The sequence below is a fragment of the Cellulosimicrobium sp. BMG9.22 genome, from assembly GCF_059159975.1.
The window spans coordinates 1-57,341 of sequence record NZ_JBZGBY010000009.1; the positions used below are offsets into that span (position 1 = coordinate 1).

Here is a 57,341-nt window from a genome sequence, read left to right on the forward strand (position 1 = left end):
GCGCCTCCTCGCGCTCCAGCTCGACGAGCTCATCGGCGGCATCGGCTCCGACCGGGAGTTCGTCATCCGCGACTACGTCGACCTCGCCCGCAAGGACCGCTCGCTGGCCGACGTGCAGAAGTCGCTCGGCGGCCTCGACTCGACGCAGCTCCTCGACCTCGGTCAGATCGGTCGCGTGCTCGACCTGCCGGGCGGCGGCGACGCGCTCGACGCCGCGGTCGCCCCGCACGGCTACCGCCTGCTCTCGAAGGTCCCGCGCCTGCCCGCGACGATCATCGACCGGCTCGTCGCGCACTTCGGCGGGCTGCAGAAGCTCCTCGCCGCGAGCATCGACGACCTCATGACCGTCGACGGCGTCGGCGAGCAGCGGGCCCGCGCCGTGCGCGAGGGGCTCTCCCGGCTTGCCGAGTCCAGCATCCTCGAACGCTACGTCTGACCGACCGACCGCCGAACCGCACGGAGGGGTGCCCGTGGACCACGTCGACGAGTGGTCGGCGCTGGCCGACGCCTGGTCGCGGTACTGGGCGCCCGCCGCCGCACCGACGCAGCACGCGATCCTCGACGCGGCCGGCATCGGCCCGGCGTCGCGCGTGCTCGACGTCGGGTGCGGCACGGGCGAGCTCGTCGCGGCCGCCGTGGCCCGGGGCGCGGACGCCGCCGGGTGCGACGCCGCCGTCGGGATGATCGACGCCGCACGCGAGCGCAGCCCCGAGGCTGACCTGCGCGTCGCCCAGGCCGAACGCCTCCCGTGGCCCGACGACGCGTTCGACCTCGTGACGCTCGTCAACGCCCTCACGTTCACCGACGCCGCGAAGACCCTCAGCGAGTGCCGTCGCGTCGGTCGTCTGGTCGCCGTCGCGAACTGGGCCGAGGACGACGTCAACGACGTCACGCTCCTCGAGCGCGCCGTCGCGGGCGAGGACTACGAGCCGAGCGGGCCCAGCCGCGAGGAGGGCCACCTGAGCGAGCTCCTCGCCGAGCACGGCTTCACCGTGGTGACCGAGCAGCTCGCCGACGCGCCCATGGTGCTCGAGGACGCCGACGCCGTCGTCGCCGCGCTCATGTTCGGTGAGACACCCGAGCTCCAGGCCGAGCTCCGACCCGACGTCCTCGCCGCGGCGCGCCCCTTCCGCCGGACCGACGGCAGCTACCTGCTGCGCAACGCCTTCCGCTGGGCGCTCGCGACCCGTTGACCCACCGCGTCGCCCTCCGCGACCGTCTTCAGCCTCGTCTCGTCGTCGCTGCCCGGGACCGCGGTGTACGCCACGACCTTGAGGTCCGTGTCCCCGTCCGCGAGGACGTCGCAGTCGACCGCGATGTCACCGGCACGGGGGTGACGGATCAGCTTCCGGGCCTCGGCGTGCCGCCCCACGGCTCCCTCCGCCCAGAAGGCGGCGAACCGGGCGTTGCCCGCGAGCGTGCGTATCACCAGCGCGGCCAGTCGCGGGTCGTCGGGGTAGCGGGCGGAGGCCCGGCGCAGGTCGGCGACCAGGGCCCGGTCGGCGGCCTCGGCGTCCGCCGGGATCACGGGCCAGCTCGTCAGCCGCCCGCGGTCCTCGGCCACCGGGAAGCGCAGCCGGACGAGGTTCCGGGCGTCGGGGTCGATGGCGGTCGGGTCGCCGAACAGGCCCACCCAGTGCGGATTCCACCACACCAGCGTCCAGTCCGCGGCGAACACCGCCACCGGCACGTCGGTCATCCGGGCAAGGAGTCGTGCCATCCCGGGCGGCAGGCGGTCGACCATCCGGCCCGCGGACGGCGGGTGCAGCCCGGCGAGCCGGTACAGATGGCCCCGCTCGTCGGGGTCGAGCTGCAACGCGCGGGCCAGCGCGGCGACGACCTGGTCCGACGGCGCGCTCGCGCGACCCTGCTCCAGTCGCACCACGTAGTCGACCGAGATCCCGGCGAGCTCGGCGAGCTCCTCTCGCCGGAGCCCCGGCGATCGGCGGACCGCACGCCGGGGAAGCCCGGCGGCCTCCGGAGAGCACCGGTCGCGCCATGCGCGAAGCGTGGTCCCGAGTCGATTCTCTGCGTCGCGCACCCGCCCATTCTCTCCTCCCCCGTGGCAGGACCGTGGCGGCACGGTGGTACTGGCGTTCCCAGGGAACCAGGATCCCTGGCCGGTCCGTCGCCACCGGACCACGCTAGGAGGCATGTCCAGAACCACCTTCATCACCGGAGCCAACAAGGGCCTCGGGTTCGAGACCGCCCGCCGGCTCTCCGCCCTCGGTCACACCGTCCTGATCGGCGCCCGCGATCCCGAGCGCGGCCAGAGGGCGGCCGCCGAGCTCGGGGCCCGTTTCGTGCAGATCGACGTCACCGACGACGCGTCGGTCGCCGCCGCCGCGGCCGACGTCGCGTCGCACGAGGGTCGCCTCGACCTGCTGATCAACAACGCCGGCACCGCGGGCGACCCGGTGCCTGCCGACCTGCTGGACGGCGAGCACGCCACGTCGGTCTTCGGCACCAACGTCATCGGGGTCGTCCGGGTCACCAGCGCCTTCCTGCCGTTGCTGCGTGCCGGCGACGCGCCGGCGGTCGTCAACGTCACCAGCGGTCTGGGGTCGGTCGCGCTCACCCTCGACCCGGACCGCGTCGAGTCGCAGGTGCTCGCTCCGCTCTACACGGCCTCCAAGGCGGCGCTCACGATGCTGACGACCCAGTACGCCAAGGCCGTCCCCGACGTGCGGTTCAACGGCGCCGACCCCGGCTACACCGCGACCGACCTGAACGGCCACCAGGGTCACCAGACGGTGACGGAGGGCACCGACGCCATCGTCACCCTGGCCACCGAGGGCGCCTCTGCCGGGACGGGCCGGGTCATCGACCGGTACGGCCCGCTGGCCTGGTGACCATGACCACCGTCGGCATCATCGGCGCGGGCGAGGTGGGTAGCCAGCTCGCCCGCGCGGTGATCGCTCACGGCTACCAGGTCGTGATCGCCAACTCACGCGGGCCGGAGACGTTGACCGACCTGGTCGGCGAGCTCGGCGCGTCGGCGCGCGCCGGGACCGCGGCGGAGGCCGCCGAGGCCGGCGACTTCGTCATCGTCGCCGCACCGCTCAAGCCCGTGAACACCCTCCCCGTCGACCAGCTCGCCGGGAAGATCGTGCTCGACACGAACAACTACATGCCGTGGCGCGACGGTCGCTACCCGGCCGTCGACTCGGGCGAGAAGACGGTGCACGAGCTGCGCCAGGAACAGCTGCCGACCTCCCGGGTGGCCAAGGCATTCAGCCACATCCAGGCCCCACGCCTCTTCCTGTCCGCCCGCCCGGCCGGAGCCCCGGGCCGCCACGCGCTGTCGGTCTCCAGCGACCACCCCGACGCGGTCGCGCTCGTCACACGGCTCTACGACGAGCTCGGCTTCGACACCGTCGACAACAGCCCGCTGCGCGAGTCCTGGCGCACGGGACCGGGCCAACCCGCCTGGGCCGCGCACGCGCACCAGACCCGCGAGCAGCTGCGAGCCAACCTCGTCAGGGCACGGCGCATCCCCTACCCGTTCAGCGGCTGACGGGTGGCGTGCGAGCGGCCCGACCGTCGAGGACGTCAGCCGCCCGGCGCGGTCTCGGCGGGCTGGGCCGTCGGCTCGGCGGGCGGGGGTGTCTGCTCTGCGGGCGGCGCCGACTCCCCCGGCGTGGGGGATGGTGGCGGCGGCTCGAGGAGCGTGAACGTGGCCGGTGCGCTCGTCGCGCCCTCGACCCCGGCGATGCTCAGCACGACGGTGTACGTGCCCGGGCCCACCTCCGGCTGGTCGGGCGCGCAGCCCTCGACCGACCGGTGCCGGTCCCACCGCACGAGCGACAGCGGGTCTTCGTCGCCCTTGCTCATGAGCAGCAGGCGGTCGGTCGACCCGCAGTGCGCGGACGACCACACGAGCTCGCCCCCGGAGTACACGAGGACCTGCCGCCCGGCGTCGGACCCGTCCACGAGGCACGGCCTGGCGCCGACGTGACGCACCGACACCGAGAGCTGGACCACCCGCCCGGGCTCGTACTCCGTCGCGCTGGGCGTCACGCCGAGCTCGAGCGCGTCCGCCCCGCAGTCCTGCGGCGGCCCCGCCTCCTCGGGGGTCGGCGGCGCCGACTTCCCCTCCTGGGGGGTGTCCTCGCCGGCCAGCAGGGGCTGGACGGCACGGACGACGACCTGCCCGAGCAGCACGAGGCCGACGACGAGCCCGGCGAGCAGCGCGAGCGCGACGAGGCGGCGACGAAGCAGGGCCCCGCGCGTGGGCCGCGTCGTGCTCGGCCTGGCAGCGCGCTCGGTCCGCGGCGTGCTCACGGTTCCTCCGACGTGCAGGTGGATGGTCGCCACCACGTTAACCGGACGGGCGCGCAGCCCTGTCGAGCCGCGCCGACGACGCCGCAGGTCGGGGACAATGTTCGTGCTGCCCCACCGACGCGCCCTGCCGATGCTCCCCGAGGAGGAGGACCTCTACCCGATGACCACCCCGACGACCGGCGCCCCGTTCGCCGCCCTGCGCGACGCCGTCGGGCGGTGGTTCGGCCAGACCGCGCGCGACCTCCCGTGGCGCGCGGCCGACCGGACGGCGTGGGGCGTGCTCGTCAGCGAGGTCATGCTCCAGCAGACGCCGGTCGTGCGTGTCGAGCCGGCGTGGCGCGAGTGGATGGCGCGCTGGCCGACACCCGCGGACCTTGCGGCGGCCCCGACGGCCGACGTGCTGCGCGCGTGGGGACGACTCGGGTACCCGCGGCGGGCGCTGCGGCTGCAGGACTGCGCACGCGTGATCGTCGAGCGCCACGACGGCGAGGTGCCGCACGGCGAGGAAGCCCTGCGCGCCCTGCCCGGGGTCGGGGAGTACACCGCCGCGGCGGTGACGGCGTTCGCCCACGGGCGCCGCGCCGTCGTCGTCGACACGAACGTGCGCCGGGTCATCGCCCGGGCTGTGGCCGGGACGGCGCTGCCCGCGCCGTCGTACACGGCCGCCGAGCGTGCGCTCGCGGGCGCCGTCGCCCCCGCGGACGACGACGGCGCGGTCCTGTGGGCCGCGGCCTCGATGGAGCTCGGCGCGCTCGTGTGCACGGCCCGGGCGCCACGCTGCGACGCGTGCCCGGTGCGCCGGGCGTGCGCGTGGCGCCTCGCCGGGCGTCCGGCGGACGAGCACGCGGGTCGACGGCGCACGCAGGCCTGGGCGGGCACCGACCGCCAGGTCCGTGGCCGGGTCATGGCCGCGCTGCGCGGCGCGCCCGGACCCGTGCCGCGCGCCGTCGTGAGCGAGCTGTGGCACGACGCCGCCCAGCTCGACCGGTGCGTCGGGAGCCTCGTCGAGGACGGTCTGGTCGAGCAGGACGGAGAGATGTACCGCCTGCCCGGCTGAGCCCGACGCGCGGGTGGGCTCTCAGGCCAGGTCGAGGAGCATGCGGGTGTTGCCGAGGGTGTTCGGCTTCACGCGCGCGAGGTCGAGGAACTCGGCGACGCCGTCGTCGTGCGAGCGGAGCAGCTCGGCGTAGACCTCGTGCGACACGGGGGTGCCCTCGATCGCACGGAACCCGTGGCGCGTGAAGAAGTCGACCTCGAACGTCAGGCAGAACACGCGCCGCAGGCCGAGCGCACGTGCCCTGTCGACGAGCTCGGCGACGAGCGCGTGCCCGACGCGGTGCCCGCGCCACGCCGGGTCGACGGCGAGCGTGCGGATCTCGGCCAGGTCGTCCCACATGACGTGCAGCGCGCCGCAGCCGACGACGCGCGCGTCCGGGGCGCCGTCGTCCACCTGGGCCGGCACCGCCTCGGCGACCGCGAACTCCTGGACGGCCTCGTAGTAGCCCACCATCTCCTTGGCGAGGAGGATGCGCGCCTCCGCGTACGGCTGGACGAGCCCGCGGATCGCGCGGACGTCGGCGGGCAGCGCCGGGCGGACCCGGACCTCGGGGCTCGTGCCGGGCCGGCTCTGCGTCGGCCCCTCGGGGGCGCTGGCGATCACTGCGCCACTGTATGTCGGAAACGGATCGATGCATACTCATGCGCTCAGTGACATAGATTCGCGCGACGGGCCAAGCGCCGGCCGTCCGCGTCAGGCACCCGCCGCGAGCCGGGCCGCCGTGATCTCGTCGACCACGAGGTCCGTGACGACGCCGGCGCGCAGCGCGGCCCGCAGGGGCGCGACCTTGTTGTCGCCCGCGACGGCGCACACGCGCCGCGGCACGCGGCGCAGCTCCTCGGGCGCCGGCCCGGTCGCCCGCTCGTTGAGCGCGATGTCGCGGTAGGTGCCGTCGGCACGCAGGAACACCGTGCACACGTCGCCCACGACACCCTCTGCGTCGAGCACCGCGATGTCGTCCGCCTCCAGGTAGCCCGCCGAGTACACGTGCGACGGCACGCCGCCCGCGACCGCGCCCACGGAGAACAGCGCGATGTCCGCGCGGTGCTGGACGTCCAGCACACGCTGCACCGACCGTTCACGCCACATCGCGCGCTTGGTCTCCGCGTAGTCGAAGAAGGCCGGGACCGGGAAATGGTGCACGTGCGCGTCGAACGCGGTGCCGAAACCCGCGATGAGGTCGCCCGCGTAGTGCACGCCCGACGTCCGCGTGTTCGCCGCGCCGTTGAGCTGCACGACGGCGCTGCCCCGCGTGGGCCGCCGCGGCAGGTGACGGGAGATCGCCGAGAGCGTCGTCCCCCACGCGATGCCGAGGATCATGTCGGAGTCGAACCAGGTCGACACGAGCCGCGCCGTCGTCAGCGCGACCTGCTCGAGCCGCTCCACCTGCGGGGCCTGGTCCGGCACCGGCACGACGTAGGCGTCGATGCCCCAGGTCGTGGACAGGTGCTGCCCCAGCCCGGGGGCGCGGCTCTGCGTCGGGCGCAGCGAGATCTCCACCAACCCTGTCTCGCGAGCCCGCTTGACGAGGCGCGACACAGTCGACCGCGACGTGTGCAGGTGCTTGGCGATCGCCTCCATCTTCATGTCCTGCAGGTAGTACATCGACGCTGCACGCAGCACGTCCTGCTCGCGGTCGGCCATGGCCGGCTCCTCTCGTCCGACCTCCATTCTGCACGTTCGTGCACTGCGCTTGCGCGCCCGTTCGTGCCGTGGTGGTGTGGGAGCCGTGCCACCGCGCCGGAACCCCGGTGCGAGCACGGCGGTTCCGGCTCGCGCGACCTGGGCGTGCGTGGGACCGTCGCTGTGAGCGCACCGTGGGCGCGACCGTCCTGCGGAGCACCGCAGCACCGAGGGCGAGAGAGGGAGACGGATGGCATCCACGAGACTCACGGCCGAGTCGCGACGACAGGCGCTGGCCGCGCTCGAGGCGTCCACGAGCGCCGACGCGGAGCTCGACGTCCTCGTCATCGGCGGCGGGGTGACGGGCGCTGGCATCGCGCTCGACGCCGTGACACGAGGCCTCTCCACCGCGATCGTCGAGGCGCAGGACTGGGCGGCCGGCACGTCGAGCCGCTCGAGCAAGCTCGTCCACGGCGGCCTGCGCTACCTGCAGATGCTCGACTTCCACCTCGTCAAGGAGGCGCTCACCGAGCGCGACCTCCTGCTCAAGGACATCGCGCCGCACCTCGTGCGCCCGGTCCCGTTCCTCTACCCCCTCGAGCACCGTGTCTGGGAGCGTGCCTACGTCGGCGCCGGCATCGCGCTGTACGACACGCTCGCGGGCCTCGCGCCCGGCAAGCGCGCGATGCCGATCCACCGGCACCTGTCACGCAGCCGGATGGAGAAGAAGTTCCCCGACCTGGCGCACGACGCCGCTGTCGGTGCGGTCCAGTACTGGGACGCGTCCGTCGACGACGCGCGGCTCGTGTCCACGCTCGTGCGGACCGCGGCGTCCTACGGCGCGCACGCGGCGTCGCGCACGCAGGTCGTGTCCCTCACCAAGGGGTCGACCGGCGCAGTGAACGGCGCGGTGCTCATGGACCTGGAGACCGGCCGGGAGATCACCGTGCGAGCCCGCGCCGTCATCAACGCGACGGGGGTGTGGACCGAGGAGACGGAGGCGCTCGCGGGCTCTGAGGGCGGCCTGCGCGTCCTCGCGTCCAAGGGCGTGCACATCGTCGTCCCGCGCGAGCGCATCAAGGGCAAGGTCGGGCTGATCCTGCAGACCGAGAAGTCCGTGCTCTTCGTGATCCCGTGGTCCCGCTACTGGGTGATCGGCACCACCGACACCCCGTGGGAGCAGGACCTCCAGCACCCCGTCGCGACCGCTGCCGACATCGACTACGTGCTCGACCACGCGAACGCCGTCCTCGCGCACCCGCTCACGCGCGACGACATCATCGGCACCTGGGCCGGCCTGCGACCGCTCCTGCAGCCGGGGACCAAGGAGGGCACGAGCTCGGCGAAGGTCTCGCGCGAGCACACCGTGGCATCGCCCACCCCGGGCCTCACGGTCATCGCCGGCGGGAAGCTGACGACGTACCGCGTCATGGCGAAGGACGCGGTCGACTTCGCGATCGGCCAGCGCGCGAGCGCGCTGCCCTCCATCACGGAGAAGATCCCGCTCCTCGGCGCGGTCGGCCTCGACGCCGTGCGCCGCCAGGCCCGCCCGTGGGCGTCGCGCTACCGGTGGACCCCCGCGCTCGTCGACCACCTGCTGCACCGGTACGGGTCGAACCTGCGCGAGGTCGTCGAGCTGTGCGAGACGCAGCCCGACCTCGCGAAGCCGCTCGAGCACGCGCCCGCGTACCTGCGTGCCGAGATCGCCTACGGCGTCTCGCACGAGGGCGCGCTCCACCTCGAGGACCTGCTCCTGCACCGCACGCGCCTCAACTACGAGGTCGCCGACCGCGGCCTCGCTGCCCTGCCCGAGATCGCCGGGATCGCCGGCGAGCTGCTCGGGTGGGACGACGCGACGCGCGACGCGGAGATCGCGAGCTACACCGACCGCGCGAACGCGGAGGCCGCCGCCGAGCAGCAGCCCGACGACGCCACCGCCGAACGCACCCGGCTGGAGGTCGACGACGTGTCGCCGCTCCAGCCCCTGCGCACGACCTGACAGCAGCACACCGATCTCGCGGGCGCACGCCGACGGCGGACCGACCCGAGGACCCGGCGCTACGGTGCGCCGGGCCGGTTGAGACAGAGAAGTCCACCACGAAAGAGAGAGCACGATGGATCAACTCCTGATGAACGCCTTCTGGTCCGAGGTCCTCGGCACGGCGACCCTGATCCTGCTCGGCGCGGGCGTCGTCGCGAACGTCGTCCTCCCGAGGACCAAGGGCTTCAACGGCGGCTGGCTCCTCATCAACTTCGGCTGGGGCCTCGCCGTCTTCGCGGGCGTGTTCGTCGCCTTCAAGTCGGGGGCGCACCTGAACCCGGCCGTGACGATCGGCCTCTTCGCGGCCGACCAGCCGTTCGCGACCCTCACCGGGCCCGAGGGAGCCGTCACCGCGACGATCGAGCCGACCGTCAGCAACATGTTCATCTACTTCGGCGCGGAGCTGCTGGGCGCCATCATCGGTGCCGTCCTCGCGTTCCTCGCCTACAAGAAGCACTTCGACGAGGACGCCCCGGCCGCGACGAAGCTCGCCGTGTTCTCCACCGGCCCGGAGATCCGTTCGTACTGGTGGAACTTCGTCACGGAGGTCCTCGCGACGTTCGTGCTCGTGTTCTTCGTCGTCGTCTCGGGGCGGACGCCGTCCGGCCTCGGGCCGCTCGCCGTCGCGCTCATCGTCGTCGGCATCGGCGCGAGCCTCGGTGGACCGACCGGGTACGCCATCAACCCGGCGCGCGACCTCGGCCCGCGCATCGCCCACGCGCTGCTGCCGATCAGGGGCAAGGGGTCGAGCGACTGGGCCTACTCGTGGGTCCCCGTCGCCGGACCGCTCGTCGGCGGCGTGCTCGCCGGTCTGCTCGGCGCGACGTACGCCTGACCGCACCGCCAGACCCGCCGCGTGACCGGGGTTCGCCCCGGTCACGCGGCCCACGCGCCGTCGTCCACCCGCTGCTCACCACGCACCACCGCACACCCACACCGACGTGAAGGACTGAACGCACCATGGCCGACTACGTTCTCGCCATCGACCAGGGAACCACCAGCTCCCGGGCCATCGTCTTCAACCACTCCGGGGAGATCGTCTCCACCGGGCAGCTCGAGCACGACCAGATCTTCCCGCGCGCCGGGTGGGTCGAGCACAACCCCGAGCAGATCTGGAACAACGTGCGCGAGGCCGTGGGCCTCGCGCTCACGCGGGCCAACGTGACCCACAACGACATCGCGGCCGTCGGCATCACCAACCAGCGCGAGACCGCGGTCGTGTGGGACAGGACCACGGGCAAGCCGGTGTACAACGCGATCGTCTGGCAGGACACGCGCACGCAGAAGATCGTCGACGAGCTCGGCGGGTCGGACGGTCCCGACAAGTACAAGTCGGTCGTCGGCCTGCCGCTCGCGACCTACTTCTCCGGCCCGAAGGTGAAGTGGATCCTCGACAACGTCGAGGGCGCGCGCGAGAAGGCCGAGGCGGGCGACCTCGTCTTCGGCAACACCGACACCTGGACGCTGTGGAACCTCACGGGCGGCGTCGACGGCGGCGTGCACGTCACCGACGTGACCAACGCGTCGCGCACGATGCTCATGGACCTCGACACCCTGTCGTGGCGCGAGGACATCGCCGCCGACATGGGCATCCCGATGTCGATGCTGCCCGAGATCAGGTCGTCCTCCGAGGTGTACGGCAAGGGTCGTCAGCAGGGTCTCCTGCCCGGCGTGGCGATCGCCGGCATCCTCGGCGACCAGCAGGCCGCGACGTTCGGGCAGGCGTGCTTCGAGGTCGGGCAGGCCAAGAACACGTACGGCACCGGCAACTTCATGCTGCTCAACACGGGTACCGAGAAGGTCATGAGCACCAACGGCCTGCTCACCACGGTCTGCTACAAGATCGGCGACCAGCCCGTCCGCTACGCGCTCGAGGGGTCGATCGCGGTCACCGGGTCGCTCATCCAGTGGCTGCGCGACAACCTCGGCATGTTCGAGGACTCGCCCGACGTCGAGTGGCTCGCCGGCAAGGTCGAGGACAACGGCGGCGCGTACTTCGTGCCCGCGTTCTCCGGCCTCTTCGCCCCGTACTGGCGCTCCGACGCCCGCGGCGCGCTCGTCGGACTCACCCGGTACGTCAACCGCAACCACATCGCACGCGCCGCGCTCGAGGCGACCGCCTACCAGACGCGCGAGGTCCTCGACGCGATGAACGCCGACTCCGGCGTCGACCTCACCGAGCTGCGCGTCGACGGCGGCATGGTCGCCAACGAGCTGCTCATGCAGTTCCAGGCCGACCAGCTCGGCGTCGACGTCGTGCGGCCGAAGGTCGCGGAGACGACCGCGCTCGGCGCGGCGTACGCCGCCGGCATCGCTGTCGGGTTCTGGCAGGGCGAGCAGGACGTCATCGACAACTGGGCCGAGGACAAGCGCTGGTCGCCCGCCGTCGAGGAGGACGAGCGCGAGCGCCTGTACCGCAACTGGAAGAAGGCCGTGACGAAGACGTTCGAGTGGGTGGACGAGGACGTGGAGCAGTAGTCCCGCTCGTCTGACCCGAGCCTCACCTTCTCGTCCGGAGGGGGTGGGGTGGTGCCGCCGGTCTACCATCCGCGCGCTCGTTCCTCGCGCGCTCCCGCCAGACCCACCACGACCGGCGGCACCACCCCACCCCCTCCTTTCGTGTCACCTCGTGCGTCGTCGCCGCACTACATCCCCTGCCGATCGCGACCGTCGCGCATGCGCGGCAGGGCGGGCGCGAATCTACGACTCCATCACCGCGAACCTACGACGAGTGTGGCGCGAAACTACGAGGCACCGTCGCTGCCTGCTAGTTTGTCGGTATGGACGGGTTGATCGGTCGTCACGCACTCGGCCCTGCTCTCGAGGCGCTGGAGTCCTTTCCCGCGCTGGTCGTCGAGGGTGCACGGCAGGTCGGGAAGAGCACGTTCGCGCGCTTGCTGGTCGAGGGGCGCGAGGCGCGGCACTTCACCCTGGACGACGAGCCCACGCGTCGTGCGGTCGCTGCCGACCCGCAGGCGTTCGTCGACCAAGCAGGGGACGGCACGCTCGTCATCGATGAGATCCAGCGCGCGCCCGAACTCGTTCTCCCCATCAAGGCGTCGATCGACCGGAATCGCCGACCCGGACGCTTCGTGCTCACGGGCTCTACCGACCTGCTCCGGCTGGAGCGCACACCGGACAGCCTGGCCGGTCGCGCCGTGACCATCCCGCTGCGCGGGCTGAGCAAGGGTGAGCTGGCCGGACGCACCGACGCGTTCGTGAGCAGACTGATCGAGGATCCTCCTGACCCGTCGCGCTTCTCGACGAGGTGGCAGCGGGCCGACTACGCCCGGGCACTGGCCGCCGGCGGCTACCCCGAGGTCGTCACGCTCGGTGAGCGACCTCGTCGCACGTGGCTCGACAGCTACCTGCAGCGGATCGTCCAGCGCGACGCCCGGGACGTCCTGCGGGTGGTCGACAGCAGACGGCTGGAGTCCGTGCTCCGCCTGTTGGCGGCGAACCAGGCCGGAGAGCTTGTCAAGGCGCGGATCGCTCGCGACGCCGGTATCCCACCCACGAGCATCACGGCCTACCTCGATCTGCTCGAGGTGCTCTTCCTGACCGAGTCGCTGCCGCCGTGGACTCCGAACCTCACGAGCCGGGAGGTCGGACGACCCAAGGCCATCGTGTCGGACTCCGCGCTCGCCCTTCGCCTGGGCAGGATCACCGAGGCACAGCTCGTCCCCGTCGTCGGTGGTGACCTTCTCGGGCCGATGCTCGAGGGACTCGTCGTGGCCGAGCTCCGCAAGCAGGCGGCGTGGGCGACCGTCGAGCACGAGCTCTTCCACTTCCGTGACCGCGACGGCATGGAGGTCGACCTGATCGCCGAGCTCGGCGACGGCCGGATCGTCGCCATCGAGGTCAAGGCCTCCGGGACCTACAGGTCCGACCATTTCGCCGCGCTCGTGCGCCTCAAGGAGAAGCTCGGCGATCGCTTCGCGGTCGGTGTCGTCCTGGGAACCGCCGACGTCGGCTACCAGTACGCACGGGGCCTCTGGGGCCTCCCCGTCTCGGCACTCTGGGAGCTGTGAGCCGCGGACCCTCGGCGCCGCGCTCGCTCGGCCACGCGGAAGTAACTACGGTGGCCGGGTGCGCGCGTGGGTCTACGAGCGGTACGGCGGCGTCGACGAGCTGCGGCTCCGGGACGTGCCCACCCCTGCGCCGGCGAAGGGCGAGGTGCTCGTCGAGGTCGTCGCGACGTCGGTGAACCTGTCGGACTGGGAGGCGCTCCGGGGCAGCCCGGGCTACACGCGCCTCGACGGGCTCCGCGCCCCGCGCACCCACGTCCTGGGGTCGGACGTCGCGGGGCGGGTCGTCGCCGTCGGCGAGGAGGTCACGCGGTTCCTCGTGGGTGACGACGTCTACGGCGACAACCTGCCGCGTCGCGGCGGGTTCGCGGAGTACGTGGTGATGCCGGAGAAGGCGCTGGCCCACAAGCCGCAGGAGCTGACCTTCGCCCAGGCGTCCACCATCCCGCAGGCAGGCGGCATCGCCCTGCAAGCACTCACGTCGGCGGCGCCAGGGGATCGCGTGCTCGTCAACGGCGCGGGCGGAGGCTCCGGCAGCTTCATGGTCCAGCTCGCGGTCGCGCGAGGCATGCACGTCACGGCGGTGGACGACGCGGGCAAGCTCGACTTCCTCGAACGGCTGGGCGCACAGGCGGTGATCGACTACCGGCGCACCGACTTCACGCGGACCGGCCCCTACGACCACGTCGTCGACCTGGTCGCACAGCGGTCGGTGTTCGCCTACCGGCGCGCGCTCGCCCGCCGCGGTCGGTGCCTGATGGTGGGCGGCACGCTGCGGACGATGCTCCGCATGCTCACCGTCGGTCCCGTCGTGGGGGCACTGACCGGTGCCCGGCTCGGCGTCCTCTTCGTGCGGCAGGGTCCCCGCCACTTCGCGCCCCTCGCGGACCTTTGCGCGACCGGAGACGTCGAGATCCACGTGGACCGCACGTTCCCGTTCGCTGAGGTACCCGCGGCGCTCACGCTCCACGGTGAGGGACGGGCCCTCGGGAAGGTCGTCGTCGTGCGGGACGACCGACCGCTCAGGGCGGACCGCGAGGCTCGGCGAGCGAGCGGGACGAGGGATGCCTAGCGTCGGGGACGGGCCGCGACACGGCGGCCGTCACCGACGGGAGGCGCCATGACCGACACGCACCACGAGCTGCCGCACGCGGACTCCGACGAGGTCGCGAAGGTCCGCGAGCTCATCAAGGACGAGCAGATCGCCATGCTGACGACGGTCGCCGAGGACGGCAGCCTCGTGAGCCGGCCCATGGGCGTCCAGGCCGTCGACTTCGACGGCGACCTGTGGTTCTTCGCGGCCGAGGACTCGCACAAGGTGGCGGAGATCGTCCGCGACTCCGCGGCCAACGCCTCCTTCTCCGGGAAGAGCTCGTGGGTCTCGCTCTCGGGGCGGGCGACCCTCGTCCACGACCCGGACAAGATCCGCGAGCTGTGGAACGCCGTCGCCGACGCGTGGTTCCCCGACGGGCCGGACTCCCCGGGCGTCGTGCTCATCCGGCTGCACGCCGAGTCTGCCGAGTACTGGGACTCCCCCGGCGGTCGCGTCGCCACGCTCTTCCGCCTCGTGACGACGAAGGTCACCGGCAAGCCGTACGAAGGTGGCGAGAACGAGACCGTCCAGCTCTGAGGCGGCGACCACCCGCAGAAGGACCCTCGCTGGCTAGGGTGGCGGGCGTGAGCACCACGCGCGAGACCAGCTACACCGTGCCCGGGATGCACGTCACCGACCGCGAGGTCGAGGTGCCGCTCGACTGGTGGGACGACGGCGACCCGCGCCGGCTCACGCTGTTCGTGCGGGAGCTCGCGGACCCGGTCAGACGCCGCGACGACCTGCCGCTGCTCGTGTTCCTCCAGGGTGGGCCGGGCGGCAAGGGCCCGCGGCCGACCGGGCCCGACGGCTGGGTCGCCACGGCGCTCGAGACCCATCGCGTGGTCCTGCTCGACCAGCGCGGCACTGGGCGCTCGTCGGCCGTGCGCGGTGCGGCGCTCGCCGGGCGCGGCGACGGCCCCGCCCAGGCCGCCTACCTCGCGCACTTCCGCGCCGACGCGATCGTCGCCGACGCCGAGCGCGTGCGGCGCATCGTCTACGGTGGCCGACGCTGGACGTCGCTCGGCCAGTCCTACGGCGGCTTCCTCACGATGACCTACCTGTCGCAGGCGCCCGATGCGCTGGCCGCGTGCTACGTCACCGGCGGCCTGCCCGGGCTCACCGCCGATGCGCGCGAGGTCTACCGGCGCACCCAGCCGCGCGTCGTCGCCAAGAACGCGCGGTACCGCGAGCGCTACGCCGACGACGCGGAGCGGCTCGGGCGCATCGCGGACCGCCTCGCCGCGGGCGACGTCCGCCTGCCAGACGGCGACACCCTCACCGTGCGCCGGCTGCAGTCGCTCGGGATGGACCTCGGCATGAAGCCGGGCCCGGAGCGGATCCACTGGATCGTGGACGAGGCGTTCGACGCGGACGCGCCCGACGAGCTCACGGACACGTTCCTCGCGGACGTCGCCGCGGCCACGTCGTTCCGGACGAACCCGCTGTACGCCGTGCTTCACGAGTCGATCTATGCGCAGTCGGGCACGGGCCCGACGGCCTGGGCGGCCGAGTCGGTCCGCGCCGAGGAGCCGGCGTTCGACCCGGCCGCGCGACCGCTGCTGTTCACGGGCGAGATGATCTACCCCTGGATGTTCGACGACGTCGGCGCGCTACGGCCGTTCCGCGCTGCGGCCGAGGCGCTCGCCGAGTGGGACGACTGGCCCGACCTCTACGACCTCGACGTGCTCGCCCGCAACGAGGTCCCCGTCGAGGCAGCGGTGTACCACGACGACATGTTCGTCGACGCAGGGCTGTCGCTCGAGACGGCGGCGCTCGTCGGGAGCACCGACGTCTGGGTCACGAACGAGTTCGAGCACGACGGCCTGCGCACGGGCGACGTCCTCGCCCGGCTCACGGAGCGCCTCGCCGCCCGAGGCGGCCCCCTCCCCACGTGACCCCACCGCTGAGTGCATGAAATAGTCGCGATTTCCCGTCGGAATCGCGACTATTTCATGCACTCAGCGGGGGGCGGGCGGCGGGGCGTGCTTGGCGAGGAAGGCGTAGACCTCGGTCGCGTCGACGCCGGGGAACGCGCCGGTCGGGAGCGCGGAGAGCACGTGCTGGTGCATGCGCGCGCTGGGCCACGACGCGTCTCGCCAGCGTGCCGCGTCGTCCGCCGCGGGGCGGCGGCAGCACGACTCGTCCGGGCACGTCGACTGGCGTCGCACCGTCGTGTCCCGGCCCCGGAACCACTTGGCCGACGCGAACGGCACCCCGACGGCGATCGAGAACTGGCCGGTCGCCGTCGTGCCGGTCTGGGTCGAGCACCAGTACGTCCCCGCCGGGGTGTCGGTGTACTGATACGACTCCTGCGCGCGGTCACGGCGCGTGAACGCCTCCCGCGCCGCCCACTTCCGGCACACCATCTGGCCCTCGATCGCGCCGGTCACGTCGGCGGGCAGCGGCAGCCCGTCGTTCTCGTACCCGCGGAACAGCGCGCCGTCGTCCCCGACGCGCAGGAAGTGCAGCGGGATGCCGAGGTGCACGGTCGCGAGGTTGGTGAACCGCTGGGCCGCGGCCTCGTGCGTCACGCCGAACGCGTCGCGGAAGTCCTCGACCGCGAGGTCCTTCTCGCGCTTGCGCCGCTCGAGGAAGTCGACCGCGGCGCTCTGCGGGATGAGGCAGCACGCCGCGAAGTAGGTGATCTCGACGCGCTGCCTCAGGAACTCGGCGTACGAGCGCGGACGCTCGTGGCCGAGGACGCGGTGCGCGAGCGCCTGCAGCGCGAGCGAGCGCAGACCGTGGCCGCCGGGGATCGAGGCCGGCGGGAGGTAGATGCGCCCGTTCTCGAGGTCGGTGACGGTACGGGTCGAGTGCGGCAGGTCGTCGACGTGCCAGATCGTGAAGCCGAGCTGCTCCGCCATCCGCGCGACCGTGCGGTGCGTCAGCGCCCCGACGGTGTACCCGGCCTTGCGCGCCATCTCCTCCGCGAGCTCCTCGATCTCCGGGTAGTAGTTGTCGCGCCCCTGGCGTTCGAGGCGCAGCTCGGTGTTCGCGCGGCGGGCCTCCTCGGGCGTCGCGACGGCCTCCGTGGCCCGGCGCTGCAGCTCCGTGTGCAGCCCGACGAGGTTCTCCAGCACCGGCAGCGGGAGCTTCTGGCTCGCCTTCACGGAGGGCAGGCCGAGCGCCGCGAAGAGCGGTCCGCGCTGCGCCCGGTCCAGCGCGATCTCCAGGGCGGCCCGGCGCGACGGCGGCTCGTCCGTGAGCAGGTCGGTCAGCGGCACGTCGAGCGCCTGGGCGAGGTGCTGCAGCAGCGAGAGGCGCGGCTCACGGCGGCCGTTCTCGATCATCGACAGCAGGCTCGGGGCCGTGCCGACGGCCTCGCCGAGCGCGTCGAGCGTGAGACCTCGCGACGTCCGGAAGTGGCGGATGCGCCGGCCGAGCGTGATGAGGTCGCCGTGCGGTGCGGCGGCCTCCGGCTCGGGAGCGCCGCGGGCGGGACGGCCTCCGGGGCGGCCGGTCGACGACGTAGTGGCCATCCCTTGACGGTACGTCAAGATCCGCTGATCTTCACATGGTCCTGGCTGGAAAGTGGCGCCCGCTCGGGGCGAGGCTGGAGGCACGAGGATGCTCCGCCGTCGGCACCGACAGCCCGGCGCCGGACTCCTCGCACGGACCAAGACTCGCGACGCCAGCGCAGGGAGACCCCATGACCAGCAGCACCGCCAACCCCCGCCGTACGCGCCTCGCCGCGCTGCTCGACGACGTCGAGACCGAGCTCGCCGGCCTGTCCGTCCCGGGTTTCACGTCCGGGACCGACCCCCGACCGCGCGACGCCCGCGCCTGGGTCCGGGAGATCGCGAACCTCACCGAGCCCGACGCGATCGTCTGGTGCGACGGCTCCGCCGGGGAGAAGCAGCGGCTGATCGACCTGCTCGTCGACGCCGGCACCCTGCTCCCCCTCGACCCCGAGCTGCGGCCCGGTAGCTACCTCGCGCGGTCCGACCCGAGCGACGTCGCGCGCGTCGAGTCACGCACGTTCATCTGCTCGCGCGAGGAGGTCGACGCCGGTCCGACGAACAGCTGGCGCGAGCCCGAGGCGATGCGCGCCGAGCTGCGCGGGGTCTTCGAGGGCTCGATGCGCGGCCGGACCATGTACGTCGTGCCGTTCTCCATGGGGCCGGTGGGCGGGCCGATCTCCCAGGCCGGCATCCAGGTCACCGACTCGCCGTACGTCGTCGTGAGCATGGGGATCATGACGCGCGTCGGCCAGGAGGTCATGGACCTGATCGACGGCGGGGCGCCCTTCGTCCCGGCCGTGCACTCCGTGGGCGCGCCGCTCGTCGACGACACGGGGGCCGTCACGGAGGACGTGCCGTGGCCGTGCAGCGACACGAAGTACATCGCCCACTTCCCGGAGACGCGCGAGATCTGGTCGTACGGCTCGGGGTACGGCGGCAACGCGCTGCTGGGCAAGAAGTGCTTCGCGCTGCGCATCGCGTCGGCGATGGCGCGTGACGAGGGCTGGCTCGCCGAGCACATGCTGCTCATCCGCGCGACGTCGCCCGAGGGTCGCGCCTACCACCTCGCCGCGGCCTTCCCGTCGGCGTGCGGCAAGACGAACCTCGCGATGCTGCGCCCGACGATCCCGGGTTGGACGGTCGAGACGATCGGCGACGACATCGCGTGGCTGCGCCCCGGTCCCGACGGCCGCCTGCGCGCGATCAACCCCGAGGCCGGCTTCTTCGGCGTCGCACCTGGCACGGGCGTCGACACCAACCCGGCCGCCGTCGAGACGTTCGCGCGCGACACGATCTTCACCAACGTCGCGCTCACCGACGACGGCGACGTCTGGTGGGAGGGCCTGACGCCCGAGCCGCCCGCCCACCTCGTCGACTGGACCGGCCAGGACTGGACGCCCGACTCCGGTCGCCCCGCCGCGCACCCGAACTCGCGGTTCACAGTGGCCGCAGCGCAGTGCCCGACCATCGCCGACTCGTGGGAGGACCCCGAGGGCGTGCCGGTCGACGCGATCGTGTTCGGTGGCCGTCGTGCGACCAACGTGCCGCTCGTCGCGCAGGCGTACGGGTGGGAGCACGGCGTGTTCATGGGCGCGACCATCTCCTCGGAGCAGACCGCCGCAGCCGAGGGCACTGTCGGCGAGCTCCGCCGCGACCCCTTCGCGATGCTGCCCTTCTGCGGCTACAACATGGCCGACCACTGGGCGCACTGGCTGCGGGTGGGCGCCTCGCTCGACCCGGAGAAGCGGCCCAAGATCTTCCAGGTCAACTGGTTCCGCAAGGATGCCGAGGGCCGCTACCTGTGGCCCGGGTTCGGCGAGAACGCACGCGTCGTCGCGTGGATCGCGGCCCAGGTCGACCGCTCGCGCGGCGTGCGCACCGACTGCGGCGCCGTGAAGAGCCCCGTCGGGCTGCTGCCCGCGCCGGGCGCGCTCGAGCTCGGCGGGCTCCACCTGGACGACGGCGACCTCGAGGCCCTCTTCGAGGTCTCACCCGCGCAGTGGCTCGCCGAGGCGGAGCTGACCGCGGCGTTCTTCGACACGTTCGGCAACCGCGTCCCGGACGAGCTGTGGGCCCAGCTCGCGCGGCTCCGCGACCGGCTCGGCGCGTAGGGGGCGCCTCTCTCCGCACTACCGCCAGGTGCAGGTCAGTCGGCCGCGAGCTCATCCCCGCGGACGATCACCAGCTCGTTGCCCTCGGGGTCGGCGACCCGCCAGCGGTCCTGCGACGCGTCGAGGACCCGGCCACCGGCGGCGACGACCGTGTCCAGGCGCGTCCGGACGGCGTCCCCCGGAACGGCCAGCTCGACGTGGATCCGGTTGCGCTGCCGGCGACGCTCGGTCTCCGACAGGTCGATCTCCTGGAACACCAGGACCGGGTTCAGCCGCCGGGGGTCGAGGATGTCGGTGGTCCCGTCCCGTCGGTCGGGGACGTATCCGAGCGCGGAGAGCCAGAACGCGCGGACCGCGGCGACGTCGGCAGCGTCCAGGAAGAGCTGGACGAAGCGTGGCAGCTCCAGGTCCGCCACGGCTCCGACCTCGCGCGCGGCGGTCTGGAGGTTCTCGGCCAGCTCGGTGAAGTCGAGCGCGAGGCCGTGGGCGTCGCCCTCCCACTGGTCCTTGCCGCTGTCGAGGATCACGAGCCCGGGGCGCAGGTCGACCAGCAGCGGGAACCCCGCGTCCACGGCCAGTCGTGCAGCCGCGGCGGCCAGGTCGCGCTGCTGGGTCGGTGCGGTGGTGCGGTAGCACGCCATCGCGCTGAACACCGCCTGCCAGTCGGCGGTCCCGGCGCCCTCGCCGAGCGCTTCACCCGGCACCAGGTCGACCTCGTTGCCGTCGGAGTCGGTGTGGCAGACCCCGTACGGTCCCGTCGCCTCCCCCAGGCTCGCGTGTGCGACCGCCGCAGCCGGCCGTACCACGTCGAGGTGGATGCGGTTGCGCAAGGGCCGCGGCTCGGCCGACTGCCGGACGCGCAGCGCGGGATCACGCCGCAGCCGATCCACCAGACCGCCGTCGTGCCCTTCCCCGTAGTCGAGAGCGCGCTGCCAGAACGGCCTCACCACCGACGGGTCGCCGGCGTCGACCACGACGCTCAGCTGCTGCAGCACGTCCGGGTTCGCGGCAAGGCCCAGGTGCCGCGCCGCCGCCGACACCGCCTCGGCGAGCTCGGGGGTGTCGAGATGGACCCGGACGCCCGTGGCGCGCACGTCGACCGCGATCTCGGGGGACAGCTCCACGACGCGCCCGGCCAGCGCAGCTCCCTCGATCAGCGACGGCGCATCGAACCATGCCGTCGGCACGCCCGCGAGAACCCGCCAGTCCGTTCCGGTCTCTGCCATCCCTGCACTGTAGGGCCCACGACCTCGACGCGGTCGGGTGACCCTCCCACGATCGCAGCCGTCCGGGACGGGCGAGCCGGCGACGGCGTGTGGTCCTGCTGTCCGCGTGCGTGCGACCGTCCGTCCTCGCACGATGGAGACGTCGGCTCCAGCAGATGGGCCCTTGGCGCAGCACCGCCCGAAGGACCCACCATGATCAGCACGGACCAGATCGAACGGCTGCTCTCCGGCGGCACCGTCGTCTCCCCGGCCGGGGAGAAGATCGGGAAGGTCGGCCAGGTCTTCCTCGACGACCGCAGCGGCGAGCCGGAGTGGGTGACGGTCAAGACCGGCCTGTTCGGCACGGGCGAGTCCTTCGTCCCGCTCTCCGACGCCGACGTCCAGGGCGACGAGATCCGCGTCCCGTTCGACCAGGACACGGTCAAGGGCGCGCCGCGCGTGGACGACTCCGAGGGCCACCTCTCCCCGGAGGAGGAAGCAGAGCTCTACCGCTACTACGGGCGGGCGCAGGCCGGCGCCGGCGCCGGCGCCGGCGCCGACCGTTACGGAACCGGTGACCAGGACGACCGGCACGGCGAGAGCGACCCTGACCGGCACGACGAGCAGGACCGCCAGGGCGGCACTGGGGACGAGCGCACGGAAGATGCGGGCGTCGTCGGCAGGCACGCCGCCGGTCCAGCGACCGGCGACGCGTCGGCCCGGTCGGACGACGACACGGCGGGCCGGGTCCGGCTGCGCCGGTACGTCGTCACGGAGTACGAGACGCAGACCGTGCCGACCGAGCAGTCAGGTGACGAGGGCCAGGGGTTCGGCGAGGAGCGCAAGGTCTCGGAACGCGTCCGCGAAGAGATCGTCGAGACGACACGAGAGGACGACCGGCCATGAGCACGAGCTACGGGGCCACCCCGCCCGAGAACGACCCTGCTGCCCGCGACGCGGGCGACTCTCGCCGTGCGGAGGACTCCCGCCGTGCGGTCGAGCACGACGGCGATCCCCTCCCGCGCGACCGCGAGTCGGTCGTGGCGCGGGAGAAGGAGGAGTACGGCGGCATCAAGCTCGGCTCCGCCTTCTTCGGATGGCTCACGGCCACCGGGACGGCCGTGCTCCTCACCGCGCTGGCTGCCGCCGCGGGCGCGGCCTTCGGCCTCTCCGGCACGACCGACGCCCAGGACGCCGTCGACCAGGCGACCGAGAACGCCGAGACGATCGGCATCGTGGGCGGCATCGTCCTCGTGGTCGTCCTGTTCGTCGCCTACTACTGCGGCGGGTACGTCGCCGGCCGCATGGCGCGCTTCGACGGCGCCAAGCAGGGGCTCGCCGTGTGGCTCTGGGCCGTGGTCATCGCGATCGTCCTCGCCCTCGTGGGGCTCGTGGCTGGCAGCCAGTACAACGTGCTGTCGGAGCTCAACACGTTCCCCCAGATCCCGGTGAGCGCGAGCGACCTCACGACGGGAGGCGTCATCGCTCTCGTCGCGGCCGCCGTGATCAGCCTCGTCGGCGCCGTGCTCGGCGGGATCGCCGGCATGCGCTTCCATCGCAAGGTGGACCGGGCGGGTCTCGACGTCTGACGAGGGCTGACCACGGCGCCGATCAGTACGACATGCCCATGAGGTCGCGGACGTCCGCGAGGGTGCGGTCGGCGACCGCGTTCGCGCGGGCGTTGCCTTCGCGGAGCACATCGAGAGGGTCCGGGCCGTCGCCCGCGGCGAGCGCGCGGCGTCGGGCGCGCAGGGGGCGCAGGTGCTCGACGAGCGCCTCGGTCACCACGTGCTTGAGCCGGCCCGCCCCTGCCGCGCCGATCTCGTCCGCGAGCGCCCCCGGCGTCGTCCCCGCGGCGAACGCACCGAGCGTGAGGAGGTTCGCGACCTCCGGGCGGCGCTCGGGCTCGTACGTGACGTGCCGCTCGGAGTCGGTGCGGTGGCGGCGGACGAAGCGGGCCGTCGCGTCCTCGTCGTCGCGCAGCTCGAGCGCGTTGCCCGCGGACTTGCTCATCTTGCGCCCGTCCGTGCCGAGGACCGTCGGCGCGGGTGCGAGCAGCACGTCGGGCTCGGGGAAGTACGGGCGGGCTGGGCTGTAGCGCTGGTTGAACCGCCGCGCGATCGTCCGGGTGATCTCGACGTGCGGCAGCTGGTCCTGCCCGCCCGGCACGAGGTTGCCGTGGCAGAACAGGATGTCGGCCGCCTGGTGCACGGGGTAGGTGAACAGCAGGCCGCTCATGGGCCGACCCTGCCGGGCCGCCGCAGCGACCGCCTCGGCCTTGACGGTCGGGTTGCGCTCGATCTCGGCCGTCGTGACGAGGCTGAGGAACGGCAGCAGGAGCTGGTTGAGCGCAGGCACCGAGGAGTGCGTGAAGATCGTCGTGCGCGCGGGGTCGATGCCTGCGGCGAGGTAGTCGAGGACGACCTCGCGCACGGTCGCGCGCAGGTCCCCGGCGTCGTCGCGGTCGGTGATGACTTGGTAGTCGGCGACGACGAGCACGACCTCGACGCCGTCGTCCTGCAGCCGGACACGGTTGGCGACCGTGCTGAGGTAGTGGCCCAGGTGCAGCGCACCGGTCGGGCGGTCGCCGGTGAGGACGCGGAAGCCGGACGGGTCGTCCGCGAGACGCGCCTCGATCGCGGCGGAGCGCTCGTGCGCGGCGGCGACGGACGCGGTCGACGAGTGCGGTGCGGACGGCACCGGGCCGGACGGCGCAGCGGGGTCGACAGGTCGGGTCGCCTCCGCGGGGGCGAGGGTGGTGGTCATGCGGCTCTCCTTCGGTGGGAGCCGCGCGCCGCGTCCTTGTCAGGTTCCGGCCCGGACATGACGACGTCCCGGCTGCGGCGCGCAGCTCGGGACGTGGGCAGGACTGGTCACGGCTGCGGGGGCAGCCACCACCAGCTCTGCGTGATCATGCACCCACCCTACGCCCGACCGGCTGCGCGTCCTGCTCAGGTCAGGACGATCAGCGCCACGAAAGCAGCGAGCGCAGCCGCGACGGTGATCAGCAGGTAGGCGTTGCGACGTGCAGGCCGGGCGATCAGCAGCCCCAGGACCACGGGGACGGCAGGGATCGCGATGGCGGCACCGAACGCCTGCGCCGGTAGGTCGCACGGGTTGCCGATGCCGCTCTCGACGCACGGGACCGAAGCAGAGTCGAAGCCCACGAGGAGGGCGAGGAGCGCGGGGAGCAGCGCGAGCAGCAACCCGACACCGGCAACGGTCGACCCTGCTGCGGCCCTCCTCCAGCGCGCCTGGATCTCGTCCCTCGCGGGCACTCGCGAAACCGGACGGTTCTCCTCCACGCGCCGAGTGTGGCAGAGACCCGGCTCGGCGACCGGCTCTCCGTGGTGGCGGCCGGCGTCTGACGCCGGGGAGGCACGCAGACACCCGGCGCCCGGGTACCCGCGGGCGCGGCGGGGATCCCGGTCATCGCCGGGTACCACCCCTGTCGCCCACACTGCGACGGGGCGGTGCCGTCGCGAACGCGACGCCTGCGAGGCACAAGGCTCCGCCCGCCAGGGTCACGGGTGTGGGACCCTCGGCGAGCAGGAGCCACGACAGGAGCACGACGAGCGGCGGGACGAGATAGGTGGTCGCGGCCGTCCGGCCCGCGCTGAGGCGTGAGAGCGCGTAGCCCCAGGTCGTGAAGGCGACCGCCGTCGGGCCGAGGCCCAGGAGCACGACGGCCCAGGTCGACGAGGCGGGCGCGGACGTCGCCTCGGCAGCCAGCGTCGGCGCGAACGGCACGAGCGCCACGGTCCCGGCGAGGCAGCCGACCCACGTCATGGTCAGCGCGTCGACGCGCGCCAGCAGCCGCTTCTGCGACGTCGCGGCGCCCGCGTAGAGCACCGCGGCGGCGAGCCCGAGCGCGACGCCGAGCACGTCGCGCTCGCCCGACGACGTCGCCACCGCGATGACGGCCACCCCTGCGAAGGCCGCGGCCATGCCGACGAGCAGCCGTCGCGGGAAGCCCTCGCCGAGCAGGAGGCCGGCGAGCACCGCCACGAGGACGGGCGCGACGTTGACGAGGAGCGCCGTCGTCCCGGCGTCGAGGTGCTGCTCCGCGGCGTTGAGCGCGAGGTTGTAGAGGCTGAACCACCCCACGCCCCAGGCGAGGACCGCGGCGAGGACGCGGCCCCGCGGGAGGACCGGGCGCGCACCCCGGCGCACCCACCGGACCGCGACGAACACCGTGAGGCCCAGGCTGCCCGCGAGCTGGCGGCCGAGGGCGAGCGCACCCGGGGAGTAGTCGTGGCCCGCCGCCCGGACCCCGATGAACGCGGCTGCCCACAGGACCACCGTCACCGCGACCGCGGCGACGACCAGACCTCCCCCGCGGGGTCGGCGGTCGGGTGCCGACGGCGGGGTGGGAGCCGGTCGCAGGTCAGGGGCGGTCACGGGTTCGGACGGCGTCATGTCTCGATCGTCCTCGGCATGACTCTTCAGCACCAGCACGTTTTCCTTTCGCGCGATTCAGTTGCGCTGTACGGTCGAACCATGCTGGACGTCCACCGCCTGAGGATCTTCCGCTCCGTCGTCGCGAGCGGCTCCGTGCAGGCTGCCGCGGCCAACCTCGGCTACACGCCCTCGGCGGTGAGCCAGCACGTGACCGCACTCCAGCGCGAGACGGGACTCGCACTCCTCGAGCGAGCCGGCCGCGGCGTCCGGCCCACGGCGGCCGGTCTCGCGCTCGCCGCGCAGGCCGACGGCGTGCTGGCGCGGCTCGGCGAGGTGGAGGCGGTCGTCGCGGACCTGCGCGCCGGGCGGACCGGTTCGCTCTCGCTCGCGTACTTCGCGTCGGTCGGCGCGGCCTGGCTCCCTCAGGTCGTGCACCGGCTGACGACCGACTTCCCGGGCGTCCGGCACGACCTCGAGCTGCGCGAGACGATCCCGGACGACGCGGACGAGCGCGCGGACGTGCAGCTCGTCGTCGCGCCACGGCACTTCGAACCCGGCCCCGGGTTCCGGGCTCACCACCTGCTCGACGACCCGTACGTCGTCGTGCTGCCCACCGGTCACCACCTCGCCGACCGGGAGGAGGTCGAGCTCGCCGAGCTGGTCGACGAGCGCTGGGTCGACAACGACTTCGCGCGCGGCTGGTGCCGGCGCAACCTCGTCGAGGCGTGCACGGCCGCGGGCTTCAGCCCCCCGTTCCACGTCGAGGCGCACGACTACCCGACCGCGATCGCGTTCGTCGGCGCGGGCATCGGTGTGACGGTCCTGCCCGCGCTCGGTGCGGCGCACCTGCCACCGGGGCTCGTCGCGGTCCCCGTGGTGCGCCCGGCGCCCGTGCGCTCGATCCACGTCGTGCTGCGCGACGCCGTCGTGGGCACGCCGCCCGCGCGGACGGTCGTCGAGACGCTCCGCGACGTCGTCGGAGGTCGTGTCGATCTCGCCCTGTCCCGTTCGACCTGAGGATGAGAGGGTCGGAAGGACCGGCCCACCGACACCGGGAGCGAACGATGAAGTACATGCTCATCATGCGAGGCACCGACGAGAGCCAGGCCGCGTTCGAGAACGTCTCGTTCGACGAGATGCTCGAGACCATGGGCCGGTTCAACGACGAGCTCATCCGGGCGGGCGTCCTGCTCGCGGCGGAGGGCCTCGACGACGCGGCGGAGGGCGTGGTCGTCGACCTCTCGTCCGACGTCCCCGTCGTCACCGACGGACCGTACGGAGAGGCCAAGGAGCTGTTCGGCGGCTACTACGTGCTCGACGTCGCCTCGAAGGAGGAGGCCGTCGAGTGGGCCAAGCGGCTCCCGTACTCCGGGCCCGGGACGAAGGTCGAGATCCGCCGCGTCCCGACGATCGACGAGTTCCCGCAGGACAACGAGTGGATCCGCAAGGAGCGCGCGTGGCGCGAGGCGACCGGCCAGGTGTGAGCGGGACCGATACGCCCGCCGCCGGCCCGGGTCGGGCGACCGACCCGGGCCGACGCGCGGTGGAGGCCGTGTGGCGCATCGAGTCGGCGCGGATCGTCGGCGCGCTCGCGCGGTACACCGGCGACTTCGCGCTCGCCGAGGACCTCGCGCAGGAGTCGCTCGCCGAGGCGCTCGTCGCCTGGCCGCGCGACGGGGTTCCGCGAAACCCGTCGGGCTGGCTGCTCACGGTCGGCAGGCGGCGCGCGATCGACACGTTCCGACGGCGGTCCGCCCTCGACGAGCGGTACGCCGCCCTGGCGCACGGCCTGGGCGACGGCGCCGCCGTGACCGGTGGACCGCCGTCGGGCGCGCCGGCCGGGACGAACCCCGACCTGCTGTGGGACCCGGACCAGGTCGACGACGACGTGCTCGCCCTCATGTTCGTCGCGTGCCACCCGGTGCTCTCGCCCGAGGCACGAGTCGCGCTCACGCTGCGCGTGGTCGGCGGGCTGTCGAGCGACGAGATCGCCCGCGCGTTCCTCGTGCCCACGGCGACGGTCCAGGCCCGCATCACGCGCGCGAAGAAGACGCTCGCCGCGGCGGGCGTGCCGTTCACCGTCCCTTCGGCCGACGAGCGCCGCGAGCGCCTCGGTTCCGTCCTCGCCGTGCTCTACGTGATCTTCACCGAGGGTTCGGCGGCGACGTCCGGCGACGAGTGGCTGCGGCCCGACCTCGCCCACGAGGCGGTCCGGCTCGCGCGCGTCCTCGCCGGGCTCGTGCCCGACGAGCACGAGGCCCACGCGCTCGTCGCCCTCCTCGAGCTCTCGGCCGCGCGCTTTCCGGCGCGGACCACGCCTGACGGCGACCCCGTGCTCCTCGCCGACCAGGACCGACGGCGCTGGGACCGGTCCGCGGTCCGGCGGGGCCGGGCGGCGCTCGCGCACGCGGACGCGCTCGGCCGGGGGCGCGGGCCGTACGGGCTGCAGGCGGCGATCGCGGAGTGCCACGCCGTCGCGCCGTCGGTCGAGGAGACGGACTGGGACCGCGTCGTGCTCCTGTACGAGGCGCTGGGGCGGGTGGCGCCGTCGCCCGTGGTCGAGCTCAACCGGGCGGTGGCCGTCGCGATGGCGCACGGACCTTCAGCAGGACTGCGGATCGTCGACGAGCTCGTCGCGACCGACCGGCTGCCCGGGTTCCACCCGCTGCCGAGCGTGCGCGGCGAGCTCCTCGGGCGCCTGGGTCGCGTCGAGGAGGCGCGCGCCGAGTACGCGCTCGCCGTCCGGCTCTGCCCGAACCCGCGCGAGCAGGAGCTGCTGCGTCGCAAGGCAGCTGCGCTCGGACCGTGACGCACCTGGGATCGGCTACGACCCGGCGGGCGCGGACGCCGTGTACGACCGGCCGGGCCAGTACGCCCACTCCTCGAAGCGCTCGACCCGCCCGTCCGGCGCGAACCGCAGCACCCACAGGTCGCGGTACTCCCGGGGGTCGGGCTCGAGGTAGTGCACCTCGAGCCGCACGACGGCTGGGAGAATCGGTCGCGTGAGCGACTCCCCCGACACCGGGACCGACTGGCGACCGCACGTCGCGGACCCCGCCGACCGGCCGCCGTCGACCCTTCCCCACGTGGTGTTCTTCGAGCCCCGCATCCCCGGCAACACCGGGAACGCGATCCGGCTCGCCGCGGTCACGGGCGCACGCCTGCACCTCGTCGAGCCGCTCGGGTTCGACCTCGACGAGCCGAAGCTGCGCCGCGCGGGCCTCGACTACCACGACCTCGCGAGCGTCGAGGTGCACGCCGACCTGGACGCCGCCCTGGCGACCCTCCCGGGACGGGTCTTCGCGTTCACGACGCGCGCGACGACGTCGTACACCGACGTGGCCTACCGCCCCGACGACGTGCTGCTGTTCGGCCCGGAGCCCACGGGCCTGCCCGACGACGTGCTCGCGCACGCGCGGGTCACGGACCAGCTCAAGATCCCCATGCAACCGGGCCGCCGCTCGCTCAACCTCACCAATGCGGCGTCGATCGCGGTCTACGAGACGTGGCGCCAGACAGGCTTCGCCGGCGGCTCCTGACTACCCCGTCTCCCGCTGAGTGCATGAAATAGTCGCGCCCGACTGCCTCGGACGCGACTATTTCATGCACTCAGCGGGGGGGCGGGTCAGACGAGGTCGCGGACCGCCGCGTACTGCTCGCGGATCGCCGGGACCGGGTCGGCCTCGACCACCGTGGCCGACGACGCGGCCCAGGTGGGTGGGGCGACGTCGGCCAGGTCGGTACCCGCGGAGCGCGCCGCGTGGGCGGCGAGGACCCACGCGGCCTGGCGGGCCGCGCCGTCGGCCACGTACTCGCCCGGCTCGGGGACCGTGACCGGAAGACCGAGGACCTGCGGTGCGATGCGCCGCACGGCCTCCGACTGCGCGCCGCCGCCGATGAGCTGCACACGCTCGACCGTCACGCCCAGGGCGCGCAGGGCGTCGAGCCCGTCCGCGAGACCGCACAGCATGCCCTCGACGTACGCGCGCGCGAGGTGCTCCGGCGTGGAGGTGCCGAGGCGGATGCCGTGCAGCGTGCCCGAGGCGTCGGGACGGTTGGGCATGCGCTCGCCCTCCAGGTACGGCACGAGCACGAGCCCGTCCGCACCGGGGGGCGCCTCGAGCGCGAGCCGCGAGAGCCCTGCGTGGTCGACGCCGAGCACCGCGCGCGCCGCGTCGAGGACCCGGCTCGCGTTGAGCGTCACCGCGAGCAGGAGGTAGCGGCCCGTGGCGTCGGAGAACCCGTTGACCAGGCCGGACCCGTCGGCGGTGCGGTCGTCGGTCACGGCGGACACGACGCCCGACGTCCCGATCGACACCGCGACGTCGCCCGCGACCATGCCGAGGCCGAGCGCCGCGCCCGCGTTGTCGCCCGCCCCGGGGCCGAGGAGCGTCCCGCCCTCGACCTGCGCGCCCGCGACGGAAGCATGCGCGACGCCCGCGACCGACGACGGTGCGACGACGCGCGGCAGCACGACGTCGGTCCGCCCGAACGCGAGCTCGAGCAGGTCGAGGCGGTACGCGGCCCGGCCGTCGTCACCGTCGTCCAGGGTCGCGTCGTAGTAACCCGTGCCGGACGCGTCGGACGCGTCGGTGACGAGCGCGTCGAGGTCCGGGCCGAGCGGCGCCGACGGGTCGTCCGCCGGCCCGTAGCCCGCGATGCGCCACGTGAGCCAGTCGTGCGGCAGCGCGACGGCCGCGACGCGCGCCGCGTTCTCCGGCTCGGCGTCGCGCAGCCAGCGCAGCTTCGTCACGGTGAGCGAGGCGACCGGCACGGAGCCGATCGCGTCGGCCCACGCCTGCGCGCCGGCCTCGTCCGCGGACTCGACGCGGACGCGTGCGTCCGGGACACCCTCCGCGAGCCGGGACTCGCCGAGCTCGCGGATCAGGTCGCGTGCAGCGGGCGCTGAGCGCGTGTCGTTCCACAGGAGGGCGTCGCGCACGACGTTGCCCTCCGCGTCGAGCGCGACGAGCCCGTGCTGCTGACCGCCGACGGCGAGCGCGGCGACGTCGTCCAGCCCGCCTGCGGCGGCGGCCGCCTCGCGGAACGCCTGCCACCACGCGTCGGGGTGGACCTCGGTGCCGTCAGGATGCCTCGACGACCCGAAGCGCACGAGCGCACCGGTGGCGGCGTCGCGCACGACGACCTTGCAGGACTGCGTGGACGTGTCGACGCCGGCGACGAGCGTGCGCTCGCCGCCGGCGTCCGACGTCCGGGATCCGGTCGTCACCTCAGCCGATGAGGTGCTCGAGCGCGAGCTGGTTGAGGCGCACGAAGCCGTAGTCGCGGTTCGCCGCGGCGTCGACGTCGAACTCCTCGTACGCGCTGCGGTCCGCGAGCAGGTCGGCGACGGACTCGCCCGCGGCGAGCGTGGGCTGGCCGAGCTCGAAGACGCCCGAGTGCGCGAACGCCTCCTGGACGCGGCTGTCGGCGCGGTAGGCCGCGGCCTTGCGCGCGAGCAGGCGGTACGTGTCCATGTTGGCGCGCGCGGAGTCCCACACGCCGACCTCGTTCTCGGTGCGCGACGGCTTGTAGTCGAAGTGGCGCGGGCCGGTGTACGTGGGGCCGCCGTTCGGGAAGCCGTTCTCGAGCAGGTCGACCGTGAAGAACGCCGAGAGCACGTCGCCGTGGCCGAAGACGAGGTCCTGGTCGAACTTGATCGAGCGCTGGCCGTTGAGGTCGATGTGGAAGAGCTTGCCCGCCCACAGCGCCTGCGCGATGCCGTGCGTGTAGTTGAGGCCCGCCATCTGCTCGTGGCCGGTCTCGGGGTTGAGGCCGACGATGTCGCCGTTGTCGAGCTGCGCGATGAGGCCGAGCGCGTGACCGATCGTCGGCAGGAAGATGTCGCCGCGGGGCTCGTTGGGCTTGGGCTCGAGCGCGATCTTGAGGTCGTAGCCCTTCTCCTTGATGTACGCCGCAGTGAGGTCGATGCCCTCGGCGTAGCGCTCGTGCGCGGAGTGCAGGTCCTTGGCGCCGTCGTACTCGGTGCCCTCGCGGCCACCCCACATGACGAACGTCTTCGCGCCGAGCTCGGCGGTGAGGTCGACGTTGCGCAGCACCTTGCGCAGCGCGTAGCGACGCACGCCGCGGTCGTTCGACGTGATGCCACCGTCCTTGAAGACGGGGTGGCTGAAGAGGTTGGTCGTCACCATCTCGATGACGAGCCCGGTCTCCTCGGCCGCGGTGCGCACGGCGTCGAGGCGCTGGGTGCGCTCGGAGTCGTCGGACCCGAACGGCACGACGTCGTCGTCGTGGAACGTGAAGCCCCACGCGCCGAGGTCGGCGAGCTTGCGCACCGACTCGGCCGGGTCGAGCGCCGGACGGCTCGCGCTGCCGAACTGGTCCTGCGCGTTCCAGCCCACGGTCCACAGACCGAAGGAGAAGTTGATGTCTGTGTCGTATCGGGTCGTCTCGTCGGCCACGGTTGGTCTCCTCGTCGAGAGGGCCGCAGCGACACCGTCGCCGTCGGCCCATTTATGTCGTACGAATGAACTTATCCGGCCGAGTCGGTAAGGTCAAGACCGTGAACCGCAGCGCCGCGACCCGCACGGGTCCCCCAGCAGCCCGGCAGGCCACGCTGCGCGAGCACAACCTCGCCCTCGCCGCTCGCGCCGTCTTCGAGTCCCCGGTGCCCTGCTCACGCGCCGACATCGCCGCCGCCAGCGGGCTCACGCGCGCGACCGTGTCGACGCTCGTCGACCGCCTCGTCGCCGCGAGCATCGTCGCCGAGCTCCCGCCCGCGACCCCGCACCGGGCCGGGCGGCCCGCCGTCCCCCTCGCGCCGGCTGCGCGGACCCTCGTCGGTCTGGGCCTCGAGGTGAACGTCGACTACCTCGGCGGGCGGGTGCTCGACCTCACCGGCGCCGTCGTGGCGGAGCACGTCGACCCCGACGACCTCCACGACAGCGATCCCGCAGACGTGCTCGGCCGCCTCGGTCGCATCGCGCGCGAGCTGCTCGAGAGCGTCCGTTCCGACGGCATGACGGTCGCCGGCGCGTACCTCGCCCTGCCCGGCCTGGTCGACTCCCGCGCGGGCCGTCTCGAGGTCGCACCCAACCTCGGGTGGTCCCACCTCGATCCCGTACCGCTCCTCGGCCTCGACCTCGCGGTGGAGATCGGCAACGAGGCCAAGCTCGCCGCCCTCGCCCAGTCGAGCCACGGCGTCGTGCCCGACGGCGCCGCGCCGTCCACCTACCTCTATGTGTCGGGCGACGTGGGCATCGGGTCGGCCATCGTCGTCGACCGCCGCCTGTTCCACGGCCGCCACGGCTGGACGGGCGAGGTCGGGCACGTCGTCGTCGACCCGCGCGGTCCGCGGTGCCGCTGCGGCGCGACGGGCTGCCTCGAGCAGTACGCCGGGAAGGACGCGCTCCTGCGGGGTGCCGGCCTGCCCGTCGACTCGGACATTACGCCGCTCGTCGACGCGGTCGACGCGGGCGAGCCCGACGCCGTCGCCGCGGTCGAGCGCGCCGGGACGGCACTCGGGAGCGCGCTCGCGGACTACGTCAACCTCGTCGACATCGACACCGTCCTCCTCGGCGGCATCTACCCCGCGCTCCTGCCGTACCTGCGCTCGGCGGCCGAGGCCGAGCTCCGCGCGCGCGTGCTCGCCGCCCCCTGGACGGACGTTCAGCTGCTGCCCGCGCCCGTCGGCGACCACGCCGCGCTCACGGGCGGCGCCCGCGAGGTCCTGCGTACCGTCGTCGAGGACCCGAGCGCCTGGGTCGGCGAGGACTGACCCGCCGCGGCGGGCTCGTGCCTGCTCGGGCGGTTGGTGGTCGGGTCCGCGGGTGAGGCGCCACCGGTGCTCGGGTCGGTCGGGCGTCTCGTGGTCGGGTCCGCGTGTGGCGCGCCGTCGGCGAAGCCGAACCGTGGTCGCCGAGGTAGAGGCCTGGTCGCGCGAGGTAGAACCTTGGTCAGCCGACGGCGGGCGGGTCGCGCGCGGCGGCGCGGCACGGGCCCGGCGCCCCGGGCCGACCGTGCGTCCTCGCAGGCAGAGCGAGCGGACCAGCCCGCCAGGCGCAGGACGGGCCGCGACCGCACCTGCGGGCTCGCGGCCGCAGGACGGCCCGTCGCCGTCTCAGCCGCCGAGCTCGCGCACGAGCCGGTCCTGCACGACGCGCAGGTCGTCGGAGGCGACGAGGGTGGGGCCGCTGCGCTGTCGCTCGCCCCAGCGCTCGAGCGCGTAGCGCGGCGTCGCCTCGTTCCGGCGGAGCACGTACGTCCCGCCGGTGTACCCGCCGTCGAACACCGCCGTACCGGGCGAGGAGTACCGTGCCAGCGGCATGCCGGCAGCCTCGCCGAGCGCGCGGATCCGGTCGGTGACGAGCGACAGGTCGGCTCCCTCGGCGGCCACCACGACCGCGCCGTCGGGACGCTCGGCGAGATAGGCGTCGCGCAGCGTCTCCAGCGAGCAGGCGTCGAGGGCTCGCGGTCCGTCCTCGCGACGCCATCGGGCACGCGGCCAGCCGAGCGGGCGCGGCGCGGACCGGTCCCCCACCTCCGCCAGGAGCACCTTCCACACGTGCAGCGCGTCGTCGGAGGCCGCGAGCGGCCGCCCGACCTTCGGGACGTGATGGTCGTGGAGGTGCAGCTCGTGACGGCCTTCCCGGACCGCGACCCGGAACGACTGCGAGCCCGACGTCGCGACGAACGGGTTGCCGAACAGCGACGCCGCGGCCTTCCACCCGCACGCCTCGAGCCACGTGGCGAGCACCGGCGGCACGTCGTCGGGCCCGACCGCCTCGACGCGCTCGCGACGCGACGCGAGGTACACCTGGGCGTAGATCTCGTCGCACGCGGCGGCCTCGTCGGCGCAGACCACGGGCTCCGGCCCCGAGAGGTCGGGTGCGATGTGGGACGGGCGGCCGTGCTCGCGCGTCGTCACGACGAACGTCCCGTCTCCGGGGACCACCAGGTTCCACGCGCCCCGGACCGTCGCGGTGTCGCGCGCGGGCGGCGTCCGTCGGAACTGGTCGAGGTACGGTCCCCGCAGCTCGTCGTACCGGCCTGCGTACGCCAGGAACGGATCCAGCCGCTCGGCACGCAGGGTGCGCTGGAGCTCGAGGAAGGTCACGAGGGCGCACGGCCCGGGCGATCGGCACGCGGTGGGACGACGGATCGTGCGGCGGTACGAGGGACGGCGGTCACGTCGTCCGACCCTAGCCACCGCGAGCCACGCGCGCGAGGATCTCCACGTCCGCGTAACGTGTCCCGGGTGCCCGGTATGGCAAGCGAAGGGGAGCGAACCACGGTGACCTCGACGAGCAGCGGAGACGTCCTCACGACGGACCACGGGACGCGCTGGCAGATGCAGGGTGAGATCGACGCCTCGGTCCAGGCGCGCCGCGAGGACGAGCTGCTGCGGCTCGCCGAGTCGGCCCAGGAGCGGATCCACATCGACCTCGGCGCGGTGACCTTCATGGACTCCGGCGGCCTGCGGCTCCTGTACCACGCGGCCACCTCCGGCTCGGGGACGCCGGTGCTCGTCCGCGTCCCGCACCGTGTCCGCGACCTGCTCGAGCTCAGCGGCGTGGTCGAGCTCTTCGAGATCCAGGACGACGCATGAGCATCGCGCACGCTGACGTCCCGGCCGGATTCGTCGAGATCGGGTCGTGGCACCTGCGCGCCCTCGACGACCTCGCGCGGCTGCGCGAGGGGCTCCACCGCATGCTCACGGGCGCACCGCTCCCGCGCGACCGCCACCTCGACGCCACGCCCGAGCGCATCGTGCTGGTCGCGAGCGAGCTCGCGACCAACGCCCTGCGGCACGGGCTCCCGCCGACGTGCGTCCGGCTCCTCAGCGACGGTCGTGAGCTCGTCGTGGACGTCGTCGACCACCTGCCGGACGAGCCTCCCGTGATCGCCTCCCACCGGGCTCCCGGCGCGGGCGGGTTCGGTCTCGTGCTCGCGCGCCGCGCGGCGAGCGACGTCGCCTGGTACTGCACGGGGACCGGCGAGAAGCACGTGTGGGCACGCTTCGACGTCCCCGTCTTCCGCGCCGGGTCGAGCGCCCGCAGCGCGCTCCTCCCGGTCGGCTGACCAGCGCGTCCGGGACGTTCCTCCTCCCGGGCGCCCGGAGCGTCAGCGGTCGCGGCGCACCACGAGCAGCGTGGCGTCGTCGGCGGAGCGAGGGTCGCGCGCGGCGGCGACGATGCCGTCCACGTCGACACCGGGGCCGTCGGCGAAGACCGCGGCCAGACGCTCCAGCCCGTCCTGGATCGACTCGTCACGACGCTCCACGAGACCGTCGCTGTAGAGGACGAGGGCCCCGCCGCGCGGGACCTGCAGCACCTGCGCCGTCGGGACGCGGTCGACCAGCCCGAGCGGCGGGACGCTCGCCCGCTCGGTCCAGCTCGTCGTGCCGTCGGGCGCGACGACGAGCAGCGGCGGGTGCCCCACGGACACGTGCTCCACGATCCCGCTCGCCGGGTCGAGCAGCGCGACGGCGAGCGTCGCGACCTCCCCGGGCAGCGTCCAGCGCGCGACCTCCCCGAGCCGCTCCACCGCCTCGACCGCCGAGCCGCTGGTCACGAGCGCCGCGCGCAGCGCGGTGCCGAGCTGGCCCATCGTGGCGGCGGCCTGGAGGCCGTGGCCCGTCACGTCGCCGACGACGAGCGCGATCCGGCCGGACGGCAGGACGAGTGCGTCATACCAGTCTCCGCCGACGAGTCCGGTGCCCGCCGACTCGTACCGCGACTGCAGGGTCCAGCCCGCGACGTCGGGCAGGAGCGCCGGCAGGAGGCTGCGCTGCAGCTCCTCCGTCGCGCGCACGGCCTTGCGCCCGCGCACGTACAGCGCCTCGACGAGGTGCCCGCGCAGCGCCGACGCGACGTCGGTCTGGTCCGAGGTCCACGGCGCGCTGTGACCGCGCACGACCTCACGCCAGCGCTCGAACGACTTGCGCGGGCTCAGCCGGACGGTGTCGTCCTCGCCGCGGGCGATCGCCTTGTTGTGCGGGTCCCCGCCCCAGTCGACATGGCGCAGCACCTCGTCGCGCACCCACAGGACGACCTGGCCGTCGGGGAGCACGATGCCGAGCACACCGGCGACGTCAGGGGCGAGCGCCGCGACCTCGGGAGCGTCCCGGACGAGCGAGTCCGTCGCGACGAGGTCCTCGTCGTGCCCGAGGACCCAGCCGACGAGCGCACGGCAGCCGTCGTCGTCCGGCACGTTGCCGACCGCGATGACCCCGCGCTCCGCCACGACGACCGCGCCGTGCGCGCGGACGAGCCGCCGCAGCCAGCCCGAGCGGGTGAGCGCGGTGCCGAGCGGCACGCTCTCGTCGCGGCTGTCGGCCGCGAGGTGCGCGAGGACGCCCTCCGCGCGGCGCACCTCGGCCTCCCGCTCGTCCTCGGCCTGCGCGACGAGGCGGACCGAGAGGGTGGAGCCGAGGAACTCCGCGGCCGTGCGCACCTCGAAGGGCGGCTCGTGCGGCCCCGTGTAGTGGTGGCAGGCGATGAGTCCCCACAGGTGGCCCTCGCGGAGCAGGGAGATCGACATGGACGCGCGCACGCCCATGTTGCGCAGGTACTCGAGATGGATGGGCGACACGCTGCGCAGGGTCGAGAACGTGAGGTCCAGCGGCGCGCCGGTCGTCGGCAGCGTCACCGGCACGATCGGCTGCGGCTCGTAATCCACGTCCGCGATGAGCCGGATCCAGTTCTTCTCGTACAGCGCCCGGGCCTGCGGAGGGATGTCCGACGCCGGGTAGTGCAGCCCGAGGAACGGGTTGAGGTCCTCGCGGCGCGCCTCCGCGACCACCTCGCCGTTGTACGCGTCGTCGAAGCGGTAGATCATCACGCGGTCGAAGCCGGTGAGCTCGCGCACGTGCCGTGCTGCGTCGTCGTACAGCTCGGCGAGCGTCGCGGCACGCTCGAGGTCGCGCAGCGCGTGGCGCACCGCCAGGTAGGTGTTGGGGAACGACAACGGCCGGGCACCGGTCGCGGCCTCGAGCTCGACGACGAGCACCGGCTCGGCGTCCGGCGCGTCCGGGGGCGACGGGGGCCGGTGGAGCACGGCGTCGACCTCCCCGGGCCCGCCGCTCCATCCGTCGAGGCGGAGCGTGACGGGGTTGCGCGCCGCGAGGTCGCCGACGGCCGCCGCGTGGGCGAGCACACGGCTCGCGGGGCCGTCCCCCAGGGCCGCGGAGAGCGGTCGCCCCAGCAGCGCGGCGACCGGCGCCCCGAGGCGCTGCGCGACGTTCGCGGACGCCTGGAGGAGCACGCCGTCGGCCTCGCGCACGACGAGCAGCACGCCGCGCGGCTGGACGAGCCCGGGCACGTGGATGGGCTCGCGTGCGCAGTTGTCGAGGTCCACCGGGTCTTCAGGAGCGAGGAGCCCCCTCGGCTCGTCGACCATGGTCACAAGGTCCTCCGTACGATCCGCCGCCCGCGAGCGCTGCTGCGGTGCGAGTCGAAGGACCACCTGGGCTCGAGGATCCGGTTCGAGGGCCAAGGCTACCGCGCCGCCGCGCCTCTCAGCTGCCGTTCTGCTCGCCCTCCGACGCGGCCGCGACGTGCTCGTCCCCGACGGCGTGCGCGACACCACGGAACTCCGGGGTAGCGTCGGTCGTCGGACGTACGGGACCCGGACCACCGTCCGACGACCGACCCGAGCAGAAGGACACCCATGAGCACGACGACGACCTCGATCCTGCGCGCCACCGGCCTCGCGGCGGGCTACGGCGGGCCCGACGTCGTGCACGGCATCGACCTCGAGGTGACGCCGGGCACGGCTCCCGTCGGGATCGTCGGCGAGTCCGGGGCCGGCAAGTCGACGGTCGTGCGCGCGCTCGTCGGGCTCGTGCGCCCGACGGCGGGGCACGTCACCTACGAGGGCCGGACGGTGACCAAGCTGTCCCGCCGGGACAAGAAGCAGTTCACCGCCGACGTGCGCCGCGTCTCGCAGGACGGCCTGGCCGGCATCGGGATCGACCCGCGCTGGACCGTCGACCGCACGCTCTCGGCCGCGCTCAAGGACGCGCGGCGCGCGGGCCGCCCGAGCGGCCGGTCCGTCGAGGACCTGCTCGCGGACGTCGCCCTCGAGCCGCGCTACGCGCCGCGCACGATCCACTCGCTCTCGGGCGGGGAGAAGCAGCGGGTGGCGCTCGCCGTCGCGCTCGCGACCCGCCCCCGGGCCCTGCTGCTCGACGAGCCGCTCACCGCCGTCGACCCGGCGATGCGCGGGGACGTCGTGCGGCGCCTCGGCGACGCCACCGCGGAGCTCGGCACGGCGGTGCTCCTCGTGTCGCACGACCTCGAGCTCGTGGAGCGCCTGTGCCCCACCGTCCACGTGCTCGCGGACGGGACGTTCGTCTCGTCGGGCGCCCTCCGGGACGTCTTCTCCGGCGCGGCTCCCGGCTCGGACCACCCGGCCGTCCGCGGCCTCGCCGAGGCCGCGCCGCTCGCCGTCCAGCGCTTCCGCTGAAAGTTCCTTCGACGAGCGTGTCGAAAACCGGGGTGCGCCGTCCGACGTCCTGGTGAACCCGCCTCCACGACACTACGGTCGAGGAGGCACTCACCGAGGAGGAACGACATGCGAGTCATGGTCATGATCGAGGGCGCCGGGGTCGACGAGAACAAGATCGCCCCGACGCAGGAGATGCTCGCCCAGATGGGCGCGTACAACGAGGAGCTCGTCAAGGCGGGCGTCATGCTCGACGGCCAGGGCCTGCAGCCCACGGCCAAGGGCGCCCGGGTGACCTTCAGCGGCGGCGGGACGTCCGTCGTCGACGGGCCGTTCACCGAGTCCAAGGAGATCGTCGCCGGGTACTGGATCTGGCAGGTGTCGTCGCTCGAGGAGGCCGTCGAGTGGGCGAGGAAGTGCCCGACCGACCCGAGCAGCGGTCTGACCGCGGTCCTGGAGATCCGGCCGATCTACGAGCTCGAGGACTTCGGCGCCGAGTACACGCCGGAGCAGCGGGAGAAGGACGCGCGGCTCGAGGAGCAGATCCGCGCCCAGCGGGGCTCCTGAAGCGGCCTCGGCACGAGGCTCGGGCACGGCGATGAGCGACGTCTCGCGCACGGTCGAGGCCGTGTGGCGGATCGAGTCCCCGCGCCTCGTCGCGGGGCTCGCCCGGATGCTGCGCGACGTCGGCCTCGCCGAGGAGGTCGCGCAGGAGGCGTTCGTCGCCGCGCTCGAGCAGTGGCCCGAGCAGGGCGTCCCGGACAACCCGGGCGCGTGGCTGACGACCGTCGCCCGGCGGCGCGCCGTCGACCTGGTCCGCCGCCAGCGCACGCGCGACGAGAAGTACGCGCGGCTCGCGGCGGACCTCGCCGCGCCCGGTCGCGGGGCCGGCGGCACGGCGGCGGTCGCGCACCCGGGCGACGGCGGCGCGGTCCTCGTCGGGTCGGTCCCGGCACCCGACACGATCGTCGAGGACCCCGTGGGCGACGACCTGCTCGCGCTCGTCCTCGTCGCGTGCCACCCCGTCCTCCCGCGCGAGTCGCGCGTGGCGCTCACGCTGCGGCTCGTCGGCGGCCTGACGACGGACGAGATCGCCCGGGCGTTCCTCGTCCCGTCCGCGACGGTGGGCCAGCGCGTGTCGCGCGCCAAGCGGACGCTCGCGGAGGCGAACGTCCCGTTCGAGGTCCCGCAGGCCGACGAGCTGCCCGCCCGCGTCCCGGCGGCCCTGGAGGTCGTCTACCTCGTCTTCACCGAGGGGTACTCCGCGACGTCAGGGGACGCGTGGGTGCGCCGCGGGCTCGCCGAGGACGCGATGCGCCTCGGGCGTGTGCTCGCCGGGCTGCTGCCGGGCGAGCCCGAGGTGCACGGCCTCGTCGCGCTCATGGAGCTCCAGGCGTCGCGGTTCGCCGCGCGGACGGGTCCCGACGGCGGGCCCGTCCTCCTCGAGGACCAGGACCGCTCGCGCTGGGACCGGCTGCTCGTCGCGCACGGTCTCGCGGCGCTCGACCGCGCGCTCGCCCTGGGCACGCGCGCCGGGAAGGCCCTCGGGCCGTACTCGCTGCAGGCGGCGATCGCGGCGTGCCACGCACGCGCCGCGACGTGGGCCGACACCGACTGGGAGGCGATCGTCGCGCTCTACGACGCGCTCGCGTCCGTGGCCCCGTCCCCGGTCGTCGAGCTCAACCGGGCGGTCGCGGTGGGCTTCGCGGACGGTCCGGAGGCGGCGCTCGTCGTGCTCGACGGCGTCGCGGACGACCCTCGGCTGTCCCGCCACCACCTGTACGGGGCCGTGCGAGGTGACGTGCTGTCCCGGCTCGGCCGCCATGCCGAGGCGGCGGACGTGCTCGAGCACGCCGCGGCCCTCGCCCCGACCCGGCACGAGCGGCAGCTGCTCCTCGAACGAGCGGCCGCTGCGTCGTCGGCCACCGACCCCGCGAGGTAGAACCCTGGTCGCCGAGGTAGAGCCCTGGTCCGCCGAGGTAGAACGCTGGTCGTGACCAGGGCTCTACCTCGGCGGGTCCTGGGTCTACCGAGGCGCGAGCGCCCGCTCGACGGCCGTGAGCTCGTCGTCCGTCAGCGCGGGCGCGGACAGCGAGGCGACGCTGTTCTCGAGCTGGCGGACGCTGCTCGCGCCGACGAGCGCGGACGTGACGCGCTCGTCGCGCAGCACCCAGGCGAGCGCGAGCTGCGCGAGCGACTGCCCGCGGCCCTGCGCGACCTCGTTCAGCGCGCGGGCCGTCGCGAGGTAGTCCTCGTCCAGGTTGTCCTCCGAGAGGAACGGCGAGTCCGGTCGTGCGGCGCGCGACCCCTCGGGGGCGGACCCGGAGAGGTAGCGGTCGGTGAGCAGGCCCTGCTGGAGCGGGGAGAAGACGATCGTCCCGACCCCGAGGTCGCCGACGACGTCGAGCAGCGACTCGCTCTGGACGCCGTCGTAGGGGTCCTCGTGGGTGGCGTCCTCGACGTGGCGGTTGAGCATCGAGTAGCTGGGCTGGTGGATGAGCAGCGGCGTGCCGAGGTCCGCGAGGATGCGCGCCGCCTCGCGCGTGCGGGACGGCGAGTAGTTCGAGACGCCGACGTACAGCGCCTTGCCCTGCTGGACGGCGTCGTGCAGCGCGCGCATGCTCTCCTCGAGCGGCGTGCTGGGGTCGGGACGGTGGTGGTAGAAGACGTCGACGTAGTCGAGGTTCATCCGCCGCAGCGACTGCTCCAGCGAGGACAGCAGGTACTTGCGCGAGCCGCCGTCGCCGTAGGGGCCGGGCCACATGTCGTAGCCGGCCTTGGAGGAGATGACGAGCTCGTCGCGGTACGCCCCGAGGTCCTGGGCGAGGTGGCGACCGAAGTTCTCCTCGGCCGAGCCGTACGGAGGGCCGTAGTTGTTCGCGAGGTCGAAGTGCGTGACGCCGAGGTCGAACGCGCGGCGCAGGACGGCGCGCTGGGTCTCGAACGGGTTCACGTCACCGAAGTTGTGCCAGAGGCCGAGCGAGATCGCAGGCAGGTCGAGACCGCTGCGACCCGTGCGGCGGTAGGTCATGGTGTCGTACCGGTCGTCGGCAGCGACGTAGCGCGGGGTGAGAGGCATGACCCCATTCTGCCGGTTGGTCGCTACGCCGACTCGCGCACCACGAGGGTCGGCTCGAAGATCATCGACGCGACGCGCGGCTCCCCGGCCTCGACCTGGTCGAGGAGCATCCGCGCCATCTCCGCGGCCATCTGCTCGACCGGCTGACGCACGGTCGTCAGGGTCGGCCGCGAGAGCGTCGCAGCGGGGCTGTCGTCGAAGCCGACGACGGCGACGTCGTCGGGCACGCGCCGACCGGCCTCGCGCAGCGCGTGGACCGCACCCTGCGCCATGACGTCGTTGGAGACGAACACGCCGTCGAGACCCGGCACCGCGCGGAGGAGCTCCGCCATCGCACTCTCACCGCTCTCGACGGTGAAGTTCCCCTCGACGCTCGGCACGTACGCGTGCCCGCGCCGTGCGAGCGCGTCCCGGAAGCCCTCGAGGCGGTCGTGGGCCGCGCGGACCGCCAGCGGACCCGAGATCGCGCCGACGGTCCGGCACCCGCGGTCGAGCAGGTGGTCGGCCGCGAGCCGACCGCCGTCGGCGTTCGCGGCGTCGACGTAGCTCACGGGCATCGGGTGCGGCGGCCGTGCGAAGAGGACGGTCGGGCGCCCTGTCGCGAGCAGGAGCTCCGGCAGCGGGTCGTCCGCGTGGGTCGACACGAGCAGCGCGCCGTCGGCGTTGCCGAAGCGCAGGTAGGAGACCACCTGCCGCCGTGCCTCGTCGCTGTCGGCGAGCATGAGGACCGGGTGCACGTCGTGCGGTCTCAGCGACCGGACGACGGAGCCGACGACCCGACCGAAGAACGGGTCCGCGAGGACGTGCGGGAGGTACAGCGCGTCGTCGGCGTCAGGCTCTGCGCCCGAGACCACGACGGCGACCGTCCCGGTGCGTCGCGTGACGAGCGACCGCGCCGCGCGGTTCGGGACGTAGCCCGTCGCGGCGACCGCCTCCAGCACGACCTCCTGGACCGCGGGCGCGACCTTGCGCTTGCCGTTGACGACGCGCGAGACCGTCGCGCGCGAGACGCCCGCCGCCCTCGCCACGTCCTCCAGGGTCGGCGCCGAGCGCCGGAGGTCCTCGCTCACGGCTCGACGATAGCAGGGTAAGAGCGCTTTCCCACGGCCCCGGACGAGAGGAACCGACGCGCCCTACCGACGAATACTTACTGACTAGTTCGTCAGAGTTAGCGTCCTTTTTAGACCGGTATCAGCCGATATTGCGCCCCAATTCGATCACCGGTGCGCTTGACACACGTCCGGAGCGGGTGAAAACTCGGGGCTCGGGTAAGAGCGCTCTCCCACGCTTCACCCCCCAGCCGCGGCGCCGCGGCCGCGGGCACGGCTCGACGACGAACTGTGCCCCGGGTCGACGTAGACCCGGGGCGGACGGAGAGGTAGACCAACACGATGCGCACCACATCCCCCACCGCCCCCGAGCGGCGACCCACCCCACGCGGGAGGGTCCGCGCGGTCCGCGCGGGTCTCGCCGCGTTCACCACCACCGCGCTCGCGGGCGCCGCGCTCGTCGTGCCGGCGGCCTCCGCCAGCGCGGAGCCCGTCCTGCTGTCCCAGGGGAAGCCCGCGACCGCCTCTTCCGTCCAGGACGACTGGGCCGGGTACGGCGCGGCGTACGCCGTCGACGGCGACCTCGGTACCCGCTGGGCGAGCAAAGCGGCTGACCCGCAGTGGATCCAGGTCGACCTCCAGCAGGACGCGAGCGTCGACCGCGTCGAGCTCGTCTGGGAGGGCGCCTACTCGAAGGCCTACGAGGTGCAGGTCTCGGACGACGCCTCCACGTGGGACACGCTCTACTCGACCGCGGCCGGCGACGGCGGGACCGACGTGCTCGACGTCGACGGCGAGGGCCGCTACGTCCGCGTGCACTCGACCGCGCGCCCGGGCGGGTACGGGCACTCCCTCTGGGAGCTCCGCGTCTTCGGCGAGCCCGGCGGCTCGGGCCCGACCGACCCGACGGATCCGCCCGACCCCGCGGACCCGACGGACCCCTTCCCGGACTACGTGCACCCGGGTCACCCGACCGTCCCCGTCAAGGACTCGGGCCCGAGCGTCGTGGAGGTCGTCGGCGGAAACGGTGACTGGGACCTCCAGGTGGACGGGCAGCCGTACACCGTGCGCGGGTTCACATGGGGCGGGACCAGCGAGGACGAGTACGACCCGCGCATGCAGGGGCTCGCGGACATCAACGGCAACACGACCCGCACGTGGGGCACCGGCGCCGACTCGCGCGCGATCTTCGACGCGGCCGCGGAGCACGACGTCCGCGTGATCGCCGGCTTCTGGCTCATGCCGGGCGGCGGCCCGGGGTCGGGCGGCTGCATCGACTACCGCACCGACACGGCGTACAAGAACGACACCAAGGCCGACATCCTGCGCTGGGTCGAGGAGTACAAGAACCACCCGGCCGTGCTCATGTGGAACATCGGCAACGAGGCGATCCTCGGGCTGCAGAACTGCTACTCGGGCACCGAGCTCGAGGAGATCCGCAACGCCTACGCGTCGTACGTGAACGAGGTGAGCGTCGCGATCCACGCGATCGACCCCCACCACCCGACGTCGAACACCGACGCGTGGACCGGCGCGTGGCCGTACATCCGCGACAACGCGCCCGACCTCGACCTCCTCTCGATCAACGCCTACGGCGACGTGTGCAGCATCGCGGAGGCGTGGGAGGCCGGGAACTACGGCAAGCCGTACGTCCTCACCGAGGGCGGCGCCGCCGGCGAGTGGGAGGTCCCGGACGACGAGAACGGCGTCCCCGACGAGCCCACCGACATCGAGAAGAGCCGCGCGCTGCCCGACTCGTGGAAGTGCCTCATGGAGCACGAGGGCAAGGCCCTCGGCGCGACGTTCTTCCACTACGGGGTCGAAGGTGACTTCGGCGGTGTCTGGTTCAACGTCACCCCCGGCAACAACAAGCGCCTCGGCTACCACGCGATCGCCAAGACCTGGGGCGTCGACCTCACCGGAGTCAACACCGCCCCGCGCATCACGGGCATGACCATCCCCGGCTCGACGTCGGTGACGGCCGGCTCGACCGTGGAGCTCGAGCTCGACGTCACCGACCCGGACGGCGACCCGATCAGCCACGTCGCCTTCTTCAACAGCGCGTACATCGACGGGTCCTGGGGCCTCGCGTGGACCGAGCTGACGCAGACCGGCGACGGCACGTTCACCGTGCAGGCGCCGCAGCGGCTCGGCGTGTGGAAGGTGTACGTCTGGGCCGAGGACGGCCAGGGCAACGTGGGTGTCGAGACGCGGTCGATGCGCGTCGTGCCGCCGGCCGTCGACGGGACGAACGTCGCCCAGGGCAAGCCGGCCGAGGCCTCGAGCTTCGACCCCTGGAACGGCAACTTCACGGCCGGCCAGGCGACCGACGGCGACTTCGGCACGCGCTGGTCGAGCAACTGGAACGACGACGAGTGGCTGACGGTCGACCTCGGCTCCGTCCAGTCCTTCCAGCACGTCCAGCTCGTCTGGGAGTCGGCGTTCGGCAAGGGCTACGAGATCCAGACCTCGAACGACGGGCAGTCCTGGACGACGGTCAGCACGGTGACCGACGGTGACGGCGGGGTCGACAGCCTCGAGGTGAGCGGCAGTGGTCGCTACGTGCGGCTCGCGCTGAACGAGCGCGGCACCGAGTGGGGCTACTCCCTCTTCGAGCTCGGCGTCTACCAGCGCTGACACAGACGTCCGGGTGGGGGCGGCGGCAACCGCCCCCACCCGGCACGGCGCCCGGTGGCCAGACGCCGGGCGTGCTCATCCACCATCCGCGCAGCGTCGCGCGCCCCGCCGGAGAGGCTCCGCAGCGTGCGACGACCTCGAAGGAGGAAGCATGCACGGCACGACCAGCACGACCGACATCCCGTGGGCGGGACCACCGCCCGCACCACGCCACCGGACACCACGCGCCGGCAGCCGACCGGGCGCCGGACGACGCTCGCGCGTCCTCACGGGCGTCCTCGCCGCCGGACTCGTGGCATCGTCGATGGTAGCGGCGAACGGGGCCGCCGCGGCCCCGGACACCCTGCTCTCCCAGGGCGCGCTCACCGCGGCGTCGAGCTCGGAGTCCGGCGGCCTCGGCCCCCGGTACGCCGTCGACGGCGACCGTTCGACCCGGTGGGCGAGCCAGCCGACCGACGACCAGTGGATCCGGGTCGACCTCGGCGAGGTGCACGACCTGGACCGCGTGGTCCTCGACTGGGAGGCCGCCCACGGCAAGGCCTTCACCCTCCAGGTCTCGCCGGACGGGCAGACGTGGAGCACCGTCGCGACGGTGACCGACGGCCCGGGCGGCGTCCAGTCGTTCGACGTCGACGCGTCCGGCCGCTACGTCCAGCTCGTCGGGACGCAGCGCGGGACGCAGTACGGCTACTCGCTGCTCGAGCTGCAGGTGTTCGGCGAGGGGACCCCCGTCGACCCCGAGGAACCGCCCCAGTGGGACGACGAGGTGACGCACCACGAGTTCCAGGCGAACTGCTCGTTCTCGCACTTCCTGCCGGACGACCCGATCGTCTTCCCGGGCCAGCCCGGGAAGTCGCACCTGCACACGTTCGTGGGCAACCGCGTGACGGACGCCTTCACGACGCCCGAGGACCTGTTCGAAAACACCGACTCGACGTGCACGGTCCCGCAGGACCACTCGTCCTACTGGTTCCCGGCGCTCGAGAAGAACGGCGTGCCGATCGAGCCCGACATCCCCATGACGATCTACTACAAGTCCGGGATCGACGACTACACGAAGGTCCAGCCCTTCCCGCCCGGCCTGCGGTTCGTCGCGGGCGACATGATGGCGACGTACGACTCGTTCCGTACTGCGCCCGGCGCGGTCGAGGGCTGGGAGTGCGGGGAGATCTCGAAGAGCTGGGACATCCCGGCGCACTGCCCCGAGGGCTCGCAGCTCAACATCCGCTACCAGGCGCCGAGCTGCTGGGACGGCATGCACCTGTCCCCCGATGCCGCGTCCCACATGGGCCACGGCACCCACATGGCGTACCCGGTGGACGGGCAGTGCCCGATGACCCACCCGATCGCCGTCCCGATGATCGAGTTCAAGATCGCGTGGCCCGTGAGCGGTGACATGTCGGACGTCGAGCTCGTGAGCGGGTCCGACCAGTCGTGGCACTACGACTTCATCAACGGCTGGGAGCCCGAGGTGCTCGAGCGCCTCGTCGAGCACTGCATCAACGGTGGCCTCCAGTGCAACCCGCGCGGGTACGACCTCTACAAGCCGCACCGCGGCACGGTCCTCGACGAGAACTACCAGCTCGTCGGCTGAACCCGTCCTGACCCACCCCAGAAGGGTGCGGCGTCGCCTGTCCCCACCCCGGCGGCGCCGCACCGTGGGCACGCGTGTGCCCGCAGCGGTCTTGGTCGATCGTCCGAGGCCGCCCCGAACGACCCGAAGAAGGCAGGATGATGAATCTCCGAACACCGTCCAGGGTGCACCTGGCGTCACTCGCCGCCGCGGTCACCGCGGCGTGCGTCGCGGCCCCGCTGGTGGCGGCCGCAGCGCCCGTCGCCACCGCCGCGGACCCCGTCAACCTCTCGCAGGGCAAGCCCGCGACCGCCTCGAGCGTCCAGGGCGACTACGACGCGACGCGCGCCGTCGACGGCGACCTCAACACCCGCTGGAGCAGCGAGTTCGCCGAGGGCCAGTGGCTCCAGGTCGATCTCGGCCAGGTCTCGACGCTCACCTCCGTGGAGCTGCGCTGGGAAGGCGCGTACGGCAAGGGCTTCCGCGTCGAGGCGTCCGACGACGGCACGACGTGGCGCACGCTGCGCACCGTGACCGACGGGACCGGCGGGCAGCAGACGCTTCCCGTCTCCGGAACCGGTCGCTACGTGCGCGTGCTCGGCACCGAGCGCGGCACCGGCTACGGCTACTCGCTGTGGGAGATGCAGGTCTTCGGCACGCCCGGGACCGACGGCGGTCCGGGAGACCCCGGCGAGCCGGGCGAGGACTGCACGACGAACGCCGCACTCGGGAAGGCGGCGACGGCGTCGTCGGCCGAGGGTGCGTACGCGGCGGGGCTCGCCGTGGACGGCAAGGGCGACACCCGCTGGAGCAGCGGGTTCTCCGACGCCCAGTGGCTCCAGGTCGACCTCGGCTCGATCCAGCCGGTCTGCGGCCTGGAGATCGACTGGGAGGGCGCGTACGGCAAGGGCTTCCGCGTCGAGACCTCCGACGACGGCGACCTCTGGCGCACCCTGCGCACGGTCACCGACGGGACGGGCGGGAAGCAGGTGCTCGACGTCACGGGCTCCGGGCGCTACGTCCGGCTCGTCGGGACCGAGCGCGGGACGGGCTACGGCTACTCGATCTGGGAGCTGCGCGTGCTGACCTCCGACGACTCCACCGACCCGGGGCCGGGCGGCCCGATCGAGGGCGGCGGCGACCTCGGGCCGAACGTCCACGTGTTCGGACCCGACACGCCGGTGGACCAGATCCAGGCCACCGTCGACGCGGCGTACGCGGACCAGGAAGAGAGCCAGTTCGGCCTGCGCCGTGACCAGTTCCTGTTCGAGCCCGGGACGTACCCCGTGCACGTCAACGTCGGCTTCAACACCTCGGTCAACGGCCTCGGCCAGAACCCGGACGACGTGAACATCACGGGCGGCATCTGGGCCGACGCCGAGTGGTTCGAGGGCAACGCGACCCAGAACTTCTGGCGCTCCATCGAGAACCTCTCCGTCACCCCGACCGGCGGCGACATGCGCTGGGCCGTCTCGCAGGCCGCGCCCATGCGTCGCATCCACGTCAAGGGCAACCTCATGCTGCACTCGTCGCGCTACGGGTGGGCGTCGGGCGGCTTCACGGCCGACTCGGTCGTCGACGGTCAGGTCCGCGGCTACACGCAGCAGCAGTGGTACACGCGCGACTCGACGCTCACCGGCGGCTGGGACGGGACGCTGTGGAACATGGTGTTCTCCGGCACCGAGAACGCCCCGCCGACGACGTTCCCCGAGCCCGCAGTCACGACGCTCGACACCACCGGCACCATCCGGGAGAAGCCGTACCTCTACCTCGACGGCGACGACTACGCCGTCTTCGTCCCGTCGCTGCGGGAGGGCACGCGCGGCGCGACGTGGAAGAACGGCTCGACGCCGGGCAGCTCGATCCCGCTCGACGAGTTCTACGTCGCCCAGCCGGGCGACACCGCCGAGCACATCAACGCGGCCCTCGACCAGGGGCTCAACCTCCTGCTCACGCCAGGCGTCTACCGCCTCGACGAGACCATCGAGGTGAACCGAGCGGACACGGTCGTCCTCGGCCTCGGCTACGCCACCATCGTGCCCACCGCCGGGCAGACCGCGATGCAGGTCGCCGACGTCGACGGCGTCAGGATCGCCAGCGTCCTGTTCGACGCGGGTGCGGACGAGTCCCCGAGCATGCTCACCGTCGGCACCGAGGGATCGAGCGCCGACCACTCCGGCGACCCGATCTCGATCCACGACGTGTTCGTGCGCGTCGGCGGCGCCCACGCCGGTCGCGTCGACAGCGCGATCGTCGTCAACGCGGACGACACGATCATCGACCACATCTGGTCCTGGCGCGGCGACCACGGCGAGGGCATCGGCTGGGACGTCAACACCGCCGACTACGGGCTGATCGTCAACGGCGACGACGTCGACGGCTACGGCCTCTTCGTCGAGCACTACCAGAAGTACAACACCCTGTGGAACGGCGAGCGCGGGCGCACGATCTTCTACCAGAACGAGCTCCCGTACGACCCGCCGAACCAGGAGGCCTGGAACCACGACGGTATCCGCGGGTGGGCCGCGTACAAGGTCGCGGACCACGTGACCCAGCACGAGGCCTGGGGGCTCGGCTCCTACTGCGTCTTCACCTCGGACGCCTCGATCGTCTCCGACAACGCGTTCGAGGTCCCCGTCACCCCCGGCGTGAAGATGCACTCGCTGCTCGCGGTCTCGCTCGGCGGCGTCGGCACGTACGAGCACGTCATCAACGGCGTCGGCCCGAGCGCGAGCGGCGTCGAGACGATCCCCGCGAAGGTCGTCAGCTACCCGTAAGGGAAGCCGCACAGCTTGTCGGCCGCCCGGTGTCGTACCCGGGCGGCCGGCAGCACCACGTTCCGCTCCTCCGGTCGCCTCCGGCCCGACACCTCCACGGAGGGCGGGGTGGTCTTCCATCCGCCGCTCGTTCCTCGCGGCTCCCGCCAGACCCACCACGACCCACCCCGCCCTCCGCTCCGGCGTCGGTCCTCATCCTGGCCGTCACCTCCGGTAGTGGCCCGAGACATGGACCGTAGGGCGTCGGGAGGTCACGGCCGTCACCTTCGACCCGGTGCAGGGGGCCGGGTCGACGGCGGCACGTCGACCGACCAACACGATCGACGACAGACGAGATGCGAGTCGTTGCCCTTCCGGAAGCGGAAGGACGGGCAACGACTCGCATCTCGTCGTTCGTGCGGCGGTGCTCCCGGGCGGCGGACCGCTCGAGGCGAGCGGGTTACGAGGCCGGGCGGAGTGGGGGGCGGGTCGTGGCGAGACGGCCTACCAGGCCGGGGGCGGAGCGAGGGGTGGGGCGGGTCGTGGTGGGTCTGGCGGGAGCCGCGAGGAACGAGCGGCGGATGGTAGACCCGCCCCGCCCCTCGCTCCGCCCCCGGCCGGACCCGCGCCGTTGCCCCTCCCCCCGGCCGACCCGACCACGAACCACCAACAGCAGACCCGCTCAGCGCGACGGCGTCTCCACGACCTGGCCCGCCCAGGCGAACCCGCCGCCGAAGCCGAAGAGCAGGGCGGGGACGCCGACGGGGATCTTGTCGGCGTGCCACCACTTGGAGAGCCCGAGCGGGATGGACGCGGCGGAGGTGTTGCCGGACTCGACGATGTCGGTGACGACGATCTTCGAGTCGAGGCCGAGCGACTTGGCCAGCGGCTCGATGATGCGCAGGTTCGCCTGGTGGGCGACGAGCACCTCGATGTCGTCGAGCGAGATGCCGGAGCGCTCGACGACGGTCCGTGCGCGCTCGGCGGCGCGCGTGATGGCCCACTTGAAGACGGCGCGCCCGTCCTGGGCGAACTTGTCCTCGGGCGACTCGATGAGCACGGCGGGCGTGAGGTCCGGCTCGGAGCCCCAGGTCACGGGCCCGACGCCGGGCTGGTCGCTCGCGCGCAGGACGGCGGCGCCCGCGCCGTCTGCGGTGAGGATGCACGTGCTGCGGTCGGTCCAGTCGGTGAACGCGGTGAGCTTCTCGGCGCCGATCACGACGGCGGTGCGCGCGGACCCCGCGCGGATCGCCTGGTCGGCGAGCGCGACGGAGTGCGCGAAGCCCGAGCACGCGACGTTGACGTCGAGCACCGCGGGTCCGACGACGCCGCGCAGGTCGAGCTCGGACGCCTCCTCGGGCGTGGACTGCCCGGGCATGACGCCCGTGCGCAGGTGGTAGGCGACGCGACCGGCGGTGTTCGGCGAGCGGTCGGTCGCGGTCGCCGTCGCGACGATCACGAGGTCGACGTCGCCCGCGTCGACGCCCGCGTCGGCGAGCGCATGGTGCGCGGCGGCGGTGGCCATGTCCGCGACCGTCGTGTCGTCGTCGGCGACGTGGCGCGTGACGATGCCGGTGCGCGAACGGATCCACTCGTCATTCGTCTCGACGAGCCGCGCGATGTCGTCGTTCGTCAGGGTCTTCTCGGGCTGGAAGTGACCGAGGCCGACGATGCGCGACCCGGCTGCGCCGGTGGCGGGGGTGAGCATGGGTCCGATCATGTCACGCGCCCCGCGACGCTTCACCGTGCATCACCTCCCACATCCCACCACCGGCGAACGTGTGTGGAGGTGACTTGGCCACGGAAATGAGGATCGCATCGAAGTGGTCTTGCACCTGCTGAGCCCTCTCACCTGCGGGGATCGAGGTGGCGGAACGTGCCCTGCCGCCCGCCTCAGCAAACGCCTCACCGTCGAGCCGGGCCTCTCCGCGTATGGCGCTGCTTGATTCCGATGTTGTAGGACCGAAGGACGTTGAGCGCGCAAGCCGAGGAAGAGGCCCCGACGCGATGCCGGGTGGGCTCCGGGTCGTCGAGACGGCGCCCGGGGCGAGCCAGGAGCGGCTGCGCGACGACACGGCCGCACCGCTGCGACAGCCCGGTGGGGGCGGTACGGTCTGATCGTCTCACCCCCTGCCCGAGGAGCCGTCGTGTCCCGACCCCCGCTGCGGTCCCGTCTCGTCGACCTGCTGCGCCGACCGAACCCCGCCGTGATGGCGACCGTCCGGTCCGACGGCGCGCCCGTCACCGCGGCGACGTGGTACGTCTGGGAGGACGACGGGCGCGTGCTCGTCAACCTCGACGAGTCCCGCGTCCGGCTCAAGCACCTGCAGGGCGACCCCCGCGTCTCGCTCACCGTGCTCGACGAGAACTGGTACACGCACGTGACGCTCATCGGCCGCGTCGTCGAGCTGACCGCCGACGAGGGTCTCGCGGACATCGACCGCATCTCGCAGCACTACACGGGCCACGCCTACCCGAACCGCACCGACCCGCGGGTCAGCGCGTTCATCGAGGTCGAGCGCTGGTACGGCTGGGGCGAGGCGAAGGACGCTCAGGCGTCGTAGCGGAACGCGTCCCAGGCGCCGAGCAGGTACTGGACGCCGAGCGCGCGGTCGTAGAGGCCGTAGCCCGGCCGGGGCTTGTTCGTCGTGTTCTCGTCCCACAGGTGGCGGCCGTGGTCGGGGCGCACGTAGCCCTGGTAGTCCGCCTCGGCGTACGCCCTCATGATCCCGGTCGTGTCGACGCTGCCCTCGTCAGCGCGGTGCGCGACCTCGGTGAAGTCGCCGCCGCCGAGGTGCTTGATGTTGCGCACGTGGGTGAAGTGGATGCGGTCCATGAACGTGCGCACGGCGTCGACGGCGTCGGCCTCCGGGTTCGCCGAGAAGCTCCCCAGGCAGAGCGTCAGCCCGTGGTACGGGCTGTCGTGGAGGGACAGCACCCGCGCGAGATCGTCCTTGCTCGACACGACGCGCGGCCACCCGAAGACGTCGAACGGCGGGTCGTCGGGGTGCACGCCGAGCCTGACGTCGGCCTCCTCGCACACCGGGACCACGGCGTCGAGGAAGTACCGGTAGCTCCGGTACATGTCCTCGTGCGTGACGCCCTCGTACGCGGCGTTCAGCTCGCCGAAGCTCGCGAGCCGCTCCGGCTCCCAGCCCGGCAGCGTGAGCCCGTGCGTGGTGGCCTCCATCTCGGCGATGAGGCTCTGCGGGGACATCTCGTCCACGACGGCCTGCTCGTAGAACAGTGCGGTCGAGCCGTCGGGCAGCGGGTGCCACAGGTCGGTGCGCAGCCAGTCGAAGACCGGCATGAAGTTGTAGCAGACGACCTTCACGCCGGCGCGGCCGAGGCGCCGGATCGTGGTCGTGTAGTTCTCGATCGCCTCGTCGCGGCTCAGCCCGAGCACGGTCTTCCCGAGCTTGATCGACTCGTGCACGTTGACGGACTCGACCACCTCGGCGTCGAACGTCCGCGTGATGCCGCGTGCGCGCGCTTCGTCCGACAGGCCGGTGATCCGCGCGACCTCCGCGTCGATCTCCGCCTGCTCCCACACCTCGCCCGCCTGCTTGCCGTGCAGGCTCCACACGATCGTCTCGACGCCCGGGATCTGGCGCACGTGGTCGAGCGTGACCGTGTCGTTGCCCTCGCCGTACCAGCGGAACCCCATCTTCACGACGCCGCCACCTCCGCGACCGCGTCGGCGAGCCGGTCGAGCACGGCCGGGTCCGCGACGTCGGGCAGCAGGCCCGGGAGACGCACGAGCGCGCGCACCGCGGCGCCGTCGTCCGACGCGCCCTCGACGACGCCACGCAGCTCGGCGGCGCGCGGGTCGTCGACCGACCGGCCCGCGCGCGTCTCGGCGACGACGTACGCGGCCCAGGCCGCGAGCGCCGCGACGACGCCGGTCGGCAGCACCGCGGGGTCGCGCCCGAGAAGGTCGGCGAGCGTCGCACCCCACCGGAACGGGATCTTCTGCGTGCCGTCCATCACGACCTGGCGCGTCGTGTGACCGGTCGCGGGGTTGGCGAAGCGGTCGAGCAGCTCCTGCGCGTACGCGGCGAGGTCGACGCCGTCGGGCGCCTCGAGCGTCGCGAGCGCGTCGGCCTGCAGCGCGCGGGCGCCGGCGGCGAGCGCCGGGTCGGCGACGGCCTCGGCGATGGTCGCGTACCCCGCGAGCGACCCGGCGTAGGCGAGGTACGAGTGGGCGCCGTTGAGCAGGCGCAGCTTGGCTCGCTCGTAGGGCGCGACGTCCGTCGTGAAGGTCGCCCCGCCCCGCTCCCAGGCGGGGCGCGGGCCGGCGAACCGGTCCTCGATGACCCACTGGAGGAACGGCTCGGCGACGACGAGGCCCTCGTCGCGCGCGCCGAGCAGCGCCTCGACCTCGTCGCGCTGGGCGGCGGTGGTGGCCGGGACGATGCGGTCGACCATGCTGCAGGGGAACGTGACGAAGGCCGCGAGCCACCCGCGCAGCGGGTCGCCCTCGGGTCCCGGCAGCGCGGCGTCGACGGCCACGCGCACGAGCCGCGCGAGCACGTGCCCGTTGTCGGCGAGGTTGTCGCAGCTCAGCACGGTCAGGGGCTCTCCCCCGGCCCGACGGCGCGCGGAGAGACCGCGGACCAGGAGCCCCACGGCGCTGGTCGCGGGGACGGCCTGCCCGCCGTCCGCGGCCGCGTCGCCGTCGGCGTCGGCGTCGGCGTCGGCGTCGGCGGCTGAGCGTTCCTCGGCCGCGAGGACGTCGAGGTCTGCCCGCACCGCGTCGATGTCGAGTCGCCCGTCCGCGCCGCGCGCGTACCCCTTCTCGGTGACGGTGAGTGTCACGACGTGCGTCGTCGGGGCGGCGAGGGCGGCGAGGACGCGCGGCGTCTCCTCGGCCGGCCACGCGACATCGGTCACGGATCCCACGACGCGCGGCGACGTGCCGTCGGGCCCGACGGTGAGCACGGTGTAGACCCCGCCCTGCGGCCGAAGCTGGTCGCGGACCGAGGCGGACCGCTGCGTCACGCCGAGGATCCCCCACCGGGTGTCGCTCGTGGCGTTCGCGGCGTCCTCGGTGGCGACGGCCTGGTGCGCGCGGTGGAACGCGCCGATCCCCAGGTGGACGATGCCGACCTGCGTGGGCCTGACCGGCGCGGGCGGGAGCGCGGGCACCGTCTCCCGGTGCAGGCGCGCGCGCGGCACGCCGGCCGACGGGGCGTCGGGAGGTGTCGGGGTGGCGGTCGGGGCGGTCACGCGCCTCCTGCTGGTCGGGCGAGCGGGCGCTCGTCGGGGACTGTTCTCACGGGGACGGGCTCACCTGGGCCGGGCTCACCGGGTCCGGGCTCACCGGAGCGGGGGCACGGTGGTCGAGTCGCGCACGACCAGCTCGACGGGCAGCTCGTCGGCGGTGCCCGAGCCCGGGACGACGACGGGCGCGCCGTCGGCCGCGCCACCCTGGCGCCGCGTGGAGAGCGCGGCGACGAGGCGGTCGACGGCGCGCGCGCCGAGCTGTGCGAGATCGGTGCGGACCGTGGTGAGCGCGGGCGACGCGAGGGTCGCGACGAACGTGTCGTCGAACCCGACGACGCTGAGGTCCTGCGGGACGGACACACCCCGCTCGCGCAGTCGCGTGATGAGGCCGAGCGCGACGAGGTCGTTGTAGGCGAGGGCCGCCGTCGCACCGGAGGCGACGACGAGGTCGGCGGCCGCGCGGCCGCCCTCGACGCGCGGGCGGAACGACCCGAGGGCGACCGTCTCGACGTCGGGGAAGCGCTCGTGCGCCGCCTCGAGCCCGGCCCGACGCCGCGCGTCGGACCACGACCGGTCGGGTCCGCCGACGTACGCGACGCGACGGTGCCCGAGCGCGCGCAGGTGCTCGACGGCGAGCACGACGCCGTGCGGGTCGTCGGACGAGACCGACGGGACCCCGTCGACGCGCAGGTTCACGAGGATGACGGGTGCGTCGCGCGCGGCCTCGAGGTCAGCCGTGGCAGCCCGCGGCGAGCACAGCACGAGCCCGTCGGTCTGCGCGGCCAGCCCCGTGACGAGCTCGGTCTCGAGCGCCGGGTCCTCCCCCGCGTCGACGACGAACACGGCGTGGCCGGTCTGGCGCGCGCGCGCCTGCACGCCCTTGGTGACCGACGCGAAGTACGGGTTCTCGAGGTCGGGAACGACCAGGCCGAGCGCCCCGGTGCGCCCGGCGCGCAGCCCGCTCGCCGCGCGGTTGGGCCGGTAGCCGAGCCGCGTCGCGACGACGACGACCCGGTCGCGGGTCTCGGGGGCGACGCGGTCGGGCTCCGCGAGGGCGCGCGAGACGGTGGAGATCGACACCCCGCTCTCGCGGGCGACGTCCCGGACGGTGACCACGGCTTGCCTCCTCGTGCGGCGGTCCCGGACGGACCGTGCAAACGATTGTAGCCTTACCACTTCTGTTCTGGCAGCCTCGACGTGGCGTACGATGCAAACGTTCGCAACGACGCACCTGGAGGATCCCGTGACGAGCACGGCGCACCGCGAACCGACCACCGCGACGGCACCGTGGTCCCTGCACCCCGACCGCGCGCTGCCCGCCGACCCGGTCCGGCGCCCGCTCGCGCGCAAGGTCTACGCCGCGACGCGCGACCTCCCGATCGTCTCGATGCATGGGCACGTCGACGTCGCGCTGTTCGCCGACGACACCCCGTTCGGCAACCCCGCGGAGCTGTTCGTCACGCCCGACCACTACCTCGTGCGCATGCTCGTCGCGCAGAGCACGTCGCCCCATGGCTCCCCCGGTGTCGGCGGCATCCAGGACCTCGGGGTCGCGCCCGTTCCCGGGGCCCCTGCGGGGACCGCCCCGGCCGAGACGGACCCGCGCGAGATCTGGCGTCGCTTCTGCGCCGGGTGGCACCTGTTCCGCGGGACGCCCACGCGCTACTGGACCGAGCACGCTCTCGTCGACGTCTTCGAGGCGCCGGTCAAGCCCTCTGCGGAGACCGCCGACGCGCTCTACGACCACCTCGTCGACCGGCTCGCGCGCCCCGAGTTCCGCCCACGCGCGCTGTTCGAGCGGTTCAACCTCGAGCTCCTCGCGACGACCGACCCCGCGCAGTCCCCGCTCGCCGACCATGCGCGCCTCGCCGCGGACGGCTGGGGCGAGCGCGTCGTGCCGACCTTCCGACCGGACCCGCTCCTGCACGTCGACCGCGCCGACTGGGCGACCCAGGTGGCCGAGCTCGGCGCCGCGGCGGGCACCGACGTCGTCGACTACCGGACCTACCTCGACGCGCTGCGCGCACGCCGTGCCGCGTTCGTCGCCGCGGGCGCCCGCGCCACGGACCACGGCCACCTCCGCGCCGACACGACGCCGCTCGACGACGCCGACGCGGCCCGCATCCTCGACGCCGCGCTGCACGGCGAGGTCTCCGCCGCCGAGGCGCGGGCGTTCTCCGCGCACATGCTCTTCCAGATGGCGGCGATGTCGGCCGAGGACGGGCTCGTCATGCAGCTCCACCCGGGCGTCCTGCGCGACCACTGCGCCGGCGTCGTGGCGGCCTACGGCCCCGACAAGGGCTACGACAT

At 73.3% G+C, this 57,341-nt stretch carries 49 protein-coding genes and 1 pseudogene (1 of these 50 running past the window's edge); 30 read left to right on the top strand and 20 right to left on the bottom strand.

The window, feature by feature from the left end; all coding sequences use genetic code 11:
• Positions 1-436, top strand: a pseudogene (locus AC4H2H_RS08470) (DNA integrity scanning diadenylate cyclase DisA); the annotation flags it as partial.
• 34 nt (positions 437-470) lie between these two features.
• Positions 471-1,193, top strand: coding sequence for a class I SAM-dependent methyltransferase (locus AC4H2H_RS08475; protein WP_494370365.1), 723 nt, complete (start codon positions 471-473; stop codon positions 1,191-1,193).
• Here the strand turns inward: AC4H2H_RS08475 and AC4H2H_RS08480 are convergent.
• Positions 1,148-2,041 carry a helix-turn-helix domain-containing protein gene (locus AC4H2H_RS08480; RefSeq protein WP_494370366.1) on the bottom strand — a complete coding sequence of 298 codons (894 nt, stop codon included), beginning with the start codon at positions 2,039-2,041 and terminating at the stop codon, positions 1,148-1,150. The two genes, AC4H2H_RS08475 and AC4H2H_RS08480, sit on opposite strands and share 46 nt — an antisense overlap.
• 112 nt (positions 2,042-2,153) lie before the next feature.
• On the opposite strand from AC4H2H_RS08480, the gene AC4H2H_RS08485 reads away from it, so the two are divergent.
• Positions 2,154-2,852, top strand: a complete 699-nt coding sequence (locus AC4H2H_RS08485; protein WP_494370367.1) for an SDR family NAD(P)-dependent oxidoreductase — start codon at positions 2,154-2,156, stop codon at positions 2,850-2,852.
• A gap of 2 nt (positions 2,853-2,854) precedes the next feature.
• Positions 2,855-3,517 carry an NADPH-dependent F420 reductase gene (locus AC4H2H_RS08490; RefSeq protein WP_494370368.1) on the top strand — a complete coding sequence of 221 codons (663 nt, stop codon included), beginning with the start codon at positions 2,855-2,857 and terminating at the stop codon, positions 3,515-3,517.
• Between the two features lie 35 nt (positions 3,518-3,552).
• Here the strand turns inward: AC4H2H_RS08490 and AC4H2H_RS08495 are convergent, their stop codons facing one another.
• A complete protein-coding gene (locus AC4H2H_RS08495; protein WP_494370369.1) occupies positions 3,553-4,284 on the bottom strand; it encodes a hypothetical protein in 732 nt (243 codons plus the stop codon).
• Positions 4,285-4,444: 160 nt separating this feature from the next.
• On the opposite strand from AC4H2H_RS08495, the gene AC4H2H_RS08500 reads away from it, so the two are divergent.
• Positions 4,445-5,341, top strand: coding sequence for an HhH-GPD family protein (locus AC4H2H_RS08500; protein WP_494370463.1), 897 nt, complete (start codon positions 4,445-4,447; stop codon positions 5,339-5,341).
• Between the two features lie 21 nt (positions 5,342-5,362).
• Here the strand turns inward: AC4H2H_RS08500 and AC4H2H_RS08505 are convergent, their stop codons facing one another.
• Both AC4H2H_RS08505 and AC4H2H_RS08510 read right to left on the bottom strand, forming a co-directional pair.
• Positions 5,363-5,941 (bottom strand): amino-acid N-acetyltransferase, encoded by a 579-nt coding sequence (locus AC4H2H_RS08505; RefSeq protein WP_494370464.1) that lies wholly within the window; start codon positions 5,939-5,941, stop codon positions 5,363-5,365.
• A gap of 93 nt (positions 5,942-6,034) precedes the next feature.
• The gene (locus tag AC4H2H_RS08510) at positions 6,035-6,985 is read right to left on the bottom strand and encodes a sugar-binding transcriptional regulator (RefSeq protein WP_494370370.1); all 951 of its coding nucleotides are present in this window, start codon (positions 6,983-6,985) and stop codon (positions 6,035-6,037) included.
• A gap of 229 nt (positions 6,986-7,214) precedes the next feature.
• On the opposite strand from AC4H2H_RS08510, the gene AC4H2H_RS08515 reads away from it, so the two are divergent.
• The 7 genes from AC4H2H_RS08515 (at position 7,215) to AC4H2H_RS08545 (ending at position 16,021) form a co-directional block, all read left to right on the top strand.
• Positions 7,215-8,963: a glycerol-3-phosphate dehydrogenase/oxidase gene (locus AC4H2H_RS08515; protein ID WP_494370371.1), complete on the top strand. Its 1,749-nt coding sequence runs from the start codon at positions 7,215-7,217 to the stop codon at positions 8,961-8,963.
• A 115-nt stretch (positions 8,964-9,078) separates the two neighbouring features.
• Entirely contained in the window at positions 9,079-9,840 is a 762-nt protein-coding gene (locus AC4H2H_RS08520) for an MIP/aquaporin family protein (protein WP_494370372.1), read from the top strand.
• Between the two features lie 125 nt (positions 9,841-9,965).
• Positions 9,966-11,483 carry a glycerol kinase GlpK gene (glpK, locus tag AC4H2H_RS08525; protein WP_494370373.1) on the top strand — a complete coding sequence of 506 codons (1,518 nt, stop codon included), beginning with the start codon at positions 9,966-9,968 and terminating at the stop codon, positions 11,481-11,483.
• 302 nt (positions 11,484-11,785) lie between these two features.
• Positions 11,786-13,036: an ATP-binding protein gene (locus AC4H2H_RS08530; protein ID WP_494370374.1), complete on the top strand. Its 1,251-nt coding sequence runs from the start codon at positions 11,786-11,788 to the stop codon at positions 13,034-13,036.
• Positions 13,037-13,094: 58 nt separating this feature from the next.
• On the top strand, positions 13,095-14,105 hold the full coding sequence (locus AC4H2H_RS08535) for an NAD(P)-dependent alcohol dehydrogenase (protein ID WP_494370375.1): 1,011 nt from the start codon (positions 13,095-13,097) through the stop codon (positions 14,103-14,105).
• A 48-nt stretch (positions 14,106-14,153) separates the two neighbouring features.
• Complete coding sequence (locus AC4H2H_RS08540) at positions 14,154-14,663, top strand: pyridoxamine 5'-phosphate oxidase family protein (protein ID WP_494370376.1); 510 nt, start codon at positions 14,154-14,156, stop codon at positions 14,661-14,663.
• An 86-nt stretch (positions 14,664-14,749) separates the two neighbouring features.
• Entirely contained in the window at positions 14,750-16,021 is a 1,272-nt protein-coding gene (locus AC4H2H_RS08545; protein WP_494370465.1) for an alpha/beta fold hydrolase, read from the top strand.
• A 63-nt stretch (positions 16,022-16,084) separates the two neighbouring features.
• Here AC4H2H_RS08545 and AC4H2H_RS08550 read toward each other — a convergent pair whose 3' ends face one another.
• The gene (locus tag AC4H2H_RS08550) at positions 16,085-17,605 is read right to left on the bottom strand and encodes a helix-turn-helix domain-containing protein (RefSeq protein WP_494370377.1); all 1,521 of its coding nucleotides are present in this window, start codon (positions 17,603-17,605) and stop codon (positions 16,085-16,087) included.
• A 170-nt stretch (positions 17,606-17,775) separates the two neighbouring features.
• On the opposite strand from AC4H2H_RS08550, the gene AC4H2H_RS08555 reads away from it, so the two are divergent.
• Positions 17,776-19,698 (top strand): phosphoenolpyruvate carboxykinase (GTP), encoded by a 1,923-nt coding sequence (locus AC4H2H_RS08555; RefSeq protein ID WP_494370378.1) that lies wholly within the window; start codon positions 17,776-17,778, stop codon positions 19,696-19,698.
• 35 nt (positions 19,699-19,733) lie between these two features.
• Here AC4H2H_RS08555 and AC4H2H_RS08560 read toward each other — a convergent pair whose 3' ends face one another.
• On the bottom strand, positions 19,734-20,924 hold the full coding sequence (locus AC4H2H_RS08560; protein WP_494370379.1) for a VOC family protein: 1,191 nt from the start codon (positions 20,922-20,924) through the stop codon (positions 19,734-19,736).
• A gap of 192 nt (positions 20,925-21,116) precedes the next feature.
• Here AC4H2H_RS08560 and AC4H2H_RS08565 point away from each other — a divergent pair, with 192 nt between their 5' ends.
• Together AC4H2H_RS08565 and AC4H2H_RS08570 are read left to right on the top strand one after the other, a co-directional pair.
• A complete protein-coding gene (locus AC4H2H_RS08565; protein ID WP_494370380.1) occupies positions 21,117-21,809 on the top strand; it encodes a PRC-barrel domain-containing protein in 693 nt (230 codons plus the stop codon).
• A complete protein-coding gene (locus AC4H2H_RS08570) occupies positions 21,806-22,492 on the top strand; it encodes a hypothetical protein (protein WP_494370381.1) in 687 nt (228 codons plus the stop codon). The genes AC4H2H_RS08565 and AC4H2H_RS08570 overlap by 4 nt, the downstream gene beginning before the upstream one ends.
• 22 nt (positions 22,493-22,514) lie before the next feature.
• On the opposite strand, the gene trpS is transcribed toward AC4H2H_RS08570, so the two are convergent.
• From trpS to AC4H2H_RS08585, 3 genes are all read right to left on the bottom strand, one after another.
• Positions 22,515-23,669, bottom strand: a complete 1,155-nt coding sequence (gene trpS, locus AC4H2H_RS08575; protein WP_494370382.1) for a tryptophan--tRNA ligase — start codon at positions 23,667-23,669, stop codon at positions 22,515-22,517.
• 185 nt (positions 23,670-23,854) lie between these two features.
• Complete coding sequence (locus AC4H2H_RS08580; protein WP_494370383.1) at positions 23,855-24,181, bottom strand: hypothetical protein; 327 nt, start codon at positions 24,179-24,181, stop codon at positions 23,855-23,857.
• A 151-nt stretch (positions 24,182-24,332) separates the two neighbouring features.
• Positions 24,333-25,322 carry a DMT family transporter gene (locus AC4H2H_RS08585; protein WP_494370384.1) on the bottom strand — a complete coding sequence of 330 codons (990 nt, stop codon included), beginning with the start codon at positions 25,320-25,322 and terminating at the stop codon, positions 24,333-24,335.
• Positions 25,323-25,403: 81 nt separating this feature from the next.
• On the opposite strand from AC4H2H_RS08585, the gene AC4H2H_RS08590 reads away from it, so the two are divergent.
• Genes AC4H2H_RS08590 through AC4H2H_RS08600 form a run of 3 tightly spaced genes read left to right on the top strand, consistent with a single transcriptional unit; the run spans position 25,404 to position 28,113 of the window.
• The gene (locus AC4H2H_RS08590) at positions 25,404-26,321 is read left to right on the top strand and encodes a LysR family transcriptional regulator (RefSeq protein ID WP_494370385.1); all 918 of its coding nucleotides are present in this window, start codon (positions 25,404-25,406) and stop codon (positions 26,319-26,321) included.
• Between the two features lie 47 nt (positions 26,322-26,368).
• Complete coding sequence (locus AC4H2H_RS08595; protein ID WP_494370386.1) at positions 26,369-26,788, top strand: YciI family protein; 420 nt, start codon at positions 26,369-26,371, stop codon at positions 26,786-26,788.
• Positions 26,785-28,113 (top strand): RNA polymerase sigma factor, encoded by a 1,329-nt coding sequence (locus AC4H2H_RS08600; protein ID WP_494370387.1) that lies wholly within the window; start codon positions 26,785-26,787, stop codon positions 28,111-28,113. The genes AC4H2H_RS08595 and AC4H2H_RS08600 overlap by 4 nt, the downstream gene beginning before the upstream one ends.
• A gap of 15 nt (positions 28,114-28,128) precedes the next feature.
• Here AC4H2H_RS08600 and AC4H2H_RS08605 read toward each other — a convergent pair whose 3' ends face one another.
• Positions 28,129-28,284 (bottom strand): hypothetical protein, encoded by a 156-nt coding sequence (locus tag AC4H2H_RS08605; RefSeq protein WP_494370388.1) that lies wholly within the window; start codon positions 28,282-28,284, stop codon positions 28,129-28,131.
• Between the two features lie 106 nt (positions 28,285-28,390).
• Between AC4H2H_RS08605 and AC4H2H_RS08610 the strand changes: the two genes are divergently transcribed.
• On the top strand, positions 28,391-28,843 hold the full coding sequence (locus tag AC4H2H_RS08610; protein WP_494370466.1) for a tRNA (cytidine(34)-2'-O)-methyltransferase: 453 nt from the start codon (positions 28,391-28,393) through the stop codon (positions 28,841-28,843).
• 86 nt (positions 28,844-28,929) lie between these two features.
• On the opposite strand, the gene AC4H2H_RS08615 is transcribed toward AC4H2H_RS08610, so the two are convergent.
• Positions 28,930-30,534, bottom strand: coding sequence for a xylulokinase (locus AC4H2H_RS08615; protein WP_494370389.1), 1,605 nt, complete (start codon positions 30,532-30,534; stop codon positions 28,930-28,932).
• A gap of 1 nt (position 30,535) precedes the next feature.
• Positions 30,536-31,726 carry a xylose isomerase gene (gene xylA / locus AC4H2H_RS08620; RefSeq protein ID WP_494370390.1) on the bottom strand — a complete coding sequence of 397 codons (1,191 nt, stop codon included), beginning with the start codon at positions 31,724-31,726 and terminating at the stop codon, positions 30,536-30,538.
• Positions 31,727-31,827: 101 nt separating this feature from the next.
• Between xylA and AC4H2H_RS08625 the strand changes: the two genes are divergently transcribed.
• A complete protein-coding gene (locus AC4H2H_RS08625) occupies positions 31,828-33,042 on the top strand; it encodes an ROK family transcriptional regulator (RefSeq protein ID WP_494370391.1) in 1,215 nt (404 codons plus the stop codon).
• Positions 33,043-33,384: 342 nt separating this feature from the next.
• On the opposite strand, the gene AC4H2H_RS08630 is transcribed toward AC4H2H_RS08625, so the two are convergent.
• Entirely contained in the window at positions 33,385-34,380 is a 996-nt protein-coding gene (locus AC4H2H_RS08630) for a hypothetical protein (RefSeq protein ID WP_494370392.1), read from the bottom strand.
• 177 nt (positions 34,381-34,557) lie between these two features.
• Between AC4H2H_RS08630 and AC4H2H_RS08635 the strand changes: the two genes are divergently transcribed.
• Together AC4H2H_RS08635 and AC4H2H_RS08640 are read left to right on the top strand one after the other, a co-directional pair.
• Complete coding sequence (locus AC4H2H_RS08635; RefSeq protein ID WP_494370393.1) at positions 34,558-34,872, top strand: STAS domain-containing protein; 315 nt, start codon at positions 34,558-34,560, stop codon at positions 34,870-34,872.
• Positions 34,869-35,345, top strand: a complete 477-nt coding sequence (locus tag AC4H2H_RS08640) for an ATP-binding protein (protein WP_494370394.1) — start codon at positions 34,869-34,871, stop codon at positions 35,343-35,345. The genes AC4H2H_RS08635 and AC4H2H_RS08640 overlap by 4 nt, the downstream gene beginning before the upstream one ends.
• 42 nt (positions 35,346-35,387) lie before the next feature.
• Here AC4H2H_RS08640 and AC4H2H_RS08645 read toward each other — a convergent pair whose 3' ends face one another.
• Positions 35,388-37,664 (bottom strand): SpoIIE family protein phosphatase, encoded by a 2,277-nt coding sequence (locus AC4H2H_RS08645; RefSeq protein ID WP_494370395.1) that lies wholly within the window; start codon positions 37,662-37,664, stop codon positions 35,388-35,390.
• A gap of 270 nt (positions 37,665-37,934) precedes the next feature.
• Here AC4H2H_RS08645 and AC4H2H_RS08650 point away from each other — a divergent pair, with 270 nt between their 5' ends.
• The 3 genes from AC4H2H_RS08650 to AC4H2H_RS08660 all read left to right on the top strand — a co-directional run bounded on the left by AC4H2H_RS08650 (position 37,935) and on the right by AC4H2H_RS08660 (position 40,653).
• Positions 37,935-38,732, top strand: coding sequence for an ABC transporter ATP-binding protein (locus AC4H2H_RS08650; protein WP_494370396.1), 798 nt, complete (start codon positions 37,935-37,937; stop codon positions 38,730-38,732).
• A 108-nt stretch (positions 38,733-38,840) separates the two neighbouring features.
• Positions 38,841-39,278 carry a YciI family protein gene (locus tag AC4H2H_RS08655; RefSeq protein WP_494370397.1) on the top strand — a complete coding sequence of 146 codons (438 nt, stop codon included), beginning with the start codon at positions 38,841-38,843 and terminating at the stop codon, positions 39,276-39,278.
• Between the two features lie 31 nt (positions 39,279-39,309).
• On the top strand, positions 39,310-40,653 hold the full coding sequence (locus AC4H2H_RS08660) for an RNA polymerase sigma factor (protein WP_494370398.1): 1,344 nt from the start codon (positions 39,310-39,312) through the stop codon (positions 40,651-40,653).
• A gap of 84 nt (positions 40,654-40,737) precedes the next feature.
• On the opposite strand, the gene AC4H2H_RS08665 is transcribed toward AC4H2H_RS08660, so the two are convergent.
• Positions 40,738-41,790: an aldo/keto reductase gene (locus tag AC4H2H_RS08665; protein WP_494370399.1), complete on the bottom strand. Its 1,053-nt coding sequence runs from the start codon at positions 41,788-41,790 to the stop codon at positions 40,738-40,740.
• A gap of 23 nt (positions 41,791-41,813) precedes the next feature.
• Positions 41,814-42,860, bottom strand: coding sequence for a LacI family DNA-binding transcriptional regulator (locus AC4H2H_RS08670; RefSeq protein ID WP_494370400.1), 1,047 nt, complete (start codon positions 42,858-42,860; stop codon positions 41,814-41,816).
• A 321-nt stretch (positions 42,861-43,181) separates the two neighbouring features.
• Here AC4H2H_RS08670 and AC4H2H_RS08675 point away from each other — a divergent pair, with 321 nt between their 5' ends.
• From AC4H2H_RS08675 to AC4H2H_RS08685, 3 genes are all read left to right on the top strand, one after another.
• On the top strand, positions 43,182-45,476 hold the full coding sequence (locus tag AC4H2H_RS08675) for a discoidin domain-containing protein (protein ID WP_494370401.1): 2,295 nt from the start codon (positions 43,182-43,184) through the stop codon (positions 45,474-45,476).
• 151 nt (positions 45,477-45,627) lie between these two features.
• Complete coding sequence (locus AC4H2H_RS08680) at positions 45,628-47,070, top strand: DUF1996 domain-containing protein (protein WP_494370402.1); 1,443 nt, start codon at positions 45,628-45,630, stop codon at positions 47,068-47,070.
• Between the two features lie 164 nt (positions 47,071-47,234).
• Positions 47,235-49,826 (top strand): pectate lyase-like domain-containing protein, encoded by a 2,592-nt coding sequence (locus tag AC4H2H_RS08685; protein WP_494370403.1) that lies wholly within the window; start codon positions 47,235-47,237, stop codon positions 49,824-49,826.
• 661 nt (positions 49,827-50,487) lie between these two features.
• Here AC4H2H_RS08685 and AC4H2H_RS08690 read toward each other — a convergent pair.
• Positions 50,488-51,513, bottom strand: coding sequence for a 3-oxoacyl-[acyl-carrier-protein] synthase III C-terminal domain-containing protein (locus tag AC4H2H_RS08690; RefSeq protein WP_494370404.1), 1,026 nt, complete (start codon positions 51,511-51,513; stop codon positions 50,488-50,490).
• Positions 51,514-51,952: 439 nt separating this feature from the next.
• Between AC4H2H_RS08690 and AC4H2H_RS08695 the strand changes: the two genes are divergently transcribed.
• Positions 51,953-52,369 (top strand): PPOX class F420-dependent oxidoreductase, encoded by a 417-nt coding sequence (locus tag AC4H2H_RS08695; RefSeq protein ID WP_494370405.1) that lies wholly within the window; start codon positions 51,953-51,955, stop codon positions 52,367-52,369.
• Here the strand turns inward: AC4H2H_RS08695 and uxuA are convergent.
• The 3 genes from uxuA to AC4H2H_RS08710 all read right to left on the bottom strand — a co-directional run bounded on the left by uxuA (position 52,357) and on the right by AC4H2H_RS08710 (position 56,147).
• On the bottom strand, positions 52,357-53,472 hold the full coding sequence (gene uxuA, locus AC4H2H_RS08700; RefSeq protein WP_494370467.1) for a mannonate dehydratase: 1,116 nt from the start codon (positions 53,470-53,472) through the stop codon (positions 52,357-52,359). The genes AC4H2H_RS08695 and uxuA overlap by 13 nt on opposite strands.
• Positions 53,473-53,474: 2 nt before the next feature.
• Positions 53,475-55,034 carry a mannitol dehydrogenase family protein gene (locus AC4H2H_RS08705; protein ID WP_494370406.1) on the bottom strand — a complete coding sequence of 520 codons (1,560 nt, stop codon included), beginning with the start codon at positions 55,032-55,034 and terminating at the stop codon, positions 53,475-53,477.
• Between the two features lie 90 nt (positions 55,035-55,124).
• Positions 55,125-56,147, bottom strand: a complete 1,023-nt coding sequence (locus tag AC4H2H_RS08710; protein ID WP_494370407.1) for a LacI family DNA-binding transcriptional regulator — start codon at positions 56,145-56,147, stop codon at positions 55,125-55,127.
• Between the two features lie 91 nt (positions 56,148-56,238).
• Between AC4H2H_RS08710 and uxaC the strand changes: the two genes are divergently transcribed.
• Positions 56,239-57,341: the 5' portion of a glucuronate isomerase gene (gene uxaC, locus AC4H2H_RS08715; RefSeq protein WP_494370408.1), read on the top strand. Its footprint extends 430 nt past the window's final position; the window shows 1,103 of its 1,533 coding nt (coding positions 1-1,103); the start codon lies at positions 56,239-56,241; its stop codon lies beyond the right edge, outside the window.

What these genes read in the sequence shown, in the direction of transcription:
- AC4H2H_RS08595 (WP_494370386.1), top strand. Translation starts at nt 26,369, where the DNA reads ATGAAGTACATGCTCATCATGCGAGGCACCGACGAGAGCCAGGCCGCG.
- AC4H2H_RS08585 (WP_494370384.1), bottom strand. Translation starts at nt 25,322, where the DNA reads ATGACGCCGTCCGAACCCGTGACCGCCCCTGACCTGCGACCGGCTCCC.
- trpS (WP_494370382.1), bottom strand. Translation starts at nt 23,669, where the DNA reads ATGACCACCACCCTCGCCCCCGCGGAGGCGACCCGACCTGTCGACCCC.
- AC4H2H_RS08660 (WP_494370398.1), top strand. Translation starts at nt 39,310, where the DNA reads ATGAGCGACGTCTCGCGCACGGTCGAGGCCGTGTGGCGGATCGAGTCC.
- AC4H2H_RS08665 (WP_494370399.1), bottom strand. Translation starts at nt 41,790, where the DNA reads ATGCCTCTCACCCCGCGCTACGTCGCTGCCGACGACCGGTACGACACC.
- AC4H2H_RS08645 (WP_494370395.1), bottom strand. Translation starts at nt 37,664, where the DNA reads ATGGTCGACGAGCCGAGGGGGCTCCTCGCTCCTGAAGACCCGGTGGAC.
- AC4H2H_RS08485 (WP_494370367.1), top strand. Translation starts at nt 2,154, where the DNA reads ATGTCCAGAACCACCTTCATCACCGGAGCCAACAAGGGCCTCGGGTTC.
- AC4H2H_RS08530 (WP_494370374.1), top strand. Translation starts at nt 11,786, where the DNA reads ATGGACGGGTTGATCGGTCGTCACGCACTCGGCCCTGCTCTCGAGGCG.
- AC4H2H_RS08655 (WP_494370397.1), top strand. Translation starts at nt 38,841, where the DNA reads ATGCGAGTCATGGTCATGATCGAGGGCGCCGGGGTCGACGAGAACAAG.
- AC4H2H_RS08565 (WP_494370380.1), top strand. Translation starts at nt 21,117, where the DNA reads ATGATCAGCACGGACCAGATCGAACGGCTGCTCTCCGGCGGCACCGTC.
- AC4H2H_RS08690 (WP_494370404.1), bottom strand. Translation starts at nt 51,513, where the DNA reads ATGCTCACCCCCGCCACCGGCGCAGCCGGGTCGCGCATCGTCGGCCTC.
- AC4H2H_RS08515 (WP_494370371.1), top strand. Translation starts at nt 7,215, where the DNA reads ATGGCATCCACGAGACTCACGGCCGAGTCGCGACGACAGGCGCTGGCC.
- glpK (WP_494370373.1), top strand. Translation starts at nt 9,966, where the DNA reads ATGGCCGACTACGTTCTCGCCATCGACCAGGGAACCACCAGCTCCCGG.
- AC4H2H_RS08550 (WP_494370377.1), bottom strand. Translation starts at nt 17,605, where the DNA reads ATGGCCACTACGTCGTCGACCGGCCGCCCCGGAGGCCGTCCCGCCCGC.
- AC4H2H_RS08555 (WP_494370378.1), top strand. Translation starts at nt 17,776, where the DNA reads ATGACCAGCAGCACCGCCAACCCCCGCCGTACGCGCCTCGCCGCGCTG.
- AC4H2H_RS08590 (WP_494370385.1), top strand. Translation starts at nt 25,404, where the DNA reads ATGCTGGACGTCCACCGCCTGAGGATCTTCCGCTCCGTCGTCGCGAGC.
- AC4H2H_RS08500 (WP_494370463.1), top strand. Translation starts at nt 4,445, where the DNA reads ATGACCACCCCGACGACCGGCGCCCCGTTCGCCGCCCTGCGCGACGCC.
- AC4H2H_RS08640 (WP_494370394.1), top strand. Translation starts at nt 34,869, where the DNA reads ATGAGCATCGCGCACGCTGACGTCCCGGCCGGATTCGTCGAGATCGGG.
- uxuA (WP_494370467.1), bottom strand. Translation starts at nt 53,472, where the DNA reads ATGGGGTTCCGCTGGTACGGCGAGGGCAACGACACGGTCACGCTCGAC.
- AC4H2H_RS08540 (WP_494370376.1), top strand. Translation starts at nt 14,154, where the DNA reads ATGACCGACACGCACCACGAGCTGCCGCACGCGGACTCCGACGAGGTC.
- AC4H2H_RS08675 (WP_494370401.1), top strand. Translation starts at nt 43,182, where the DNA reads ATGCGCACCACATCCCCCACCGCCCCCGAGCGGCGACCCACCCCACGC.
- AC4H2H_RS08490 (WP_494370368.1), top strand. Translation starts at nt 2,855, where the DNA reads ATGACCACCGTCGGCATCATCGGCGCGGGCGAGGTGGGTAGCCAGCTC.
- AC4H2H_RS08570 (WP_494370381.1), top strand. Translation starts at nt 21,806, where the DNA reads ATGAGCACGAGCTACGGGGCCACCCCGCCCGAGAACGACCCTGCTGCC.
- AC4H2H_RS08520 (WP_494370372.1), top strand. Translation starts at nt 9,079, where the DNA reads ATGGATCAACTCCTGATGAACGCCTTCTGGTCCGAGGTCCTCGGCACG.
- AC4H2H_RS08560 (WP_494370379.1), bottom strand. Translation starts at nt 20,924, where the DNA reads ATGGCAGAGACCGGAACGGACTGGCGGGTTCTCGCGGGCGTGCCGACG.
- AC4H2H_RS08545 (WP_494370465.1), top strand. Translation starts at nt 14,750, where the DNA reads ATGCACGTCACCGACCGCGAGGTCGAGGTGCCGCTCGACTGGTGGGAC.
- AC4H2H_RS08650 (WP_494370396.1), top strand. Translation starts at nt 37,935, where the DNA reads ATGAGCACGACGACGACCTCGATCCTGCGCGCCACCGGCCTCGCGGCG.
- AC4H2H_RS08680 (WP_494370402.1), top strand. Translation starts at nt 45,628, where the DNA reads ATGCACGGCACGACCAGCACGACCGACATCCCGTGGGCGGGACCACCG.
- AC4H2H_RS08510 (WP_494370370.1), bottom strand. Translation starts at nt 6,985, where the DNA reads ATGGCCGACCGCGAGCAGGACGTGCTGCGTGCAGCGTCGATGTACTAC.